The sequence below is a fragment of the Streptomyces sp. NBC_00090 genome (genome assembly GCF_045160815.1).
In the GTDB taxonomy this organism is placed as follows: Bacteria; Actinomycetota; Actinomycetes; order Streptomycetales; family Streptomycetaceae; genus Streptomyces.
In genome coordinates, this window is record NZ_CP108224.1 from 4,171,183 (window position 1) to 4,226,412 (window position 55,230).

Here is a 55,230-nt window from a genome sequence, read left to right on the forward strand (position 1 = left end):
TCAAGAACGCCGCAGGGCAGGGGGCCGTCTCGGGACAGGATCGTGACGACCGGCTACACCAGGCCGCGCTCCCGCAGGTACTCCAGCTGCGCCCGTACGGACAGCTCGGCCGCCGGCCACAGCGAGCGGTCCACGTCCGCGTACACATGGGCGACGACCTCCGCCGCCGTGCGGTGGCCGCTCTCGACCGCCGTCTCGACCTGGGCGAGCCGGTTCGCCCGGTGGGCCAGGTAGTACTCCACGGCCCCCTGCGCGTCCTCCAGGACCGGCCCGTGCCCGGGCAGGACCGTGTGCACGCCGTCGTCGACGGTGAGCGAGCGCAGCCGCCGCAAGGAGTCCAGGTAGTCGCCGAGCCGCCCGTCCGGATGCGCGACCATCGTCGTCCCGCGCCCCAGGATCGTGTCGCCCGTCAGCACCGCCCGGTCCGCGGGCAGATGGAAGGAGAGCGAGTCCGAGGTGTGCCCGGGCGTCGGGACGACCCGCACCTCCAGGCCGCCGACCGACACGACGTCCCCTTCGCCGAGCCCCTCGTCGCCGAGCCGCAGCGCCGGGTCGAGGGCCCGTACGGCGGTCCGGGTCAGCTCGGCGAAACGGCCGGCGCCCTCCGCGTGGTCCGGGTGGCCGTGGGTCAGCAGGGTGAGCGCGATCCGCTTGCCGAGCTTCTCGGCGGTCTCGACGACATGACACAGATGGCCCTCGTCGAGCGGGCCCGGGTCGACGACGACCGCGAGGTCGGAGCCGGGCTCGGAGAGGAGCCAGGTGTTGGTGCCGTCGAGGGTCATCGCGGACGCGTTGGGCGCCAGGACGTTCACGGCGCGGGCGGTCGCGGGCCCGGAGACGACGAGCCCGCGCGGCTGCCCGGGCAGGGCGGCGGCGTCGCTCATCGCTCACCCCCGGCAGGGATGATCTTGGTGAACTCCTCGTGCCCCGGCCAGCTCAGGACCAGCTCGTCGCCCTCCAGACGGGCCTGCGCGAGCACGGGGGTCAGGTCCTGGCCCCCGGCCGCCTCCAGCGCCTCGGCGGCCGTGCCGTACGGCTCCAGGGTGCGCAGGGTCGAGATCGTCGGCGGCATCATCGTCAGCTCGCCGCGGTCGTAGCCGGCCGCGGCCTCCGCCGGGCGGATCCAGACCGTGCGGTCCGCCTCCGTGGAGGCGTTCCGGGTGCGCTGTCCGGCCGGGAGCGCGGCCACGAAGAACCACGTGTCGTACCGCCGCTGCTCGAACTCCGGGGTGATCCAGCGGGCCCACGCGCCGAGCAGGTCCGAGCGCAGGACGAGCCCGCGCCGGTCGAGGAAGTCCGCGAAGGACAGCTCCCGGGCGACGAGCGCCTCCCGGTCCCGCTCCCAGTCCTCGCCGGTGGTGTCGCCGACCACGGTGTCCGGGGTCTCACCGGCGAGCAGGACGCCCGCCTCCTCGTACGTCTCGCGCACGGCGGCGCAGACCACGGCCTGGGCCTGCGCGGAGTCGTCGAGACCGAGACGCCCGGCCCAGGTGCCGAGGTCGGGCCCCGCCCAGCGCACCGGGTGCTCGTCGCGCGGGTCGACGCCGCCGCCGGGGTAGGCGTACGCACCGCCCGCGAAGGCCATCGAGGCGCGGCGCCGCAGCATGTGGACGTCGGGCCCCGCGGCCCCGTCCCGCAGGAGGAGCACGGTGGCGGCCCGCCGGGGGCTCACCGGGGTGAGCTCGCCCGCGGCGAGGGCGCGGATGCGGTCGGGCCATTCCGGCGGGTACCACTGACCGTTCGGCTGAGCATTCGACATGGGCGGATGCTATGCGCAAGCACCGGAATGCACGAGGCCGGAATGGCCGGGAACGGCCGGAAGACCGGGGAGCAGCCGGAACGCACGAGAGCCGGTTCCCTCGCACGAAGGAACCGCACGAAGGAACCGGCTCTTCACCGACAGGGGGCGGTCAGGCCTCGACGAGCTCCACCTGGACCTCGACCTCGACCGGCGCGTCGAGCGGCAGCACGGCCACGCCGACGGCGCTGCGCGCGTGCACGCCCTTCTCGCCGAGGACGGCGCCGAGCAGCTCGCTGGCGCCGTTGATGACGGCCGGCTGCCCGGTGAAGTCGGAGGCCGAGGCGACGAAGCCGACGACCTTCACGACCCGCTTGATCCGGTCCAGGTCACCGGCGACCGACTTCACGGCCGCGAGGGCGTTCAGCGCGCAGGTGGCCGCGAGCTGCTTGGCCTCCTCGGCGGTGACCTCGTCGCCGACCTTGCCGGTCACCGAGAGCTTGCCCCCCACCATCGGGAGCTGGCCCGAGGTGTAGACGTACACGCCCGACTGAACGGCCGGCTGGTAGGCGGCCAGCGGGGGCACGACCTCCGGCAGGGTCAGGCCGAGCTCGGCGAGCCTCGCCTCGACGGCCCCGCTCACGACTTGGCCCGCTTCAGGTAGGCCACGAGCTGCTCGGGGTTGTTCGGCCCGGGCACGACCTGGACGAGCTCCCAGCCGTCCTCGCCCCAGGTGTCCAGAATCTGCTTCGTCGCGTGCACCAGAAGCGGCACCGTGACGTACTCCCACTTGGTCATGGAGCCGACTGTATCCGCTGCCGCGGGGCGGCCTCCTGATTGGGCGCCGTCGCCAGTGGTTAGGCTCGACAGCGTGAGCAGGCTCCAGGTCGTCAGCGGCAAGGGCGGTACCGGTAAGACGACGGTCGCCGCCGCCCTCGCGCTCGCCCTCGCGACGGAGGGCAAACGCACCCTCCTCGTCGAGGTCGAAGGCAGACAGGGCATCGCACAGCTCTTCGAGACGGAGGCGCTTCCGTACGAGGAGCGCAAGATCGCCGTCGCCCCGGGCGGCGGCGAGGTGTACGCGCTGGCGATCGACGCCGAGCGCGCGCTCCTCGACTACCTCCAGATGTTCTACAAACTGGGCAGCGCGGGGCGGGCCCTGAAGAAACTCGGCGCGATCGACTTCGCGACGACGATAGCCCCGGGGGTACGGGACGTCCTGCTGACCGGCAAGGCGTGCGAGGCGGTCCGGCGGCGCGAGAAGCACGGCGGCCACACCTACGACCACGTGGTCATGGACGCGCCGCCCACCGGCCGCATCACCCGCTTCCTCAACGTCAACGACGAGGTCGCGGGCCTGGCCAGGATCGGCCCGATACACAATCAGGCACAGGCCGTCATGCGGGTCCTCAAGTCGCCCGAGACGGCGGTCCATCTGGTGACCCTCCTGGAGGAGATGCCGGTCCAGGAGACGGCGGACGGCATCGCGGAGCTCCGCGCGGCCGAACTGCCGGTGGGGCGGGTCGTGGTGAACATGGTCCGCCCGCACGTCCTCGACGAGGCGGCGGTACGGGCCGCCTCCGGCGACCACCGGGACGCGATCGCGCGGAGCCTGGTCTCCGTCGGCGTCACGGGCGGCGCGCGCCTGGTCGAGCCGCTCCTCGACCAGGCGGCCGAGCACGCCCGGCGGGTGGAGCTGGAGCGGGCGCAGCGCGCGGTCCTGGACGGCATCGGCGTCCCCTCGTACGAGCTCCCGTTCCTGGGGGACGGCGGGGACATCGCGGGGCTCTACCGGCTGGCGAAGGAACTGCGGAGGCAAGGGGTGGGCGCGTGACGGAGAAGGCGACCGCCGAGGGCGGCCTCGACACGACCGGCCTCGGCGCGACCGGCCCCACCACGGCCGACCCCGACACGACCGGCCTCGACTCGGTGCCCGTGCTCGAGCTCGACCCGCTCATCGACGACCTGGGCACCCGCATCATCGTCTGCTGCGGCGCGGGCGGGGTCGGCAAGACGACCACGGCGGCGGCCCTCGGCGTACGGGCGGCGGAGCGCGGTCGGCGGGTCGTCGTGCTCACCATCGACCCGGCCCGGCGGCTCGCGCAGTCGATGGGCATCGACTCCCTCGACAACACCCCCCGCAAGGTGGACGGGATCAAGGGGTCCGACGGCGGCGAACTGCACGCCATGATGCTCGACATGAAGCGGACCTTCGACGAGATCGTCGAGGCGCACGCGGATCCGGAGCGGGCCCGGGCGATCCTGGAGAACCCCTTCTACCAGTCCCTGTCGGCCGGCTTCGCCGGTACGCAGGAGTACATGGCGATGGAGAAGCTGGGCCAGCTCAGGGCGCGCGACGCGTGGGACCTGATCGTGGTCGACACGCCGCCGTCCCGCTCCGCCCTGGACTTCCTGGACGCGCCGAAGCGGCTCGGGTCCTTCCTCGACGGGAAGTTCATCAAGCTGCTCATGGCCCCGGCGAAGGTGGGCGGCCGGGCCGGCATGAAGTTCCTGAACGTCGGCATGTCGATGATGACGGGGACGCTCGGGAAGCTGCTCGGGGGTCAGTTCCTCAAGGACGTACAGACCTTCGTGGCGGCGATGGACACGATGTTCGGCGGCTTCCGCACCCGCGCCGACGCCACGTACCGACTGCTCCAGGCCCCGGGCACGGCCTTCCTCGTCGTCGCCACACCGGAGCGGGACGCGCTGCGCGAGGCCGCGTACTTCGTGGAGCGGCTCGCCGCCGAGGAGATGCCGCTGGCCGGTCTCGTCCTCAACCGCGTCCACGGCAGCGGCGCCGCCGGCCTCTCGGCCGAGCGGGCGCGGGCCGCCGCGGAAAATCTTGAGGAGGGGCGCATGACGGATCAGGGGGGCGGGAAGACTGGACGAAGTGGCTCCCCGGCCACGTCGCCCGAGCTGTCAGACCTCGCCACCGCCGCCGTACCTTCCGTACCCGAGGCTGCCCCCACAGCCGAACCGGCCTCAGCACAGCACACAGACGTAACCCCGACAGCCCAGACAGACGCAGACGTACGACATCTCACCGCGGGCCTGTTGCGCCTGCATGCCGAGCGCATGCGGGTGCTCACGCGTGAGCAGCGCACGCGGGACCGCTTCACGGCTCTCCACCCCGAGGTGGCGGTGGCCGAAGTGGCCGCCCTGCCCGGCGATGTGCACGACCTCGCCGGGCTGCGGGCCATCGGTGACCGGCTCACGGCCGGGCGGACGCCCTCGGCCTGAGCCGCTGTCCACCTCGTACGCGACCCTCCTCGTACGCGACCCTCCGCGTCCACGGCCGTCCACGTACACGACGGTCCTCGTAGGCGACCGCCCCTGTCGACGCGCGCCGCGGTCTAGCCGACCGCCGCGTACGCCTCGTACGTCGCGTCGTCCTCGATCGCCACGGGCAGCAGGCCCGCTCCCCGCTCGTACTCCGTACGCGCGGTCTCCAGCAGCCGGCGCCACGAGGTGACGGTCGGCCGTCGTCGCAGCAGGGCGCGGCGTTCGCGCTCCGTCATGCCGCCCCACACACCGAACTCCACGCGGTTGTCCAGGGCGTCGGCGAGGCACTCGGTCCGCACCGGGCATCCGGTGCACACCGCCTTTGCCCTGTTCTGTGCCGCTCCCTGCACGAAAAGTTCATCCGGATCGGTAGTGCGGCAGGCCGCCTGCGCACTCCAGTCAGCTACCCAGCCCATACCGGCGCCGTCCTCTCCCGAATCGAGGCTCCCCCACGGCGGCAGCGGCATATTCACCGCTGCCAGTTGGGACGTTACGGAAGGTGGGCACAGCGCAACACCCCCTTCGGGCCCAATCTTGAATGGCCCGAACGGACTATGCGTACGCGTCAGATCACCCAGGGGAGTGATCGAAGGACATGCGTGTGATAGCGGACATACCGTGCAGATATGCCGTTCCTTGCCGGGGCCACATCGGGCACCGTGTGACGCATGTGCCGGAAACGGACACGAGCTTCCCGTGTTTCGGGGTCACGGGAATTCATGTCGATGTCACGCACGGGTCTTGATGCGAGACCGCACTGCTGTGACAGTTGTGAGCAGCTTAGGCCAAGGCATATACGCGTGTCCGGCGAATGAGAACGTAGGCTGCCCCCATGGCAAAGAAGCGCTCGGGCGGTGGTCTGACCGGGACCCAGCAGGCCGCCAAGTTCCTCGGTGTCAGTGTGCTCGCGGGAGCCGTGCTGGCAGGCATCGCCCTGCCCGCGGCCGGAGCACTCGGACTGGCCGCGAAGGGCACGGTCGAGGGGTTCGACGAGATCCCCTCCAACTTGAAGACCCCGCCGCTGAGTCAGCGCACCACCATTCTCGACGCCGAGGGCGGACTCCTCGCCACGGTGTACTCGCGGGACCGGAAGGTCGTCCCGCTGGACAAGATCTCCCCGTACATGCAGAAGGCGATCGTCGCGATCGAGGACGGCCGCTTCTACGAGCACGGGGCGATCGACCTCAAGGGCGTGCTGCGCGCGATCAACCGCAACGCGCAGTCGGGCGGGGTCGCGCAGGGCGCGTCCACGCTGACCCAGCAGTACGTGAAGAACGTCTTCGTCGAGGAGGCGGGCGACGACCCCGAGAAGGTCGCGCAGGCCACCCAGCAGACCATCGGCCGCAAGGTTCGCGAGCTGAAGTTCGCGATCCAGGTCGAGGAGGAGCTGGGCAAGAAGAAGATCCTGGAGAACTACCTCAACATCACGTTCTTCGGGCAGCAGGCGTACGGCATCGAGGCCGCCTCCCAGCGGTACTTCTCCAAGCCGGCCGCCAACCTGACCCTGGGCGAGGCGGCGATGATGGCCGGTCTCGTCCAGTCGCCGAGCCGCTACGACCCGATCAACGACCTCCAGGAAGCCACCAAGCGCCGCAACGTGGTCCTCCAGCGGATGGCCGACGTGAAGGACATCAGCCAGGCGGAGGCGGACAAGGCGAAGGCCGCGCCGCTCAAGCTGAAGGTCAAGACGCCGAAGAACGGCTGCATCACCGCCGTCGACGGCGCCGGCTTCTTCTGCGACTACGTCCGCAAGACGATCCTGACCGACCCGGTCTTCGGGAAGACGGCCGAGGAGCGGCAGAAGCTGTGGAACCTCGGCGGTCTCACCGTCAAGACCACGCTCGACCCGCGCGCGCAGGCCGCCGCCAACGAGGCCGCCGTCGCGAAGATCAACAAGGACGACCCGGTCGCCGCCTCGGTGGTGCAGGTCCAGCCGCGCACCGGCCGGATCCTGTCGATGGGCCAGTCCCGTCCGTACGGCCTGGACCAGAAGCAGCACCAGACCACGCTCAACCTCGCCGTCGGCAGCAAGATGGGCGGCACCACGTACGGCTTCCAGGTCGGCTCGACCTTCAAGCCGATCACGGCCGCGGCGGCGCTGGAGAAGGGACTGAGCCCGGCTCAGTCCTTCGACACCCCGTGGAAGATCAACATCCCGGAGAACGACTACACCCGCTGCGACGGCAGCCCGGCCGGGTACGCCAACTGGGAGATCGGCAACGAGCTCAAGTCGGAGGAGGGCTCCTTCGACATGACCAGCGCCCTCGGCAAGTCCATCAACACGTACTTCGCGAAGCTCGAGCAGATGGCGGGCCTCTGCGAGACGGTCACGATGGCCAAGAAGGTCGGGTACGAGCGCGAGCTCGGCAAGAAGGTCAAGGAACTCCCCTCGATCACCCTCGGCGCCCAGGAGAGCACCCCGCTCGACATGGCGACCGTCTACGCGACCTTCGCCAACCGCGGCATCTACTGCAGCCCCGTCGCGATCGAGTCGGTCAAGGCCGCCAACGGCGACAAGCTGAACGTGCCGCAGACCAAGTGCACGCGGGCGATGAGCGACCGGACCGCCGACACGATCAACCAGATGCTGAAGGGCGTCGTCGAGGACGGTACGGGCCAGAAGGCCGGTCTCAGCGACCGCGACAACGCGGGCAAGACCGGTACGACCAACGACCGCAAGGACGCCTGGTTCGTCGGCTACACCCCGAACCTCTCCACCGCCGTCTGGGTCGGTGACGACGTCGGCGAGAAGAAGTCGATGTACGACATCACCATCGGCGGCCAGTACTACGACAAGGTCTGTGGTGGCTGCCTCCCCGGCCCCATCTGGAAGATCGCGATGACGGGCGCCCTGGACGCCTCCGAGACGCCGGGCTTCAACCCCATCTCCGTACCGCGGGCCGAGAAGCCCAAGGACAAGGAGAAGGAGGGCGAGGAAGGCCCGAACAAGCCGAAGAAGCCGGGCGACGCCAAGCCGGGCGACACGAAGCCGCCGACCAGCCCGTTCCCCGGGATCACGATCCCGCCGGGCATGTTCGGCGACGACGAGGACGGCGACACCACCGGCAACCGCCGCGGCGGAAACCGCTGACGCACGGAACGGACACGAGGAAGGGCGCCCCACTCCGGTGGGGCGCCCTTCCTCGTACGTGCTCCGCTTCCCTGCGGTGCTCCGCTTCCCTGCGGTGCTCCGCTTCCCTGCGGTGCTCCGCTTCCCTGCGGTGCTTCGCGGATCAGCCCGCGAGCAGCTTCTTCACGGAGGCGGCGACGCGGCCGCCGTCGGCCTGGCCGGCCACCTTCGGGTTCACGATCTTCATGACGGCGCCCATGGCGCGCGGCCCCTCGGCGCCCGCGGCCTTCGCCTCCTCGACGGCGGCCGCGACGATCCCGTCGAGCTCCTCGTCGCTGAGCTGCTTCGGCAGGTACGCGTCGAGCAGGACGCCCTCGGCCCGCTCCCGCTCGGCGGACTCGGCGCGACCTCCCTGGGCGAAGGCTTCCGCGGCCTCGCGGCGCTTCTTCGCCTCCTTGGCGATCACCTTCAGCACCTCGTCGTCGGAGAGTTCGCGCTTGGACTTGCCCGAGACCTCCTCCATGGTGATCGCGGTGATGGTCAGCCGCAGGGTCGAGGAACGCAGTTCGTCGCGCCCCCTGATCGCGGCGTCGAGGTCGGCCTTGAGCTTCTCCTTGAGCGTGGTCATGGGGTCAAGTGTGGCAGGTGCCCCACCCCACCCGCCCGCACATTTCCGCTCGTCGGGTCTGCGACGATGGTGCGATGCGCGCACGGTACGGGATCCCCCTGAAGGTCACGGCAGGTCTCACGGCGACGGCCGCGGCCGGACTCGTCTACGCGGCCGGCTTCGAGGCCCGCTCCTTCCGGCTCCGGCGCGTCACCGTGCCCGTACTCCCGCCCGGCATGCGCGACCTGCGGGTCCTTCAGGTCTCCGACATCCACATGGTGAGCGGTCAGCGCAAGAAGCGGGCCTGGCTCCAGTCCCTCGCGGGGCTCCGCCCGGACTTCGTCGTCAACACCGGCGACAACCTCTCCGACCCCGACGCGGTGCCGGAGGTCCTGGACGCGCTCGGCCCGCTGATGGAGTTCCCGGGCGTGTACGTCTTCGGCTCCAACGACTACTACGGGCCGAAGCTGCGCAACCCCGCCCGCTACCTGATGGAGAAGGCCCAGGGCCGCCACGGCCTCAACGGCAACAAGCCCGTCGTCGGCGCCGTCCACAACCCGTGGGAGGGCATGCGGGACGCCTTCGACGCGGCGGGCTGGGTCGACCTCACCAACACCCGCGGCCGGCTCAAGCTGCCCGAGGCCGAACTGGCCTTCACCGGCCTGGACGACCCGCACATCAAGCGCGACCGGTACGAGCGGGTGGCCGGCGGCCCCGACGCCTCGGCCGACTTCACCGTGGGCGTCGTCCACGCCCCGTACCTGCGCTCGCTCGACGCCTTCACGGCGGACGGGTACGAGCTGATCCTCGCCGGGCACACCCACGGCGGCCAGCTGTGCATCCCCTTCTACGGGGCGCTCGTCACCAACTGCGACCTGGACACCGACCGGGTGAAGGGGCTCTCCACCCACACGGTCGCCGACCGGACCTCCTACCTGCACGTCTCGGCGGGCTGCGGCACCAACCGCTTCACCCCGGTCCGCTTCGCCTGCCCGCCCGAGGTCACCCTGCTCACGCTGACGGCTCGCGCGTAGGCACCTACGGTGGGGGGGGGGATGATCACGCCCCACGACGCGGCCGTGCCGGCCTCCGCCGTCATGCCCCCGCCCCCCGCCGCCCCTACGCGGCGGCGTTCCGGGGCCTGATCGCCCAGGCCGCCGAGATCGCCCGCCTCACCGGCGCGAAGGCCGTCGCCAACCAGCTCCTCCACACCGTCACCCCGATCGGCGCGGTGCTCGACTTCCTCCTCCTCACCGCTCCCGGCGCCCTCCGCCGGCGCCACGCCGCCCAATGGCTCGCGATCCCGGGGCTCTACTTCGCCTTCGCCCTGATCCGCGGCGCGCTGCTCTCCCCCGACACGCCCAACCGCTACACGTACCCGTTCCTGGACGTCACCGCCCACGGCTACGCCGGCGTCCTCACCAACGCGGTCGTGCTGGGCGCGGCCTTCTACGCCCTGGGCCTCGCGATCGTCGGCCTCGACCACGTCCGACCTGCGGTGCGACTCCCCGAAAACCGGATTTCGTCTCAGCGCGCGCGTGGGCTAAAGTAAGCGATGTCGCCGCGACGTGAAGAACAGAGCAGCGACATCGGGGTGTAGCGCAGCTTGGCAGCGCGCTTCGTTCGGGACGAAGAGGTCGTGGGTTCAAATCCCGCCACCCCGACAGCCAAAACAGCAGGTGGGGCAGTACTCGAATTCGAGGACTGCCCCACCTGCTTTTGTCTGCGTGTCTCTCTGCGTGACTACCGCTCCTGGCGGAAGGCACGGCGGACGTGGGCCGCGTCGAGCGGCTTGCCCACGGCCGAGGAGAAGACGAGCCCGTGCTCCTCCCCCTTCTCGTCAGCGGCAAGCCGGTCCCATCCTTGATCTTCGAATTGCCGCCAGAGAGCCTCTACGCAGCGCGCCGGCAGGGCGGGCGTCCGCCGGGGCTTCCGGGTCTTGGTGTCTCCGCCCCGCCGGACCGCGCGCCACACCGCGATGTCCGGAGGAAGGCCTCTGCCTGGGACGGCCGACAGATGAAGGCCGCCTGACCGTCAACCGAACGGGGGCTACGCTCGCACCGTGACTGCTGCATGGGAACCCACGATGGCGGGCGTGCTGCGACTGCCCTCAGGTCGGCTCGTCCGCGGCCGGGGACTGAGCCGGCCACTCCCGCATGGCCCGCAGCCCACCTTCGCGCTCTACCTGCTGGGCCACCGGCCACCGCCGGTCGCCTGGGAAAGCCGCTGGCTCCGCTGGCCCGACTTCTGGCTGCCGTCCGACCGCGCCACAACCGCCGACGCGCTGCGCGAGGCATGGGCACGCGCCGAGGCCGAACGCATCGAGATCGCCTGCGCCGGTGGACACGGACGAACCGGCACCGCACTGGCATGCCTCGCCGTGCTCGACGGGGTATCCCACCGTGAGGCCGTCGCCTACGTCCGGGAGCACTACGCTCCGCGCGCCGTCGAGACACCCTGGCAACGCCGTTTCGTCTCCCGCTTCCAGTAGCGGCATCGCTCATCAGCTACAAGCACCCCGCTTCACCAACCCAGTGAACCTTCTGGGTCACAGCACTGGAGCCGCAGCCGAGGCAGCTGTTGCAGGTTTCTCTGACGGACACAGACATGGCCGGTCAAACGTAGAGGGGATGAGCACAGGCATGGAGCGCGAAGTCTGGGAGCTGCGGGCCGAAGGCGGCGTGGGGCCGCTGTGGTTCGGGATGTCTCCAGCCGAGGTCGCCGAGGCCCTGCTGGTCTCCGGGCCAGAGGCACAGGGTGGCGGTCCCTACGAGCAGGAGGACTTCCCGGGCGGGGTGAAGGCGTTTTACGACGCGGGCAAGCTTGCATGCGTAGCCCTGGATGCAATCACCGGACCGCAGGTCTTCCTTGCAGGATTCCCGCTGGCGGGCCGCGATCCAGCAGAGGGCCACCAGTTCCTCCTGGACCACGCCGCCGAGCACGGAAACTGGGTGCTGTACACCCCTGACGAGTCGCTCTCCTTGACCGATCTCGGAATCCTCCTGCGTTCGCAGCGGGTCGGAGAAGCGCGCCTAACGCGCCCGCTCTTCGTAAAGGAGGAATGGTTGGAGTCGCAGTACTACCGCGACCACCTTCCGCTGGAAGACATCCCGAGCTGAGCATTCGGCACACGCCGGAGTGGCCGGCCTGCGGGATCGGCCGGCCACTGCGCGACAGGCACTAGATGATCGGCGGGCGGCCCAGGCGGGTCATGCGGCCGACCGTGGACCAGCGCATCGGGCGGCGCGGGCCGCAGGGGCGGCGGACGCCCTCCGCGAAGCCGCCGAACCAGGCCGCGAGGCCCGGCAGGGAGCGGGTGCGGGCGAGTGTCAGGAGGGTCCACACGCCGAGGTAGACGGGGACCAGCGGGACGGGCAGGTTGCGCTTGGCCAGCCAGACGCGGTTGCGGGCGGTCATCCGGTAGTAGACGGCGTGCCGGGCCGGGCTGGTCTTCGGGTGCTGGAGCAGGAGTTCCGGCGCGTAGACGACCTTCCAGCCCGCGTCGAGGGCCCGCCAGGCGAGGTCGGTCTCCTCGTGGGTGAAGAAGAAGTCCTCGGGCCAGCCGCCGATCCGGTCGAGCATCGTCATCGACAGGCCGTGGCCGCCGCCGAGGAACGTCGTCACCTCGCCGCCGAGCAGCGGGTCCTTCGCTCCGAGGCGGGGAACGTGCCGGCGCTGTGTCTCACCGGTCTCGTCGGCGATGCGGAACGAGACCACGCCGAGGGCGGGGTCGGCCTCGTACAGGTCGGCGAGGCGGCGGAAGACGTCCGTGTCGACGAGCAGTCCGTCGTCGTCGAGGTCCACCACCACGTCGACGTCACCGAAGGCGCGCAGCGTCTCGATGGCGACGTTCCGGCCGCCCGACACGCCCCTGTTCTCGGGGAGTTCCACCCCGGTGACGCCCTCGGGGAGCTCCGGGAGCGTCCCGGTGCCGTTGCCGATGACGACGATCCGGGCGGCCGGTTCGTCCTGCCGCGCCACGGCTGCGAGCAGGGCCCGCAGCTCGTCGGGGCGCGTGCCCATCGTCAGTACCGCCACACCCATACGCGGTCGTGCCACGACCCACTCCGTCCCACGCTCAGAGACAACGCCGTGATGCTAGCCGTCGGGTGACACCCTCCGTTCACCCGCGTCACAGGTGTCGTCCACCCCCTGGGGGAGGGGGCCGGAGCGTCAGAGCTGGCGGTCCTCGCGGTGGCGGCCCAGCGCGCGGCCGTAGCGTTCGGAGACGGACGGCATGAGGCTCTCCCCCTCCGCCGGGCGGTCCAGGCCGAAGACGTAGCCGGGGAAGTCCAGTTCCTTCTGCACGTTCCAGATCTCGCCGTTGTCGTTCGGGGGGAGGATCCTCGCCGGGTCCCCGACCGCGACCCAGCCGATCGGGACGGTCGCGTCGGCGGGGAGCACCGTCCGCAGGTGCACGATCCCGTTGACGCGGACCTCCGAGCGCGTACCGATCCGCGCCCCGTTGAACACCCGGCTGCCCGTGGCGAGGAAGACCTCGTCCTCCACCGTGCAGCCGGTGAGGGAGGAGGTCGGCCCGACCAGTACGTGCCGGCCGAGGGTCAGGGCATCGCGGCGGGTGCCGCGCAGGACCGCGTTCTCCATGACGATGCAGCCCTCGCCGAGCTCCACCGGGCCGCCCTCGGCGGTCAGTACGGCTCCGAAGAGGATCCGGCAGTCGGCGCCGACGCGCACGTCGCCGGAGAGGGTCGCCGTCGGGGCGACGTACGCGGTGGGGTGGACGGTCGGTGCGAGGCCCTCGTGTTCGATCAGCATCCCGTCATCATGCCCGCGCGGAGGCCGGGGAGAGGGTCTATGGCGTCTGGGAGGGGGCGCGCGGCGAGGGGGGTGGTCGGGCGGCTCTACGCTGGTTCCCTTCCGTCATGTTGATCGATCGTCGAAAGGGTGGTCTCCAGGTGCTGGTCGCGGACCGATATCGGCTTCATGTGTGTATCGGCCGGGGCGGCATGGGCGAAGTGTGGCAGGCCACCGACGAGGTGCTCGGCCGATCCGTCGCCGTGAAGTTGATGCTGGGTCACGGCTCCGACCCGTCCGCCGGGGACCGCTTCCGGCTGGAGGCGCAGACCGCCGCACGGCTGAGCCACCCGCACGTGGTGGGCGTCTTCGACTTCGGTACGTGGGACGGGAAGCTGTACCTCGTCATGGAGTTGGTCGAGGGCGACAGTCTCGCGGGCAGCCCGTCCGATCCCCTGGTCCTGCCGGCCGAGCGGGTGGCCGTGGTCGCCGCCCACGCCGCCGCCGGGCTGGCGGCCGCGCACCGGCAGGGTGTCGTGCACCGGGACATCAAGCCGGGGAACCTGCTGGTCGACGCCGAGGGCACGGTGAAGCTGGCCGACTTCGGCATCGCGCGGTTCGTCGACGACCCGTCCGCGGCGCTCACGACGACGGGCCAGATCGTGGGCACCGGTCTCTACCTCGCGCCCGAGCGGGCCCTCGGACAGCCCGCCTCGTCCGCGTCCGACGTGTACTCGCTGGGGTGCGTGCTCTACCAACTGCTCACCGGGCGCCCGCCGTTCCGCGCGGACACGGCCACGGCCCTCCTGTACCAGCACATCGACACCGCGCCGCTGCCGCCCGGCCGGCTGGGAGTGGTGCTGCCGCCCGTCTTCGAGACGTACCTGCTGAGCCTGCTGGCCAAGCAGCCGGAGCAGCGGCCCTCGGCGCAGGCGATCGCCGACTGGTTCTCGTCCGGCGCCTGGCGCGGCGGCTACGCGCAGCCGACCCATCAGAGTCATCAGAGCCAGCAGAGCCACCAGAGCCACCCGGCTCATACGACCCAGCAGAGCCATCAGAGCCATCAGTCGCAGCAAGCTCATCAGCCCCGGCAGCCCGCGCCCATGCCCGGCCACCACACGGCTCCGGGGCACCAGCCGCCCCACCAGCCCCCACCCGCCCCCAGACCCTCGCCCCGCACCGCACCCACCCCGGCGCCCGCCTCCCGTCGGCGCGAGCGGTCGGCCGGCGGAGCCTCGGGCGGCGGTCTCGCCGAGCTCTCCCGGCGCCGCCCCCGCAAGACGGCGGCCGTGGCCGGGGTCATCGCCTTCGTCGTCTTCCTGATCATCGGCATGGCCTTGCTCTCCTGATCGGGAAGCCGGGCGTGGGGACGGCGGCCCCGGCCCCCGCTCAGTACAGTCTCGGCGCCATCACGTGCGGCTCCCCGTCCGCCGCCGCGAGCAGCAGGCAGCGCGGCACGCCGGGCCCCGCGGTGGCCCGGACGGTCACGGCCGTCGGCGGGTCCGTCGGCAGCTCTATCGGGACCGTGACCGGCCGGTCGTCCTTCGTCGTGGCGTGCCCCGTCTCCTTGCCGTCGACGAGGACCTCGACGACGGGCGTGTGCCCGGTCTGGACCGTCGCGGAGACCGAGTGCCCGAGATAGTCGATGTGGAAGTGGTGGCGTCGCCTCATGGGTCACCTCCGTGCCTCCCTCCAGACTAGGTACGGAGCGCCGCTCCCGCCCCTCCCACAGGGGCCGCTCCGAAGTGCGGTCGTAGTGCCCCGGTGTTCAGATGGACCGGAACGCCGATCACCGCCCGCGCGGAACGGAGCACCCCGTACATGAGCGAGACCCTGCCCTCCTTCGACGACACCACCGACTTCGACAACGCGGACCGGGGCTTCCTGGGCGCCCTGGTCCCCGGCGCGATCACGGCCGCCGACGGCCGGACCGTCTGGGACGGGGACGTCTACGACTTCCTCAAGGCGGACTGCCCCGACACCGCGCATCCCAGCCTCTGGCGCCAGGCCCAGCTCTGCGCCCGGCAGGGGCTGTACGAGGTCACCGGGGGCGTCTACCAGGTGCGGGGCCTCGACCTGTCGAACATGACGATCGTCGAGGGCGAGCACGGGATCATCGTCATCGACCCGCTCATCTCCACGGAGACCGCCGCCGCCGCGCTCGCGCTCTACAAGGAGCACCGCGGCGAGCGGCCCGTCACCGGCATGATCTACACCCACTCGCACGGCGACCACTTCGGCGGCGCCCGCGGGATCCTGCCCCACGGCACCGAGCAGGGCGTGCCGATCGTCGCCCCGGCCGGCTTCCTGGAGCACGCGGTCAGCGAGAACGTGTACGCGGGGAACGCGATGACCCGGCGCGCGGTCTTCATGTACGGGGCGAACCTCCCCAAGGCCCCGGACGCCCAGATCGGCGCCGGACTCGGTCAGACCACCTCGCTCGGCACCATCAGCCTCATCCCGCCGACCGTGGACGTCACCTTCACCGGCCAGGAGGTGACGATCGACGGCGTGCGGATCGTCTTCCAGCTCACGCCCGGCACCGAGGCCCCGGCCGAGATGAACTTCCTCTTCCCCGAACTGCGTGCCCTGTGCCTGGCCGAGAACGCCACGCACAACATGCACAACATCCTGACCCTGCGCGGGGCGGTCGTCCGCGACTCCCGCGTCTGGTCCGCTTACCTCGACGAGGCGGTCGAGTTCTTCCACGGGCAGTACGACGTCGGCTTCGCCTCCCACCACTGGCCGACCTGGGGCCACGACAACGTGGTGCGGTTCCTGACCGAGCAGCGGGACCTCTACGCGTACCTGCACGACCAGACGCTGCGGCTCGCGAACGAGGGCCTCACCGGACCGGAGATCGCCGAGCGGATCGAGCTGCCGCCCGCCCTGGCCGCGTCCTGGCACGCGCGCGGCTACTACGGCTCGCTGAGCCACAACAGCAAGGCGGTCTACCAGCGCTACCTGGGCTGGTTCGACGGCAACGTGGCCCATCTCTGGGAGCACCCGCCGGTCGAGATCGCGAAGCGGTACGTGGCCGTGGCCGGCGGCCCCGCGGCGACGCTCGCCAAGGCCCGCGAGTACGTCGACGCGGGCGACCTGCGGTTCGCGGCGACCCTCCTCAACCACCTCGTCTTCGCCGAGTCGGGGAACGTCGAGGCGAAGGAGGCCCTCGCCTCGGTCTACGACCGGCTCGGGTACGGCTCCGAGAACGGCACCTGGCGCAACTTCTACCTGACCTCGGCGCTGGAGCTCCGCGAGGGCATCCGCAAGACGGATCTCGACACGTCCAACCCCGAGATGTCGATGGCCCTCACCGTCCCCATGCTCGTCGACTCGATCGCCGTACGCATCGACGGGCCGCGCGCCTGGGACGACGACCTGACCGTCGACCTGGTCGTGCTGGACGGTCCCACGGGTGCGGGGACGCGCCACCGCCTCACCCTGCACAACGGCGCCCTCACCCAGCGGGTGGTCCAGGGCGCGCCCCGGACCCCCGCCGGGCTCACGCTCACGCTGGCCAAGGCGCAGCTCCTCGGCCTGCTGGCGGGCCGGAGCCTCCAGGAGCTCGGGATCCAGGCGGAGGGCGACCCGGCGCTGCTCGCGCGGCTCTTCTCGTACGTGACGAAGCCCGACCCGCAGTTCCCGATCGTCACGCCGTGAACGGCCCGGGCCACCCGGGCCGCCGGGCGGCGCCGGACGGTCAGCGGACGAGCCACGCCAGTACGCCGAGCAGGATCAGCGTCGCGCAGATCCCGAGGTTCACCACCTTGTACTGGAGGAAGACCGCGGCGAACTCACGGATGGTCGCCGACGGCCAGAAGTAGGCGGCGGTGGGCGAGCCGACGACCTGGCCGTCCACCCCGGCTCTCCGGGCCGTCAGCGCGGCCCGGAAGGCGTGGAAGTCGTTGGTGACGATCACGCAGGAGGAGCCCGGCCGGTCCCGCTCCATCAGCTCCTTGCTGAAGAGCATGTTCTCCTCGGTGGTGCGCGAGCGGTCCTCGCGCACGACCGCCCCGGCCGGGAAGCCGCGCTCGACGAGGTAGTCGGCCATGGCGTGGGACTCGGGCAGCTCCTCGTCGGGGCCCCGGCCGCCCGAGGTGATGAGGACGGGCGCGTCCCCGCCGCGCGCGGCCAGCTTCTCGTACACCTGCCGGCCGCGGTCCAGGCGGCTCGCGAGGAGCGGTGGCACGCGGCGGCCGCCGATCAGCCCGGAGCCGAGGACGACGACGTACTCCGCGTCCCGGCGGAGGCGCATCCGGCCGTAGAGGAACGCGTACCCGACGAAGCAGAGGAAGAGGAACGAGACGTAGCCGAGGACGAGCAGGGTGGTGACGACGACCAGGTCCAGGGCCCGGGAGTGCGTGACGGCCACCGCCACCATCAGGCCCATCACCCCGAACATGCCGAGCCCGGCGAGGAGCGAGAGCAGGTTCGCCGGGCGTCTGCCCTCCCTGCGGACCATCTTCACCCCGTTCGCGCAGAGGAGTCCGGCGAGGACGACCGGACCGACGCCGAGGACGAGCAGCACGAGGATCATCACGGTCTCGGAGACACCGGGCGGTGCGGCGTCGATCTCCAGCAGGAGCCCGATCCCGAAGAAGGTGACGGCCAGGCCCAGGTACACGGCGTTGCCGAAGCGGCGCCGGTCGCGCAGCACCCCGGCCCCGAAGAGCAGCAGGAAGACGGCGGCCACGACGAAGGCGATCATTCCGACATCGTAGACAGAGCCACCGACAACGGGCCGTGGTCCGATACGCCCCTACGCCTCGCCCGCCAGCGCGAACAGGCCCAGCCGCGCGCCCTCTTCGTACGCGCGGCACAGCTCCAGGTCGTCGAGCAGCGCCCGCAGGGCCGTCTCGCTCCGTTCCCGCGCGATCGCGCAGTACTTCGCCGGCCGGTACGAGGTGTCGAAGACGGAGGATCTGAACAGGTCCACGGCGCCCAGGAGATGGGCGCCGGAGGTGGGCCGTCCGCTCACGATCCGCATCTGGGCGAGGAGTTCGGCCGCGCAGGACGCGCCCACCGCGGAGCCGAGCGTCAGATGGCCGAGGAGGGCCCGCCGGGCGTGCTCGGCGGCCCGCTCGCGTTCCCCGTCCCAGGCGAGGAGTTCGGCGCGCGCGTGGTGCGCCCAGGCGTCGGCCCACAGGTCGCGGCCCGCCCAGGCCCGCCGGCTCGCCGTGTCCAGGAGGAGCTGGTCCAGGGCCTCCTGCGCCGCCTCCGGGTCGGTCCGGCTCAGCGTGAGCGCGAGCCCGGCCCAGCACATCTCCCGGGTCGGCCCGAAGTCCGGGTGCTCCCCCATCTGGGACAGCGCGTCCCGGAACTCGTCCGCCGCCGCCCGCGTACGCCCCTGGTAGAGGGTGATCGAGCCGCGCAGGTGGCTCAGCAGCGCCAGGCAGCGGTCGTCCCCGTCCCGTACGGCCGCCGCCCAGGCCTGTACGAGGAGGGGGTCGGCGTCCTCCGGGCGGCCCGACTCCAGCTCCAGGAAGGCGGCGAGCCAGAGGGCCCGGGCGGGCTGCGGTCCCGCGTGCAGGGAGAGGGCGTGCCGCAGTCGTGTCCGGCCCTCGGCCACCCGCCCGCAGGCCACCCACAGGAACCACAGGGAGACCGTGATCTCGACGGCCGTGTCGGCCTCGGCGCTCGACGAGAGCGGCGCGGTCGTCGGATCCATGGCGGCCGCCAGGTCCGGGAGTTCCCGCAGGGCGAGGTCCCGGGCGTCGATCTGCCGGCCGCTCTGCCACCAGTCGGCGGCCCGGCGGGCCAGCTTCACGCACCACCTCCGGTGGTGCAGGACGACCGCCCAGCGGTCGCCGCGCCCGGTGAGCCGGCGGGCGCCGACGGCCCGCATCGGGTGCGGCATCCAGTAGCGGGGCGCCCCGTCCTCGCCGTCGAACAGGTCGTCGACGGGGAGGAGCGCGAGGGGCGCGAGCCGGTCGAGGACCGCCTGGATCCTCTCCGAGGGGAGCGTGCCGGAGGCGCAGACCTCCCGGACGGCGTCCCGGCCGAAGGCGCCCTCGAAGACGGAGAGCCGCTCCCACAGGAGCCGTTCGGCCGGGCCGCAGCGCTCGTAGCCGTACTCGGCCGCGGCGAGTTGGTCGGGAGTGACCGGCTCGCCCCACAGCCGTTCGGCGTTCGACGGTTCTCCCGTCGCCGTATACCCCATGTGCCCCATGTGCCCCATGGTTTCCATCCCCCGCCCTACCCTGTCCCGTTCCGTCCCTCAGTGTCCTGTCCGTGTCTGTGACTTACGCCTGCCTCAATGGCGAACAACCGCCGTCAAGGCTTGAATGCATACGCCCCGGTCCACATCCTGGGGTGCCCTGGTCCCCACACCCACGGTTTCCCAGGGATCGGCCAAGGAGGCACATGCATACCGGGGAATCCGTCCTGGGGGAAGCGGATCTGTCACTGATCCACGCATTGCAGATCGCCCCGCGCGCGAGTTGGACCCAGCTCTCGACCGTCCTGGGAGCGAGCCCCGACACGCTCGCACGGCGCTGGGACCACCTCACGGCCGGCGGCTGGGCCTGGAGTTCGCTGATCGTCGCCCACGACGGGGACGCCGCGCTGTACGCCTGGGTCGAGCTCGAGTGCGTCGCGGGCGACGCCGAGGCCACCGCGATCGAGCTCGCGGACGATCCGTGCACCCTCGGCGTCCACCAGGTGACCGGCGACGCCGATCTGGTGCTGCTCGTGGTCTGCCCGGACCTCTACGCCCTCGACGCCTACCTCGCGGGCCGGGTACGACGACTGCGCGGAGTGCTCCGCTGCCGTGCGCAGGTCGTCACCCGGCTGCACAACCGCCCGTACCGGTCACGGATCGAGCAGCTCACCCCGGGACAGGTCCGGCTCCTCAAGGAGGTCACGGGCGGGGAGAAGCGGCCTCGCACACCCGCCCGCGCGCATCCGCCCGTCACCGAACTCGACCGGAAGCTGGTCGGGGAGCTGGCGGGGGACGCCCGCCGCAGCGCCGCCGAGCTGGCCCGGCAGTGCGCCACGAGCGAGTCGACGGTACGGCGCAGGCTCGACAGCCTCATGGCGGTCGGCTCGCTCCACCACCACTGCCTGCCGGCCCCGAGGTTCTCCGGGCGCCCGGTGTGGGCGCTGGTCACGGCCGACGTGCCGCCCCTGGAGGTGGCACCGACGGTGGCGGCGCTGACCCGGATGCGCCACACCCGTGTGATCACCTCGGTCACGGGGCCGCACAACCTGGCGCTCGCGATGTGGCTCCGCACCGTGGAGGAGCTGCACGAGGTGACGGAGACGCTCGTGCGGGCCGCCCCCGCTCTGCGGATCACCGGCACCATGGTCTCGCTGCGCACCCACAAGATCGGGGCGCAGGTCCTCGGCCCGGACGGGCGCCGGACCCACCACATACGGCCGGACGTGGCGAACTGAGGCCGGTCGGCACGTTCCCCCGTACCGGCCCCTCGTGGTGTCATGGCGGCATGGAGTTCGCCGTGTTCGTGACGCTGCCCGGACTGGTCATCCTGCTGACGGTGATCGCCTTCGCCGATCAGCTGCTGCGGGCGACCGGGCGCGGCAAGCGCACCGGCCAGGTCTCCTCCACCGGCTTCGAGCAGCTGCACGCCACCTTCTCGCAGGGCAAGCAGAACGAGCTCAAGGAGCGCCAGAGCGCCCTGGTGATGCGCGACGACGAGGAGGACGGCGCGCCCCCGCACCACTCGACGGTGGACCTGAAGGGCGGCCGCGCCGTCATCAGGCTGAACAGGCCGTGAGCGACCCGGCTCGGGCCATGAGGGACCCGGCTGTCAGGGACCCGGCTCAGGCCGGGCGGGACGCCTTGATCGAGTACATCAGCGGGATGCGGGGACGCTCGGCCGGGAAGCGGTAGTAGCCGTCCTCGTGCCGCTGGAGCGCGCCGTAGCGGGGGAACAGCGAGGCGTCGTGCTCGTGCAGGAACTCGACCCGCAGGCCCGCCCGCGCGATCGCCGTGACGACCTCGCCGACCGGGTGCACCCACTCCACGCTGCGGTTGTGGACGGTGTCGGCGTCGAGATCGGCGTACGTGCCCGGCGCGGTGTCCACCCACGGCTCCCGGACGAAGTAGTCGTTCACGATCCGGCTGCCGGTCTCGTCGTCGAGCGAGTCGGTGATCGGATGGAACTCGGCCACGTAGAGGAAGCCGCCCGGGGCGACGAGCGAGGCGGCGGTCTCCGCCCAGCGCTCGATGTCGGGCAGCCAGGACAGCGCCCCGCTGCCGGTGTAGACGATGTCGTACGAGCTGTCCGGGACGGCCTCGGCGGCGTCGTACGCGTCGGCGGTGACGAAGGCGGCGCGGTCCTGGGAGAGCCCGAGGTCGGCGGCGAGCGAGCGGGCGGTCTCGACGGCCGGCTCGGAGAAGTCCAGGCCGACGACGTGCGCGGCGCCGTGGCGGGCCCAGGAGAGCGTGTCCAGGCCGATGTGGCACTGGAGGTGGAGCAGGGAGCGTCCGGTGACATCACCGACCTCCGCGAGCTCGAAGTCCCGCAGGGCGTCCTTGCCCGCGCGGAAGGAGTCGAGGTCGTAGAACGCGCTGGAGGCGTGGATCGGGACGCGCTCGTCCCAGCGTGCGCGATTGGCCTCGCGCCAGTCCTCGGGGGTCGGAGAGTACATGTCGGCGAGGTTATCCACAGGTTGCGGACGACGCGACCGGATTGTCTGCCGCGCGGAGCATGATGGGTGCCATGACTGAGAGCAAGGACTTCACCCAGACCCCCGCGTGGGAGCAGCGGTTCCGCGCGCCGCGCGTCTCCCTGCCCGAGTGGGCCGAGGAGGCCCCCGACCGCTCGCTGTTCGTCTCCAACGCCACGGGGACGTACGAGCTGTACGCCTGGGACCGGGCGAGCGGCGAGCAGCGGCAGGTCACGGACCGGCCGAACGGCACGACGGACGGCACGCTCTCCCCTGACGGCGAGTCGATCTGGTGGTTCGCGGACACCGACGGGGACGAGTTCGGCGTGTGGATGCGCCAGCCGTTCGCGGGCGGCGCGGACGAGCCCGCCGTGCCGGGCCTCGCCGCCTCCTATCCGGGCGGTCTCGCCATCGGCCGGGAGGGCACGCTCGTGATCGGCCGCTCCACGGACGAGGACGGGTCGACGGTCCATCTCGTACGTCCCGGGGCCGGCGTCCCGGTCGAGATCTACCGGCACCGGGAGTCGGCCGGGGTCGGCGACCTCTCGTACGACAGCTCCCTGATCGCCGTCGAGCACACCGAGCACGGCGACGCGATGCACTCGGCGCTGCGTGTGCTGCGCGCCTCGGACGCGAGCGTGCTGGCCGAGCTCGACGACACCAAGGGCGGCACGGAGGAGCTCGGGCTCGCGGTCCTCGGCTTCGCCCCGGTGGCGGGCGACACCCGGCTGCTCGTCGGGCACCAGCGGCGCGGCCGCTGGGAGCCGATGCTCTGGGACGTGGCGACGGGTGCCGAGACCGACCTCCGGCTCGACCTGCCGGGCGACGTGTCGGCGGAGTGGTACCCGGACGGCTCCGGCCTGCTGATCGTGCACAGCTTCGAGGCCCGCAGCGAGCTGTTCCGGTACGAGATCGCCACCCGCGCCCTGGTCCGGGTGGAGACCCCGGCCGGTTCGGTGTCGAGCGCGACGGCCCGGCCCGACGGCAGCGTCGAGTACCTGTGGTCCTCGGCCGCCGAGCCGCCGGTGGTGCGCTCCACGGACGGCCGGATCGTCCTCGACCCGCCCGGCCCGAAGGCGCCGCCGTCGGTGCCGGTGGAGGACGTGTGGGTGGACGGCCCCGGCGGCCGGGTCCACGCGCTGGTGCAGCGCCCCGCGGAGGGAGAGGGCCCCTTCCCCACGGTCTTCGAGGTGCACGGCGGTCCCGCCTGGCACGACAGCGACGCCTTCGCCTCGGGCCCGGCGGCCTGGGTGGACCACGGATACGCGGTGGTGCGGGTCAACTACCGGGGTTCGACGGGGTACGGCCGGGAGTGGACGGACGCCCTGAAGCACCGGGTCGGGCTGATCGAGCTGGAGGACATCGAGGCGGTCCGCGAGTGGGCGGTGAAGAGCGGCCTCGCCGACCCGGCGCGCCTGGTCCTGTCCGGCGGCTCGTGGGGCGGCTACCTCACGCTCCTCGGTCTGGGCACGCGGCCGGACGCCTGGGCCGTCGGCCTCGCCGCCGTCCCGGTCGCGGACTACGTCACGGCGTACGAGGACGAGATGGAGGCCCTGAAGGCGCTGGACCGGACCCTGCTGGGCGGCTCGCCCGAGGAGGTGCCCGAGCGGTACGCGGCCTCGTCGCCGCTGACGTACGTGGACGCGGTGAAGGCCCCGGTGCACATCTCGGCCGGCGTCAACGACCCGCGCTGCCCGATCCGGCAGATCGACAACTACGTGGACCGGCTGGCGGCCCGGGACGCGGTCCACGAGGTGTACCGGTACGACGCGGGCCACGGCTCGCTCGTGGTGGAGGAGCGGATCAAGCAGGTCGGCCTGGACCTGGCCTTCGCCGCGAAGCACCTGGGTACCCGGCCGTCGGGAAGCTGATCCGGCTTGCGTACCGTGGGGGTGTGTACCGGTTCCTGAGAACGCCCCGCTGGTGGGGGATCAACGTCTTCGTCCTGCTGGCGATCCCGTTCTGCGTCTTCATGGGGACCTGGCAGCTGGGCAAGTTCGAGGATCGCGTCGCCTCCCACCGGGAGGCCGAGGAGCGACCTGCCGCGAACTCGCTGAAGGCGGCGCCGCTGGACAGCCTCCTGCCGGTGGACAAGGAGACCTCGGGGCGTTCCGCCGAGGCGCGCGGCCGGTTCGGGGAGCAGTTCCTCGTCCCGGAGCGCGACCTGGACGGCCGCACCGGCTCGTACGTCCTGACGCTGCTGAAGACCGACGGCGGCCGGTCCCTGCCGGTGGTCCGGGGCTGGCTCCCCACGGGCGCGAAGGCCCCGGCCCCGCCGTCCGGCGAGGTCACGGTGGTGGGCGCGCTCCAGGCCTCGGAGAACCCGGGGACGAAGGGCGCCCACACCGCGGGCGGCCTGCCGGAGGGGCAGCTCGGCATGATCAGCGCGGCGTCCCTGGTGAACGTGGTCACCGACGAGGTGTACGACGCGTGGATCACCGTCGCGGACTCCCCCGCCGGTCTCACCCCGGTCCCGGCGACGGCCGCCGCCGGCACGAGCCTGGACGTGAAGGCCTTCCAGAACCTCGGCTACACGGCGGAGTGGTTCGTCTTCGCCGGCTTCGTGCTCTTCATGTGGTTCCGTCTCGTGCGCCGCGAGGCGGAGGCCGCCCGGGACGAGGCGCTGGGCCTGTAGGGAAGAGCCCCAAGGGGAAAGCCCCCGAGGGAAGTGCCGCCAAGGGAAGTGCCCCCCAGGGGAAAGCCCCCGAGGAAGTGCCCCCGAGGGAAGTGCCCCCAAGGGAGAAGCCCCGAAGGCGAGAGCCCATGGGAAAGGGCCTGGAGGACTGTCGTCCGCCAGGCCCTTTTCCCTCGGCTCAGGATCCGGCGAGGAGGCCGGTCCGGTAGATCGTGCCCGCACAGGCGTTCGAGACGGTCGCCACGGCGGCGGGGCCGCCCGGCTCCGCGGTGTGGCTGACCGAGACGCTGCCGTCCGCCGGGACGCCGTCCTCACGGACGAGCTGCGGCGCCATACCGGCCTCCGCCTCCGTGCCGGTCCCGGTGTCCGTGCCGGTCCCCGTCCCCGTGCCGGGGTCCGAGGTGGCGCCGTCCGTCGGAGGCGCGGTGGTCGGCGGCTCCGTCGGGGGTTCCGTCGTGGGCGGGGCGGTCGGCTCCTCCGTCGGCGGCTCCTCCGTCGGAGTCGGCTCGGTCGGCGGGGTGCCGGTCGACGGGCAGGTCTCGCTCGGCAGCCAGGCGAACTGCACCTCGTAGGAACCGCCGGGCTTCAGGACGAGCGCGGAGGACTCCTGCGAGGGGTCCGGCAGTCCGCTGCCGTCCCCGGAGGTGTGCCGGACGACCGAGATCCGCGACGGGTCGGCGGCGCCCCGGGCCTCGAAGCCGACGATGCCGCTGCCGTCCACGACGCAGCTCCGTCCGGAGACGTTGGCGATGCGGAAGCTTCCGTACACCGGCCCCCCGCCGCCGCCCCCCTGCGCCGAGCTGACGCCGAGCTGGCCGGCCTCGCACCGCGGGACGTCACCGGACACCGGGTCGCCCGAGACCCGTGGACCGCCACCGCCGCCGGGCGAACCGGACCCCGGCTGCTGCGGCTTGCCCGTGGCACCGTCCACCGTGCCCTGGCTGGGTGACACCTGGCTCGCGGGGGCCTTGGAGGAGTGGCCTCCCTCGACGCCCGTCTCGGCGCCGGTGCCGCCCTGGGCGTCCTCGCCGTGTCCCGCGTTCACGGGGTTGGCGGCGATGATCCCGCCCGAGCTCGCGACGTGCACGAAGGCGGGCACGGCCGTCCCGATGAGGACCGCCGCGGCGGCGGCGCCCACGATGGCCTGCCGCTTGCGGGCGCGCCGCGCGGGCACGGCACGGCGCAGGTGGTCCAACGAACCCATGGTGGGCTCCAGGCCGGCGACCGCGCCGTGGAGCAGCCGCCGCAGCGCGAGCTCGTCGTCCCCGCCGCCCTCGATGACCTCGATGACCTCGGTGACCCCGGTGACCTCTTCGGCCCCGTCGGGATCGACGAGGTCGGTACCGGTCCCGTCGGGATCGGCCCCGGCATCGGACTGGGCGTCAGCCTCGGCCTTGGGCCGGGCATCAGGCTTGGAATCGGGCTCGGGATCGGGCTCGATGTTCAGCATCCGTCGTCCACTCAGGTCGTCACGTTCATCACGGGCTTCGTGCTCGTCACGGGCTTCGCGCCCGCCACGGACTTCGTGCCCGTCACCGGCCTCGCGTTCCTCGGGAACCTTGCGTTCCTCGGGAACCTTGCGTTCCTCGGAGGCCGCGCGCTCCTCGGAAGCCTCCCGAGCCTCGGGAACCTCGCGCTCGTCACGCGTCTCGCGCTCCTCGTGGCTCATGCGTTCGCCTCCATCGCGACGCGCAGCGCCGCGATGCCCCGCGAGCCGTACGCCTTCACCGAACCCAGCGATATGGAGAGCGTCTCGGCGACCTGGGCCTCCGTCATGTCCGCGAAGTACCGCAGCACGAGCACCTCGCGCTGCCTCCGCTGGAGCCCCTTCATCGCCTTGATCAGGTCGTCCCGCTCCAGCTGGTCGTACGCCCCCTCCTCCGCGCTGGCCATGTCCGGCATCGGCTTGGACAGCAGCTTGAGGCCGAGGATGCGCCGGCGCAGCGCGGAGCGGGAGAGGTTGACGACGGTCTGGCGCAGGTAGGCGAGCGTCTTCTCGGGCTCGCGCACCCGCTTGCGGGCCGAGTGGACGCGGATGAACGCCTCCTGGACCACGTCCTCGCAGGAGGCCGTGTCGTCGAGGAGGAGCGCCGCGAGACCGAGCAGCGACCGGTAGTGGGCGCGGTAGGTCTCGGTGAGATGGTCGACGGTGGTGCCGGGCGCCATGGCGGCAGTGCCTTCGGCACTCGTGCGGGGCGACGGGATGCCGTCCACCGCGCTCGTACGGGATCCGGTGGGCATGCGAGCGATCACCGGCATGCCGCCGAGTCCGCGCGGTCGTCCGAACGGACGGACCGCGGAGCCGCGTACGGCGACGACGGTGCTGCCCCGCGCGGGGAGCATCGCTGTGCCTGCGCCGCGCAGCGGGGCGATTGCCGGGATGTCGAGAACCTCTGCCACGTCTGTTGGACACGCGTCTCCCCGACAGGGTTGTACGCGTTCGCCACCGAATTTGACGGTGCCCCGTATGTCCTCATGCGTAACCGTTCCCCCCCGATGCCCCGCTTTCCCAGCGTGTCCCACACCACACGACCGTGGGTGAACGCAGAGACGCGCCCCACCCAACTGTTGGTTGCAGCAAGGGGGAAGTGCATCGTCGGACACCGCATCACCGCAGTTCAAGGGGTTTCTGACGCCTTTTTGCTCACAGCTCGTTCACAGATCCTACAAATCTGTGACAACCGATTCCGCGATCTGCAGGGCGTTCAGGGCGGCACCCTTGCGGAGATTGTCGGCGCAGACGAAAAAATCGAGCGCGCGCTCGTCGTCCATGGAGCGCCGCACCCGTCCGACCCACGCGGGATCGGTGCCGACGACGTCGGCCGGGGTGGGGAAGTCGCCCGTGGCGGGATCGTCGTAGAGCACGACACCCGGCGAGGTCGCCAGGACCTCGTGCGCGCGGCCCACCGTGACGGGATGTTCGAAACGCGCGTGCACGGAGACGGAGTGCCCGCTCACGACGGGCACCCGCAGACAGGTGGCGGCGATCCGCAGTGCCGGCAGGCCGAGGATCCTGCGGGTCTCGTCCCGGACGCGCTCCTCCTCCGAGGAGGCACCGTCGGCGCCCGCCGTGCCCGACCAGGGCAGGACGTTGAGCGCGAGGGGACCGGGGAAGGGCCCTTCGGCCTCGCCGACGGCCCGTCGTACGTCACCGGGGTGCGTGCCCAGCTCGCCGTCGCCGGCCACCAGGCCCAGCTGCGCGCGGAGGGCGTCGACGCCCGCCTGGCCGGCCCCGGGGCCGCTCGCCGCCTGCTGGGCGGTGACGACCAGTTCGGCGACCCCGAACTCGGCGTGCAGGGCGCCCACGGCGGCGATCAGCGCGAGCGTGGTGCAGCCCGGGCTCGCGACGATGCCGCGGGGGCGTACGCGCGCCGCGTGCGGATTGACCTCGGGGACCACGAGCGGCACGTCCGGGTCGCCCCGGAAGGCCGCGGAGGTGTCCACGACGACCGCGCCCTTGGCGACGGCGATGGGCGCCCACTGCGCCGCCACCGCGTCGGGCGCGAGGAAGAGCGCCAGGTCGACGCCGTCCAGGGACTCCTCGCCGAGCGCGAGGATCTCGCACTCCTCCCCGCGGACGGCGGCCATGGAGCCGGCCGTCCCCGGGGAGTCGAGGAGGCGTATCTCGCCCCAGACGTCCGCGTGGTGCGTGAGCATCTGGAGCATCACCGAGCCGACGGCTCCGGTCGCACCGACGACCGCGAGCGTCGGCTTCGACGTCATCGGCCGGTGCCTCCATAGACGACGGCCTCGTCCGAGTCGCTGTCCAGTCCGAAGGCGGAGTGGACGGCGCGCACGGCCTCGTTGACGTCGTCGGCGCGGGTGACGACCGAGATGCGGATCTCGGAGGTCGAGATGAGCTCGATGTTCACACCCGCGTCGGAGAGCGCCTTGAAGAAGTCCGCGGTGACGCCCGGGTTGGTCTTCATACCGGCGCCGACCAGGGAGATCTTGCCGATCTGGTCGTCGTAGCGCAGCGAGTCGAAGCCGATCGCGGTCTTCGCCTTCTCCAGGGCGTCGATGGCCTTGCGGCCCTCGGCCTTGGGGAGGGTGAAGGAGATGTCCGTGAGGCCGGTGGAGGCGGCGGACACGTTCTGCACGATCATGTCGATGTTGATCTCGGCGTCCGCGACGGCGCGGAAGATGGCCGCGGCCTCGCCCGGCTTGTCCGGCACGCCGACGACGGTGATCTTCGCCTCGGAGGTGTCGTGGGCGACGCCCGAGATGATGGCCTGCTCCACCTTGCGGTCCCCTTGCGGCTCGTTGCTGACCCAGGTGCCCTGCAGTCCCGAGAAGGACGAGCGGACGTGGATCGGGATGTTGTAGCGACGCGCGTACTCGACGCACCGGTGCAGCAGCACCTTGGAGCCGGAGGCGGCGAGCTCCAGCATGTCCTCGAAGGAGATCCAGTCGATCTTCTTCGCCTTCTTCACGACGCGCGGGTCGGCCGTGAACACACCGTCGACGTCGGTGTAGATCTCGCAGACCTCGGCGTCGAGCGCGGCGGCGAGCGCCACGGCGGTGGTGTCGGAACCGCCACGGCCCAGCGTGGTGATGTCCTTCTTGTCCTGGGACACACCCTGGAAGCCGGCGACGATGGCGATGTTGCCCTCGTCGAGGGCGGTGCGGATCCGGCCCGGCGTGACATCGATGATGCGCGCTTTGTTGTGGACCGAGTCGGTGATGACACCGGCCTGGCTGCCCGTGAACGACTGGGCCTCGTGGCCCAGGTTTTTGATCGCCATGGCCAGCAGGGCCATGGAGATCCGCTCTCCGGCGGTCAGCAGCATGTCGAACTCACGCCCGGCAGGGATCGGGGATACCTGCTCGGCGAGATCGATCAACTCGTCCGTCGTGTCGCCCATCGCGGAAACCACGACGACCACCTGGTGGCCGTTCTTCTTGGCATCCACGATCCGCTTGGCGACGCGCTTGATGCCTTCGGCATCGGCAACGGAGGAGCCTCCGTACTTCTGCACGACAAGGCCCACGTGCGCTCCTCGCTCAGTGTGTGCCGCAGCCGGCGCTGCGATCGGCTCAGTCTAACGAGCGACCCGAAAACACCAGCGTGATATCGGATGGTGAGACGCGCCGCTCACTACGTGATCATTCCGGCCCCTGCTCGTCGTCCGGCCCCTGCTCGTCGTCCGGCCCCTGCGCGTCGTGCAGCCATGGCGCGTCGAGGGCCTCGCGTACGTGGACGGTGTACGGGTGGTCGTCGCCGAAGAGGCGTACGCAGACGGTCAGCAGCTCCGCGTAGTCGGCGCGGGCCCGGTCCGTCGCCCCCGCTCCGGCGTACAACCCGGCCAGGTTGATCCGGGCGATCAGGGTGTCCAGGTCCTCCTCACCGAGGACCACGCTCATCTCGGCCACCGCGTGCGCGCCCAGCATGACGGCGTCGAGGGTCCGGTTCACGGCCCGGTAGATCCCGGCGAGCTCGGAGCAGGCCACCAACGTCTCCCGGTCCTTCGCGCCCAGGACACGGACCATGTCCACGAGCACGCTCTCCTGAAGGATGACCGCCCTGTGGACCAGCCCGGCCTTCACATGGGCCGTCGCGAGGCAGCACCGCGCCTTGAGCGTGTGAGTGTCGTCGGCTCCCAGCACCTCGGTCGTGCTCCGCACCACCGCGGCCGCCGCCTCGATCGCCTCGTCCGCGCGTCCCGCCGAGGCGAGGGTCCCGGCCAGTGCGCCGCGCAAGCCGAGGGTGACCGGATCGTCCGGGCCGATCAGCCGCTCACAGCCGGCCAGCGTGCGCTCGGCCACGTCGGCCGCCTCCTCGTACAGCCCGTTCAGACTCAGGTACCCGCTCGCGGCGACCAGCACGGGAAGCAGGGCCTCGCCGTCCCCCGCGGGGTCGGTGCACCGCAGGTAGGCCTCGACGTGCGGCAACAGCACCCGCCACGTCTCCCAGTCGGCCGGGTCCACGTCGTCCAGCGGTGCGGCGACCCCGAATGCCGTCTCCGCGAGCCTGCGGACCCGCTCGATCGCCTCCCGCTGCTCATGCTCGTCCCCGGGGGGCGGACGGCGGGCGACGGCCTGCACGAGCCGGTGGACGGAGACCGAGCCGTCCTCGTGCAGGGTGACCATGCTGTGCGCGGCCAGCTCCCCGAGTGCCTCTCGGACGCCGGGGAACGGCGGCAGGAGCAGCGCGGGAATCCGGTCGGGGGCGAACCAGCCGAGCAGCCGGAGCGTCCCCGCCGCGTACGGGACCGTGGCGGAGAGCCGGTTGAGCGTGACGCGCAACGCCCGGGCGACGGCCTCCTCCGCGTTGCCGAGTCCGCCGCTCCGGCCCAGCTCCGCCAGGTAGGCGAGCGGGGACGTGGCCGTACGCCCGCAGTACGCGGCGGCGATCTCGACGGCCAGCGGCAACTGCCCGAGGGTCTCGCAGAGCTCCTCGGCCCCGGTCGTGTCCCGGGGTCCCGCGTGGGTGGCGACCCGGGTGAACAGCTCCACGGCCTCGCCGGCCGGCAGCACGGGCAGCGTGAGGACCCGCCCGATCCCGTACCAGGCGTCCGTCGTCCGGCTGGTGACGACGATCCGCCCCCGGCCGGCCCGGGCCAGCAGGCCCGCCACATCATCCGGATCGGTGACGTTGTCGAGGACGAGCAGCCAGCCGTCGTGCGCGGACAGCCACTGCAACGCCCGCTCGCGCAGGGCCTCCTGCGGGAGTACGTCGATCAGCGCGGGCTGCATCGCGGCGGCGAGGGCGGCGAGCCCGGCGTCCACGTCCGCGCGGCTCTCCGCGGTGATCCACCAGACGGGGTTGCGGTGCGCCGCCTGCCGGAGGGCCCAGCGGGCGGCGAGCGAGGACTTCCCCACCCCGCCGAGGCCGCTGATCACGACGGTCTCCGACTCCTCGTCGAGCAGGGCGCCTTCCTCCCCGCGCCCCACGAAGTGGGCGGCCTTGCGGGGCACGTTGACGAGTCCGGGCGGGCAGACCACCGGCGCGAGGGCCTCCGGCGGCAGCGCGGTCACCCGGTCGCCGGTGTGCACCCACCCGATGTCCCCGCCGGCCGCGACGGAGCGGTCCCCCGAGGCGGAGACGGCCCCGCTCACGCGTCGCCCGTGGACACGCTCCCGATGTCACCACCGGCGGCGACGGAACGCTCGCCGGAGGCGGTCACGGGGCCTGAGGCGGTGACGGGGCCGGAGGCGGTCACGGGCCCGGAGGCGGTCACGGGCCCGGAGGCGGTCACGGGCCCGGAGGCGGTCACGGGCCCGGAGGCAGCCGTGCCGCCGGCAGGCGTGGCGGGCGGCACGGGCGGCGCCTGCACGCCGTCGCCGGTGACGACGGCGCCGATGCTCCCGCCGACGGCGACGGATCGGGCGCCGGAGGCCTCCACCGAGGCCTGGCCGCCGCGCCCGAACTGCGCCCAGAGCGACAGCCCCAGCCCGGCGAGGGCGAGCACGGCACCGGTGACGCTGGCGATCTGATCGGCCGTGCCGAGGTCGGCGAACGCGACGACGAGGAGAGCGAGAACTCCGGCTGCGGCTACGCCGATTCCGCTCCGGAGAAGGGCCTTCGAGGGGGCGGTTGCTGCCATGGGGCCATGATGCGGGACTCGGCCGCCCAACGGGAGCGGTTCGCAGGCGAGTTGCCGGATACCCGCGGTCGACTGTCCCTGGCCCATGACGGCTTGGGCGGGCCGGAGCGGTCCGTCAGTTCACTTCCTGAGTGCCCGCAGGCCCAGCGGCCCCGCGATCTCCTCGATCATCACGCGGCCCGCCTCCTCCGCGAGCTCCTCCTCCGCCAGGTCCTCGTCCGTGTCGAGCCCGTCCAGCTCCGCGAGCGGCTGGTCGAGGCGGACGTGGGCGACGAGCGACTGGAGGGCGCGGAGGGTGGCCGAGGCGGTGGGGCCCCAGTTCGAGAAGTACGAGAACTGCCACCACCACAGCGCCTCGCTGACACGCCCCGACCGGTAGTGGGCCAGGCCGTGCCGCAGGTCGGTGACGATGTCCGCGAGGTTGTCGGAGATCCGGGCCGGGACCGGGGCCTTGCGCGGCTCGTACGGGTCGAAGACCTCGGAGAAGACGTCGACCGGGTCGAGGAGCACGGCGAAGCGCTCGCGCAGGTCGTCCACGTCGGGCTCGGGGCCCGTGTCGGTCTCGTACTGCTCGTCCGGGACGATGTCCTCGTGCGCGCCGAGCCGGCCGCCGGCCAGGAGCAGCTGCGAGATCTCCAGGAGCAGGAAGGGCACGGCGCTGTCCGGCTCGTCGCCCTTGGCGACCTCGGTGGTCGCCACGATGAAGCTCTCGATGGAGTCGGCGATCTGGACCGCGAAGTCGTCGGGGTTCTGCGTGGTCGAGTGCAGCGTGGGGTCAGACATCGAGGAGCCTCCCTGAGAGCGCGCGGGCCCGGTCGTCATACATCTAGCAGCCTCCGCCCCTCGAAGGCGCGGCCGAGGGTCACCTCGTCGGCGTACTCCAGGTCGCCGCCGACCGGGAGCCCGCTCGCGAGCCGGGTCACCTTCAGCCCCATGGGCTTGATCATCCGCGCCAGGTAGGTCGCGGTGGCCTCGCCCTCCAGGTTCGGGTCGGTCGCGAGGATCAGTTCGGTGACGGCGCCGTCCGCGAGCCGTGCGAGGAGCTCGCGGATGCGCAGGTCGTCAGGGCCGACGCCCTCGATCGGGCTGATCGCACCGCCGAGGACGTGGTAACGCCCCCGGAACTCGCGAGTCCGTTCGATCGCCACGACGTCCTTCGGCTCCTCGACCACACAGATGACGGTCAGGTCGCGCCTCGGATCCCGGCAGATGTTGCACTGCTCCTGCTGCGCCACATTGCCGCAGACCGCGCAGAACCTGACCTTCTCCTTGACCTCCAGGAGGGCGTGCGCCAGCCGCCGTACGTCGGTGGGCTCGGCCTGGAGGATGTGGAAGGCGATCCGCTGCGCGCTCTTGGGACCGACGCCGGGCAGTCTGCCCAGTTCGTCGATGAGGTCCTGAACCACGCCTTCGTACAACGGAACGCCCTTCTCGGGGGTGCTTGATTCTTACGGTAGTGGCTGAAAGCGAGCCTTAGAAGCCCGCAGAAGGCCACAATGGGACGAGGCTCAGAAGCCCAGGCCCGGCATACCGCCCATGCCCTGCGCCAGCGGGCCCAGCTTCGCCTGCTGGAGCTGCTGCGCGTTCTCACCGGCCGCCTGCACGGCGGCCACGACCAGGTCGGCCAGCGTCTCCGTGTCCTCCGGGTCGACCGCCTTGGGGTCGATCACCAGGCCGCGCAGCTCGCCGGAGCCGGTGACGGTCGCCTTGACCAGGCCGCCGCCCGCCTGCCCCTCGACCTCGGTCGCGGCCAGCTCCTCCTGGGCACGGGCGAGGTCCTGCTGCATCTTCTGGGCCTGCTGGAGAAGCTGCTGCATGTTGGGCTGGCCACCACCGGGAATCACGGTCACTCCTGAGGTTCGGTACGTCCGTATGTCGGGTACGCCCGAGCCTACGTGGTCACCGCCCACCCTGCCTCCATCACTCTTTCGAGTGAGAAACTGCGGACTCCTCTACCTGATCAACACCCTCTTGCGGGCGGAAATCCTGGGATTCCGGGCACACCGCCCACCATTCGGCGGTAGGAAGGGCAGGCACCACGTGCACCGCACGTCACAGAAGGACACACGCGCTGAGCTGAACAGAGGAGTCCCCCGGTGAGCCAGCAGCCGGAGATGCAGCCACCGGGGCAGTCCGGGGAGAACACGGAAGACACAGAGCGACCGGATCGCGATCTGACCGGTACGCCGTTTCCCCTGGGCGACTGGGGCGAGCCCGCCGAGCGGCTCGACGAGCTGTACCGCTGGGTCGAGTCCAACGCTCTGCGCACCGCCGAGTGGTACCTCTCCGACCGCGTCTGGAAGCGCCGCAGCGCCCGGATCCTGCGGATCGGCACCGCCGTCGGCGTGATCGCGGGCGCCGCGCTGCCGCTGCTCGACCTGACCGGGGCGGCCGAGGGCACGGCCGGCTGGGGCTATCTGTCGCTGCTGCTCGGCGCCGCCTGCATGGCCTGCGACCGGTACTTCGGGCTGACGTCGGGCTGGATAAGGGACGTGGCGACGGCACAGGCCGTGCAGCGCCGTCTGCAGGCCCTTCAGTTCGACTGGGCCTCGGAGAGCGTCAGGGAGGTCCTGGGCCCCACGGAGGGCACCGCGAGCGAGGCGGCCGAGCGATGTCTCGGCGTGCTGCGCCGCTTCTCGGAGGACGTGACCGAGCTCGTACGGGCGGAGACCGCGGACTGGATGGTCGAGTTCCGCTCGGGGCCGGCGCCGCTGGCGCTCCAGGCGGTGGGCGTGATGCCCGCGCGGGCGGAGATCTCCTACCCCTCGGGCCGCTTCCCGCTGCCGCCAGGGACCCGGCCGAACATGCCGCGCCAGCGGCCCCCGGAGGCCCGCTAGGGGCTGTCCGGGGGTCCGCTCGGACGCTTGGGCGGGCGGCCCCTCCGAGGGTCCGCTCGGGCCACCCGTCCGGGGGTCCGCCAGGCCCCTCCCGGAGGCCCGCCAGGGCCTCTTTCGGGGTCCTGCGGCGAGGGCCGGGTCAGCTCAGGATGATCATCGAGCCCTGGGCGAGGCTCCGGGTCGCCGCCGCGTGCAGCCCCAGCCACACGTGGCGCTCCCGCGCGAAGGGGCTGTCGTCGTACGGAACCGGTCCGGCCGGCTCCTCCAGGGAGGTCGGCCGCTCCGGCGGCAGCGGGGTCGCCGGCGGGTTCATCGGGTCGATGCCGATCGAGGGCGCCACGAACTGGAGCTCCCGCAGCAGCCCGTACGAGGAGCCGAGCGGGCCGCCTCCCTCCAGGAGCTCGTCGTTGGCGAGCGGCACCGGGAAGTCGACGGGCACGTAGGCGCCCGCGTGGTCGTAGTGCCAGACCAGGTGCGACTGCTGGGCGGTCGCCTCGAACATCTCCAGGAGCTGTTCGTAGTCCCCGCCGAGCTCGCCGACCGGTTCGACCGGCAGCCCGCACATCTGGAGGAGGTAGGCGCGGCGCAGGAAGTGCAGGGCCACGTAGTCGAAGCCCGCGACCGGGGCCACGTCGCCGGAGAGTCCCGGCATGTAGGCGTAGACGGGCACGGTCGGCAGGCCGGACGCGCTGAGCACGGCGTCGTAGGCCGCTATCTCTTCGGCGAAGGGGTTGTCGGGGCTGTGGCACAGCACGTCGACGAGGGGGACCAGCCACAGGTCACAGGCCAAGGGAGGCTCGCTCTCCGTCAGTTGCAGGGACGGCCAGGGTAGTCGGCGCAGCCGACGACGCCCACCCGCTGAGGAACTGCCCCCGAAGGCCCCGCCTCAACCCGAAGGATCTCCCTTCGGCGCCGGAGACTCTCCCTCCGGCGGGTTTCACCGCGTACGGCTCTCCAGCCGGTCCGCCCACTCCAGCGAGTGCGTGTTGTAGTTCCGTACGATCTCGACGGCCGCCTCCGCGTCGCTGCGGGTGAGCGCGTCCACCAGGTCGACGTGGCCGCTCCACAGCCAGCCGAGCACGTCCCGCTCGGAGCGCAGGTAGGGCACGGAGAAGACCCAGGCCTGGACGCGGAGCCTGTGCAGGAAGTCGGCGATGTAGTCGTTGGCGGCGACCAGGCGCCCCAGCTCGCGCCAGAAGCGGATGTCGTACCCGATGAGGATGTCGAGGTCCCCGCCGCGGGCGGCGCGGGCCGCGGCCTCGCCCCGGCGCCGTATGGAGACGAGCGCGACGCCGACCCCGAGGGCGGGTTCCACGGGCGGGACGGGGGGAAGGGGCAGGGCCGGCGGTGCGTGGCGGCGGAAGATGCCGTCGACGACGAGCATCCGGGCCTCGACGATCCGCCGGTAGTCGTCGACCGAGTACTGGTGGACGCGGAAGCCGCGGTGCTGGTCGGAGTCGAGGAGTCCCTGCGCGCAGAGGTCGACGAGGGCTTCCCGTACGGGCGTCGCCGACACCCCGTACTGCTCCGCGATCTGCTTGACGGTGAATTCCTGCCCCGGCTGGAGACGGCCCGCGAGCACCTCGTCACGCAGCGCGTCCGCGATCTGCTGTCGCAAGGTGTTGCGGGTGACAGCTCCGCTCGCGGGCATTGGTCGGCCCCCTCCGTCCGGCTTCGGACACCCTAGTCCAAACGGAGGGAAGCTCCCCGTATAGCGATATCGCCGTCAGGCGGTCACGCGGGTCACTCAGGTCACACGGAGAATGCGGGTCACACCGTGTACTCGTCGGTCACCGAGAGGGCGATGTCAAGGGCCGCCAGGCCCTCCTTCACCTCCGCCTCGGAGACGTTGCAGGCGGGGACGGGGTGCACGCGGTTCATGTTGATGAAGGGCCACAGGCCGTTCTTCTTCATCGTGGCGCCCAGGGCGGCCATCGGAGCGGCGGCCTCGCCGGCCGCGTTGTACGGGACGAGCGGCTCGCGCGTCTCGCGGTCCTTGACCAGTTCGAGCGCCCAGAAGACGCCCAGGCCGCGCACGTCGCCGACCGACGGGTGGCGCTCGGCGAGCTCGCGCAGGCCGGGGCCGAGGACGTTCTCGCCGATGTGGGCCGCGTTCTCGACGACCTTCTCGTCCTCCATCACCTGGATGGTGGCGACGGCGGCGGCGCAGGCCAGCGGGTGACCGGAGTAGGTCATACCGCCCGGGTAGGGCCGCTTGTCGAAGGTCGCGGCGATCTCGGCGTTGATGGCGACGCCGCCGAGCGGCACGTAGCCGGAGTTCACGCCCTTCGCGAAGGTGATCAGGTCGGGCACGACGTCGAAGTTCTCGGCGGCGAACCACTTGCCCGTACGGCCGAAGCCGGCCATGACCTCGTCGAGGATGAAGACGATGCCGTACTTGTCGCAGATCTCGCGCACGCCGGCGAGGTAGCCGGGCGGCGGGGTCATGATGCCGGCGGTGCCGGGCACGGTCTCCAGGATGATCGCGGCGACGGTCGCGGGACCCTCGAAGGCGATCGTGTCCTCCAGGTGCTGGAGGGCCCGCGCGCACTCCTCCGCCTCGGTGGTGGAGTAGAAGGGCGAGCGGTAGAGGAACGGCGCCCAGAAGTGCACGACACCGGCGGAGGCCGTGTCGGAGGGCCAGCGGCGCGGGTCACCGGTCAGGTTGATCGCGGTGGAGGTGGCGCCGTGGTACGAGCGGTAGGCGGAGAACACCTTCGAACGGCCGGTGTGCAGCCGGGCCATGCGGACGGCGTTCTCGACGGCCTCGGCACCGCCGTTGGTGAAGAAGATCTTGTCCAGGTCGCCCGGGGTGCGCTCGGCGATGAGGCGTGCGGCCTCCGAGCGGACGTCGACGGCGAAGGCGGGCGCGAAGGTAGCGAGCTTCCCGGCCTGCTCCTGGATCGCGGCGACGACCTTGGGGTGCTGGTAGCCGATGTTGGTGTAGACGAGGCCGCTGCTGAAGTCGAGGTAGCGGTTTCCGTCGTAGTCCCAGAAGTACGAACCCTCGGCGCCGGCGACGGCGAGCGGGTCGATCAGACCCTGGGCGGACCAGGAGTGGAAGACGTGCGCGCGGTCGGCGGCCTTGACGGCCGCGCCGGCCTCGGGATCGGGTGCGGCGACATGAGGGGTCATGCGGCCGAGGGTAAGGAATCGCAGGTGGGGCGGGCCATGGCCATCTTGTCCACCGAGACCGGGCCGGACGCGACACCTTGCTCCGTCCCGCTTCAGGCCGGGACGGAGTCTCGGAGGAAGCCACATCCTCATTGACAGCAAACTGTCATCATGACAGTCTTCTGTCATGGGAACCGAGACCGACACCACGACCGTTCATCTCGCCGTCTACGACACCCTCGCCGACTGGGAGACGGGCCACGCCACGGCCTGGCTCGCCCGCGCCGGATTCACCGTCCGGACCGTCGGCCCGGTCGCCGGGGAGCCCGTCACGACGATCGCCGGAATCCGGATCGTCCCCGACCTCGCGCTCGACGACCTCCGACCCGAGGACAGCGCCCTGCTGATCCTTCCCGGCGCCGAGAAGTACGACGAGGGCGACGAGCTCGCCCCCTTCACCGCCAAGGCGCGCGCCTTCCTCGACGCCGGCGTGCCGGTCGCCGCGATCTGCGGCGCCACGGCGGGCCTCGCGAAGGAGGGCCTGCTCGACGACCGCCCGCACACGAGCGCCGTCTCGTTCTACCTCGCCGCCACCGGCTACAAGGGCGGTGAGCACTACGTCGACGCGGACGCCGTCACCGCAGGGGACCTGATCACGGCGGGCCCGACGGAGCCGGTCGCGTTCGCGCGCGAGATCTTCGCCCGGCTGGGCGCGTACGAGGGCAAGCGGGACGCCTGGTACCGCCTCTTCCACGACTCGGACCCGGCGGCCTTCGTCGAGCTGAACTCGTGAGCCGCGACGAGCCCGTGAGCCGCAGGCAGCAGCAGGACGCCCTCTCCCGTGCGGCCCTGGGCGTCTTCCGCCTGAACGGCCAGTTCCTCGCCGTCTCGGAGAAGCTGGCCGAACCGGCCGGCCTGACCGCCGCCTGGTGGCAGGTCCTCGGCGCCGTGCTCCCCGAGCCGCTGCCGGTCGCCGGGATCGCCCGCGTCATGGGCATCACGCGCCAGAGCGTCCAGCGGATCGCGGACCTCCTCGTACGGGAGGGGCTCGCGGCCTACGAACCGAACCCGGCCCACCGGCGCGCCAAGCTCCTCACGCCGACGGAGGCGGGCCGGGCGGCGATCGACCGCATCGAACCGGGCCACGCGGAGCTGGCGGCCCTGCTCGCGCGGGTGCTGGGCGGCCAGGAGGCCTTCGACGAGACGGTACGGGTGCTGGAGCGGCTCTCGGGGGCGCTGGAGGCCGTCAGTGCGAGCTACTCCGGCCTCGAGGCTCCGTGATCAGCGCCTGACGATCCGGTCGAGCACCTCGGCGAGGCGGGCCTTGACCGCCTCGCCGTGGTGCAGCGGCACGGGCACGCCGTCGCGGCTCATCCGCACGCCCCGGTCCGCGAGGACGTACAGCATCCGCAGCGTGCGCAGGCAGTTGGAGAGGTGCGCGGGGACCGGCACGCCGATGTCGTCCGCCCCGAACTCGTCGGCGACGACGCCGAGCCACGCGGTCGCGTCGTCCTCGCTCAGGTCGGGGCGGGTGAGGACGCGGGCGACGGCCCGCGCGAGCCGGTCGTCCTCCAACTGGTCCCACACGTGGGCGGTGGGCGCGGTCAGCCGCGCGGCGGCGAGCTCCAGCATCCGCACCGGGTCCACCTCGGCGTGGCGCCCGAACACGCCGAGGAGGTCCGCCCCGTGCGCGACCGCATGGAGCCAGCCGAGGTCCTCGTCGTGGCCCCGCAGGTCCTCCTCCGCCGGGTACCAGCGCGCCAACGCGTCCACCCACTCCGGTCTGAAGTCCCCCTGGCTCACGAGCATGTCGAGCACGAGCGGGGCGAAGGTGCGGGCCTGGATCTCCGGGTCGTCGAAGCGGGCCGCCATCTCGTCGCCGAGCGCGAGCCGCCGGGGCCCGTCGATCACCCCGCGCTCGATCCAGGTGAAGAGGACGGAGTAGGCCGCCCCGTCACGGATCCCCGGATCGGGATCCGCGAGGGCGCGGGACAGCTCTCCTGTCAGTTCTTCCAGGTCACGGTCGGCGGGTATGGCGTAGTCAGCGGCTTCGATGCCGTTCCAGTCGGTCACAGCGGCACAATAAGCGCATACCGCCGCCTCGCACCGACAATAAAATTTCACTGATCCCGAGCGGTCGTGTACGCGTACGGGTCGGCGAAGAGCTCGGTCACGGCGCTCCGCAGAAGCAGCGTGTGGACGAACCGGTCGGGCCCGGTCGGCGGGAACCGCCACGCGAGCGGCCAGGTCCGCCCCGTCAACGCGGGCACGGGTACGTAACTCACATGGGCGGGAACCGCGTTGAACCGGGTCACCCCGCGCGGCCACGACCGGTGCGCCGTCGACCCGGGCGCCACGAGGAAGTAGACCCCGCGCCTCCCGTTCGCCTCGATGACGACGGGGCCGGGGTCGCCGCCGGTGAGCGCCTCTATCCAGTCGGCGAGCCGCCGCCCCTCGTCACCGTCCACCCGAACGGCGTCGAATTGCACCCCGGCCTTACGGAGTTGGAATCCGGAAACTGGAATCCAATCCGCGTTTACTTCCCGATTCTCGTCATTCACGAGGACATGTTCCCGCGCCGAGGCTAGCGTTTTCCACGACTGCGGAGGGCGCGTCGGCAACCCCTTGACCTGCACCAACGCACCTTGTGGGCAGTCGAATTCGGCGGGGAGCAGTTGAGACCGGTTGAGACCGGTTGAGTCCGAATGGGGATCGCGAATGGCGCGAGCGGAGAACAAGGAATCGGCAGGACCTGCGGCGCGGATGGTCGCGGGCCTGGCAAAGAAAATGCGACTGCGGAAGGGGCTCACTCAGGAGCAGTTGGGGGCGCAGATGGGGTACACCGGCGCAGCCATCAGCGCGATGGAGACGCTTTCACAACCGGTGAGCGACGACATGCTGGTGCAGTTGGAGCGGGTGTTGGGCGAAGGGACCGGGGTCTTCGAGGCGATGCGGGAGCTGGTACGCCTGGAAAGGCTCCCGGAGCAGTTCCGGGAGTACGCCCCGATCGAACAGAAGGCTCTGGGGCTCCAGCTGTACGCGACGCCCAACGTGCACGGCCTCTTCCAGACGGAGGCGTACGCGCGGGCGCAGATGGCGGGCGGGTACCCGACGCCCACCGAGGACCGGGTCCAGGAGCTCGTCACGGCGCGGATCGCCCGTAAGGCGATCTTCGACAAGGAGCCGATGCGGCTCATCGAACTCATCCTGGACGAATCGGCGTTGCTGCGGAAGTTCGGCAGCGAGGCGATCATGCGGGAGCAGTACCGCCACCTGATCGACTGCGCGCAGCGCAAGAACGTCACCATTCAAGTCCTGCGCCTGGACGTCGGCCTGAGCGGCGAGAACGCGGGCGCGCGCGGTGAGCTGAACGTGGTCGAGACGGACGAGCACACCCGGCTCGTCTATCTGGAGGTCCAGGACGAGAGCGTGCTGGTCAGCGACCCGGCAAAGGTGAGTACGTACGCACAGCGTTATGCGAAGATCCGGGCACAGGCCCTGGACCCTCGCTACTCACTGGGCCTCATCGAGCGGCTGGCGGGAGAGGGAACATGAGCAAGACCCTGCACTGGTTCAAGTCCAGCTACAGCAGCGACAGCGGTGGCAACTGCGTCGAGGTCGCCTTCGACTGGCATAAGTCCTCGTACAGCGACAGCGGCGGCGGTGACTGCGTAGAGGTCGCCACCTGCCCCCACGCCGTCCACCTCCGCGACTCGAAGCAGAGCGACGGGCCCACGTTCACCGTGGAGCCCGCCGCCTGGACCGCGTTCGTTGCCTGGCAGGACTGACTAGCAGTACAGGTTCGCCCCTGCGGGCACACCCAGGATCTGGGTGAACTGCTGGTACTTGGTGACCCGGCTCTGGACCTGGGCCGGGTTGCCGCCGTTGCACTCCAGGCTGCCGTTGATCGCCCAGATGGTCTGGCCGAAGCCGGCGCCGTTGACCATGGCGTTGTGGGCGGTCATCGTGCCGGGGCCGTTCTGGGTGTTCCAGTACCAGAGGCCGGTCATCATGGCGACGGCCGGATCCTGCTCGACGCGCCACGGGTTGTTCAGCAGGTCGATACCGAGGGCGTCACCGGCGGCCTTGTAGTTGAAGTTCCAGGAGAGCTGGATGGGGCCGCGGCCGTAGTAGGCGGCCTGACCGGCGGGGCAGCCGTAGGGCTGGTTGGAGTCGCAGTAGTGCGGGTAGTTGGCCGTGTTCTGCTCGACGATGTGGACGAGGCCGCCCGTCTCGTGGGAGACGTTCGCGAGGAAGGCCGCGGCCTCCTGCTTCTTCACCGTGTCGCTGCCGGTGTTGGCGAAGCCGGGGTACGACTTGAGGGCGGCGGTGAGGCCCGCGTACGTGTAGAAGGGGTTCCGGCTCGGGAACATCTGGTTGAACTGGGCCTCGGAGACCACGAATCCGCCGGTCGGCGGCGGGGTGGTGGGCGGGGTGGTGGGCCCGCTGCCACAGGCGCCCTGGTCGGCCCAGACGCCCCACTCGCCGGTCGTGCCGGGAGTCTCGTTCTGGGTCCACCACTTGGCCGACCAGTTGTGGCCGTTGTGCGAGGCCGTCATCCCGCCCGTATAGACGCTGGAGGAGTTCCATGCGGCCGCGCAGGCGGCGGCCGCACCGGCGGAGGCGGCGGGGAGGAGAAGGACGGCGAGTCCGACGGCCGTACAGAGCGCGGCCATCACGGTGACCAACTTACGCAGCATGCGTACTTCCTTCCGGGTGGGGCCGGGTGGGGCCGGATGGGGAAGCACAGCGAAGCGTGATTGGTCTGGACCTGTCAAGGTCTAGACCAGAACTTGTGACGGTTGGGGTTCCGGTTGCATACAAAGCGGCCCCGGGCTCGGAGATCCGAGGCCCGGGGCCGACGCGAGGCGAGTAACGCCCCTCCTGCTACAGCAGGTTGAAGCCCTGGTAGCCGTAACCGATCTTGACCGCCGGCCTGAACGGGTACGAGGCGTTGCCCGTGCCGGTGTACCGGTACAGGTCACCGTTCGACTTGCGGGCGAGCAGGTCCACCTTGCCGTCGAGCTCGATGTCACCGATCGACACCAGTCGGTCGTACGTGTTCCAGCCGGAGCCGATCTTCGTGCGGCCGGTGAAGGGGGCCTTGTAGTCCCCCGTGCCCTTGTAGAGCCACAGGACACCCGTCGTGTCACGGGCGACGATGTCCGCCTTGCCGTCGCCGGTCAGGTCACCCTGGCCGGCGATCTGGCTGTACGTGTTCCAGCCGCCACCGACCCGCACGCGCGGGGTGAGGCGACCGTCCGGGTAGGACAGGTAGCTCCACAGCACACCCGCCTTGTCGACGGCGATGAGGTCACCCTCCTTGGCCCCGCCGATGCTGCCGGGCGAGAGGACCGTGGTGTAGATGTTCCAGCCCCTGCCGACGTTGTTCGCGTCGAGGTCGTCGCCGGCGATCGAGAAGAAGTCGAGCGTCCCGTCCTTGTAGAGGGTCCACTCGGCCTCGCCGTAGCCGTCGTTGTCGTTGTCGGTGGCGATCACATCGGCGACCTGCGACATGTCGGCGTACATGCGCATGCCTTCGAGGCCACCCTCGAAGTCGGGGTACCACTCGTGCAGTTCGCGGGTCTGCTTGTTGACTCCGTACAGCGAGAAGCTGGGCGTCTCGTACGCCGCGGCACCGGCACCGGCGGCGGAGGCCGTGCCGGCCACGGTCGCCGTCGCGACAGCGACGGCGGTGGCGACGAGCGCGCCCCTGAGCGCACGACGACGTCGAATGATGTTCATCGAAAATCCCCCCTGGGATACTGCGGCGGCGCACATGACACACCGCCGCTCTCTCGAATCCTGCCACAGCCGTTCGAAAGCTTTGGGCCACAAAAACGGCTCCGGGGCGGCGGCTTGCCGCCCCGGAGCCGAACGGGGGGAGAGAGACGCGGACAGGCCCTAGAGGGGCAGGGCCGAGGTGACGTCGCCGAGCGCGGCGGGGTTCGCGGCGTCCGTGACAGCGCCCAGGGGGGAGTCGGGCTGGCTGGCGGCACCGGTGACGGGGCCGAGCAGGCCGGTCGCGCCCGCCAGAGGGTCGCCGGCCGCGGCGGCGGCCCCCGCACCGAGACCGATGGCGGAGGCGGCGAGGGCGAGGGCGGTGAGGACGCGCTGGGAAGAGTTCATGCCCCAGTAACGATCCCCCACGCCCCAGGTACCGGCGCGGTCCTCATCCGCCCCTCGGACCCTCCCCCCCCAAGGGCCCCGGTCGATCAGACTCGGATCACACTCGGATCGGACTCGGATCACACTCGGATCGGACTCAGATCATCAGGACGATGCGGCCCGGGCGGTGGCCCGCCTCCGCCCGGCGGTGGGCCTCGGCGGCCTCCTCCAGGGGCAGGACGTCCGCCATCCGGGTGGCGAGCTCCCGCGAGTCGATCTTCTCCAGCATCCCCTTGAGGCGTGCGCTGTCCGGGTGGCCCACGACCACCCGGACGGTGATGTCCCGCTCCGCGATCGGCACCCGCTCCCCGGAGGCCGAGACGAAGGCGCCGCCGTCCTTCACGGCGGGCAGCAGCGAGTCGCCGATCAGGGCGGCGTCGAAGACGCCGTCGACCCGCTCGGGGGCGAAGCCCAGCACCCCGGTGATCACTTCCTCCGGCGCGCCGCGCGGGATGACCACCTCGGCGCCGAGGAGGTGCACGTCGGACTCGTCCCCGGCGACGGCGGCCACCCGGTAGCCGGCGGCCGAGGCGTGCTGGACCGCGAACCGGCCGAGTACGCCTCCCGCGCCGGTGATCAGTACCGAGGCGCCCGCGGGGAGATCGAGGAGATCGATGGCCTGCGCGGCGGTCAGCGAGGACAGCGGCACCGAGGCCGCCGTGGTGAAGTCCACGTCGTCCGGGATCGGGGCCAGCCAGGTGGGATCCGCGCGGATCACCTCCGCGTACGTGCCCTCACCCGTACCCTCCGCCACCCAGGGCACGAAGCCCGCCACCCGGGTGCCCTCGGGGAGGCCGGGGGCCGGGTCGAGGAGCCGGCCGGCGAAGTCGTATCCGAGGACGAACGGCGGGGCGAGATCGCCGAGACCGGCGGCGAACCGTCCGGAGCGGATCTTCAGATCCGCCTGGTTCACGGCGGCGGCCTTGAGCCGCACGCGCACCCTTCCCGGGACGTCCCCGGCCTCCGGCTCGGGCCGGCGGGCCATTCTGAGGACCTCGGGTCCGCCGTAGGCGGTCACTTCGACGACACGCATGGGGTACTCCTCAGACGGAAGGCCCCCTCGTCGCCATTACACCCACGCGCGAGACCCCCGGGCAACCTCTGTTGACCCGCCCGCGAGCCCCCGAGCGGGGCCCGGGGGGAGGGTTCGCCCGGAGCCCGGGCGGGAGCCTGCCCCCGAGCCCGGCTGGCGGAAGGGAGAACTCCGGGTGACGGGGGCGAACGCACCCCACGGAACCGCACACACGTGCGTACCGTCGCGCGGGTGGACTGGCTTACCGCTGAGAACCTCATCGCCGTGGTCACCGCGCTCCTCGGCGTCCTCGTCTCGACCGGGGCCGTCTGGTACGAGCGGCGGGTGCCTCACCAGCGGCGGATCGGCTACCGCGTCCAGCTGGACACGGCCATCGGGAACGTCACGGCGAACGGGGCCGGGGTCGTGGCCGGGGCGGTGACCGGACCCGGCGCGGCCGTGCGGCGCGGTTTCTTCAACACGAGCCCGGACCTGGCGGACGCCACCCTCGTCCTGCTCCGGATCGAGAACGACGGCGCCCTGTCGATCGGGGCCGAGCACTACACCGACGGTGACGACCACGGACTCACGGTCGAGTTCCCGGGGCGGCGGGTGAAGGCGGTCGTCGTGACCGCGCCCGACCACCCCCGGCTGCTCAGCCACTTCCCCGACAGCTGGCAGGGCCCGGCCGAGGGCGCCGCCACCCTGCTGCTGCCCAAGGTCCCGCTCAACCGCGGCGCCCACTACAAGCTGCTGGTCCTGCTCGCCGGCGGCCCGATCGGCAGCCCGGTCTCGGTCGACGGGAACATCGCCGAGGGCCACGTCCACGTCAACCACAGCACGACCCCCGACGACAAGCCGCCCGTCTTCAGCCGGGCCGCGCGGACCGTCACCGTCGTCCTCACCGTCTGTGTGGTCGCGCTCGCCGCGATCATCGTCAGGGAGCGGACGCCGCCGCCTATCGGCTGCGCCACGGGCACGCTCACCGTCACCGGCTCGACGGCCTTCGCGCCGGTCGCGCGGGAGCTCGCGAAGAAGTACGAGAAGGACTGCCCCGGCTCCACGGTGCACGTGGACGCGCACGGCTCGACCGCCGGGATACGGGAGCTGGCCGCGGCCGGGGCGGGTGCCGGGGCAGGGGCGAAAGCCGCCAAGGGCTCCCCCGCCGTCGTCGCCCTCTCCGACGGACGGAAGCCGGGCGGCTACCCGCAGCTGCGGGAGAGCATGGTCGCCGTCTCCCTCTTCTCCCTCGTCCTCAACGACGGGATACCCCTCGACGACCTCACCCTGGACCAGGTCCGCCGCATCTACCGGGGCGAGATCACCAACTGGGGGCAGCTGGTGCCCGGCGTCGACCAGCCGGTCCTGCTGATCAGCAGGGACGCCAACTCCGGCACCCGGGAGGTCTTCCAGCGCCGGGTCCTCGGCCGCAACGAGCTGGCCAACTCCTCCCTGAACTGCGAGACCCTCGACGACCCCGCGTCGAAGGTGATCCGCTGCGAGCTCGACTCCACCGAGCAGGTCCTGTCGACGGTCGCCCGGCTCCCGGGCGCCATCGGCTACACCGAACTCCGCAGCGGCAGCGGCCTGAAAGGGCTGCACCGGGTGGCCGTCGACGGGCGCCGGCCGGTCGTCGAGGAGATCGGCGAGTCGAGCTACCCGTACCGGGAGATCGAGTACGCCTACACCTGGGGCCGGCCGCCGGCCGACTCCCTGACCTCAAGTTTCCTCGCCTACCTGATCCGGGGCAGCGGCCAGGACGTCATCCTCACCCACGGGCATCTGCCCTGCTCCACCCCCAAGGGGCTGCGGATCTGTGGGGACGGCTGACGTCTGTGGGGACGGCCGACGCGCGGTCTGGCATGCTCGTCGCCGTGGAGCCATTGAACGCGGAAGACCCGGTCAGCATCGGTCCGTTCCGTCTGATCGGCCGTCTCGGGGTCGGTGGGATGGGCCGGGTGTTCCTGGCGCGCTCGGCCGGCGGACGGACGGTCGCCGTGAAGGTGGTGCACGCGGAACTGGCCGCCCAGGACGAGTTCCGGCGCCGGTTCGCCCGGGAGGTCGCCGCCCTGGAGCGGGTCGGCGGCACGGGCACGGCGCCCGTGCTCGGCTCGGACACCACCGCCGGCGCCCCGTGGGTGGCCATCGGCTACGTACCGGGCCCCTCGCTGCGGACCGTGGTCGGCGACGAGTTCGGACCGCTGCCGCCCGAGACCGTACGGGCGCTGGCCTCCGGTCTCGCCCGCGCCCTCGTCCACATCCACGACGCCGGACTCGTCCACCGCGACCTCAAGCCGTCCAACGTGCTGCTGACCGTCGACGGGCCCCGGCTCATCGACTTCGGCATCGCCCGCGCCGTCGACACCGTCGCCGACGGCGGCGGACTGACCAGCACCGGCGCGGTCGTCGGCTCGCCCGGCTTCATGTCGCCCGAGCAGGTCCGCGGCGACCGCCTCACCCCGGCATCGGACGTCTTCTGCCTCGGCTCCGTCCTCGCCTACGCGGCGACCGGCCGCTCCCCCTTCGGGACGGCGGACAGCGGGGTCCACGCGACCATGTTCCGCATCGCGCACGACGAGCCCGACCTGACGGACCTCGCGCCCGAGCTCTCCGGCCTCATCCGGGCCTGCCTCGCCAAGGACCCGGAAGGGCGCCCGGCGGCGACCGAGATCGTCGAGACCCTCACGGTCGCCGACCCCTGGCTCCCGGCGGACGTCCTCGCCCGGCTCGGCCGCCACGCAGCCCGCCTCCTGGAGGCGGAGGCCGGGACGGAGATCGGGATCGGGGCCGGTGCGGGAGCGGGGCGCGGTCCGGGCGCAGGCCCAGGAGCAGGGTCGGGCGCGCTCGGCGCCGGCGACCCGACCCCCGCCACTCCCCTGCCGCCGACCGCCCGCACCCCGGCCCGGCCCGGGAAGCGCCGGACGGCCCTCGTCGTCGCCCTGGCGACCCTCGCGGTGGCTGCCGCGGCCACCGCCACGTACACCTTCTGGCCCAACCCGGGCGTCGGCGGCGACGAGCAGAAGAACCGCGCCGCGGGCCGGACCGGCGACGTCTCCGCCCGGCCCGCCGGGATCGTCCCGGCCGGCTTCCTCGGCGCCTGGGAGGGCGTGCTCCAGGGTTCGGCCGACCATCCCCGGGAGACCACCCGGATCGAGATCACCCAGGGCGCGGCCGGCTCCAAGAACGCCGTCTACGTCCAGGTCTCCGAGAGCCGGATGTGCATGGGCCGCTCGCGGCTCGTCTCGGCCGACGAGGACAAGGTCGTATACGGCGAGTCCGACGTCACGACCAGCGTGCCCGCCCAGCGGTGCACCCCCGCCGCCCACCAGACCCTCACCCTGCGCTCCCCCGACGTCCTGGAGTGGACCTCGGGCGCCGCGAAGGCCACCTTCCGCAAGGCGCCCACCGGCACCGCCGTCGTCCCCGCCCGCTTCCTCGGCCGCTGGCGGAGCAGGCCCGCCCCGGAGATCTACGGCGACCAGGACGACCGCTTCACCACGGAGGTGAACGTCTCCCAGGGGCCGATCGGCACCGTGCTGGTCCGCTTCAGCGACGTCTTCCCGCGCGTGAACGACGCGGGCGAGGTCACCTCGGACGTGGTCAGCTGCGGCTCCTCGGCCGTCCTCGCGGGCGTCGGCGACCTCCTCGTCATCGGCCCGCAGGTCAAGGACGCGAGCAGCACGCACTCCGACTGCCCCGAGAACGGCTCCGGCTACCTGGTCATCGACCGGTGGGAGGGCAAGGACCGACTCCTCGTCTTCCCGATGATCGACGCGGAGCCCGGCGAGTTCCTGCGGCTCCCGGGGGCGGGTGGCTAGGGGGTTGTCCGGCGGGGTGCCTAGCCGAGCACCCGCCAGCCGCCGAGGAGCACCAGGATCGGGTGGACCGCCGTCACGACGGGCACGCCGATCTTCCCGACCGCCTCGGCGACCCCGCCGACCCGCTCCAGGGCGGTGCGCCGTGCCTCCGGCTCCGCGTCCGCGCCGAGGTTCGGCAGGGCACGCTCGACGGTCCGCGCGATCACGGGCGGCAGCTGGTCACGCAGCCGTTCCAGGAGCGGGAGCAGCTCCGCGATGGCCCGGTCGAGTTCGGAGTCGCGGGCGGCGGCCCGGGCCGGAGCGGCGTAATTGATGATCATGAAAAGCTCGTCCCTGCCGCCGTGCGCTGCGACCACGGGGCGCTCGTTGCCGTCGTTGCCGTTCATGCTTCCCCCCTGGGGTCGATCGGCGCTCGAGTGAAGACCCATTAAGGCGCCCGACACGCGCTTGTAACAAGCCAGGTTCAGGACTCCACAGGTCCTAGTTCGGCCGCCGCGCGGGCGTAACCCCGCACCAGGGGGCGGGAGTCGTCCGCCCGCCAGGCGAGAACGAGGTGGCTGGGGGTGACCCCGCGGACCGGGCGGGCGACGACTCCCTCGCGGGCGAGCAGGGGGACGTTCCCGGCCGCGACCAGGCAGATTCCGAGGCCGCCGACGAGCGCCTCGTACGTCTCGTCCGTGCCGGCGATCCGGCCGCCGATGACCGGCGGGCGCCCGCCCCGGCAGTCCAGGGCCAGCCAGTGGTCGCGGAGTTCGGGGGCGGTGTCCGGCAGCGCGAGGAAGGGCTCGTCGAGGAGGTCGGCGAAGTCCAGGCTCTCGCGCGCGGCCAGCGGGTGGGCCGCCGGGAGCGCGACGAGCCGGGGTTCGGCGGCCACGACGACCCAGCGGAACCGGTCCGCGCCGGCCAGCGGCAGCCAGACGAAGGCGACGTCGCTGGTGCCGTCGGCGAGGCCCGCCGTCGGGTCCTCCCAGGCGACCTGGCGCAGCGCGATCCGGGCCTCCGGGTGGGCCGCGGTGAAGCGGGAGCGGATCGCGGGCAGCAGCCCGCCCCGCCCGGGGCTGGTGCTCATGCCGACGACCAGGGTGCCGTCCGCGGCCTCCCGCGCCCGCCGCACCGCCTCCCGGCCCTCCTCCCAGGCGGCGAGCGCGGCGCGGGCGTGCGGCAGCAGGGCCGTACCGACCGGGGTGAGGGCGACGCCCCGCCGGTCGCGGTCGAAGAGGGGTGCGCCGAGCTGCCGCTCCAGGGCCCGTATCTGTTTGCTGAGCGCGGGCTGGGAGACGTACAGCTTCTCGGCGGCGCGGGTGAAGTGGAGCTCCTCGGCGACCGCGAGGAAGTACCTCAGGTCGCGGCCGTGGACATCGGCGGTCGTCATGCCCATGGGTTATCACGGCAGGTCTTGGACGGCCAAAGGCCGTGCGGCACAAGCTTGTTGTGTCACCGCGGGAGAGCGGCGGGAGACGCACCACGAGAGACACGCGACCGGAGGCGCACGTCGAGAGACACACGAAGCACCACACGACGAGCGCCACACGACGAGAGTCACACGACGAGGGAGTACGGACATGAGCAAGGTCTGGCTGATCACGGGCGCCAACAGCGGCTTCGGACGCGCCTTCACCGAGGCCGCGGTCGCCGCCGGCGACGTCGTGGTCGCCGCCGCCCGCCGCCCGGAGACCCTGGACGACCTGGTCGCCGCCCACCCCGACCAGGTGGACCCGGTCGCCCTGGACGTGACCGACACGGCGGCGGTCGACCGGGTCGTCGCGGAGATCGCCGAGCGGCACGGCCGCATCGACGTCCTCGTCAACAACGCGGGCCGCACCCACGTCGGCTCGGTCGAGGAGACCGCCGACGCCGAGCTCCGCTCCCTCTTCGACCTGCACGTCTTCGGCCCGGCCGCCCTCACCCGGGCCGTCCTGCCGCACATGCGGGCCCGCCGCTCGGGCGCGATCGTGCAGCTCAGCAGCGTCGGGGGCCAGGCGTCCATGGCCGGCTTCGGCGCCTACAGCGCGACGAAGTTCGCCCTGGAGGGCATGTCGGAGGCGCTGGCGGCGGAGGTCCGCCCGCTCGGCATCGACGTCCTGATCGTGGAGCCGGGCGCCTTCCGCACGAGCCTCTTCGGCAACCACAGCCTGAGCGGGGACGGCGTCGCCGACTACGCGGACACGGTGGGGGCGACCCGCGCGTTCGTGGAGACGGGCGGCGGCAGGCAGGCCGGCGACCCGGCGAAGGCCGCGGCGGCGGTGCTGGCCGCCCTGGACGCCGACGAGACCCCGCTGCGGCTCGCCCTCGGCGACGACTCGATCGACACGATCCTGGGGCACCTGGACCTGGTCCGGGCGGACCTGACCGCGTGGGAGAAGGTGGGCCGGGACACCAAACTGGACCAGTAGGAACGCGGAGGGCCCGCACCCCGGGGTACGGGGTGCGGGCCCTTCGTCGTGCGTGTTACCAGTCGTGCGTGTTCCCGGTCGTGCGTGTTCCCGGTCGTGCGTGTTCCTACAGGAACGAGTTGATCTCGATCGTCTCGGTGCGGCCGGGGCCGACGCCGATCGCGGAGATCGGGGCGCCCGACATCTCCTCCAGGGCCTTCACGTACGCCTGCGCGTTCTTCGGCAGGTCGGCGAAGGTCTTGGCCTTGGTGATGTCCTCGGACCAGCCCGGCAGCATTTCGTAGATCGGCTTCGCGTGGTGGAAGTCGGTCTGCGAGTAGGGCAGCTCCTCGACGCGCTTGCCGTCGATCTCGTACGCGACGCAGACCGGGATCTGCTCCCAGCCGGTGAGCACGTCCAGCTTGGTGAGGAAGAAGTCGGTCAGGCCGTTGACGCGGGTGGCGTAGCGGGCGATGACCGCGTCGAACCAGCCGCAGCGACGGTCACGGCCGGTGGTGACACCGCGCTCGCCGCCGATGCGGCGCAGCGCCTCGCCGTCCGCGTCGAAGAGCTCGGTCGGGAACGGGCCGGCGCCGACACGGGTCGTGTACGCCTTGAGGATGCCGATGACCCGGCTGATCTTCGTCGGACCCACGCCGGCACCGGTGCAGGCGCCGCCCGCGGTCGGGTTCGAGGAGGTGACGAAGGGGTACGTGCCGTGGTCGACGTCGAGCAGGGTGCCCTGCCCGCCCTCGAAGAGCACGACCTTGTCGTCGTCGAGCGCCTTGTTGAGGATCAGCGTGGTGTCCGCGACGAACGGCTTGATCTGCTCCGCGTACTGGAGCATCTCCTCGACGATCTGGGCGGCGTCGATCGCGCGGCGGTTGTAGAGCTTGGCGAGCAGCTGGTTCTTGCCCTCCAGCGCCGCCTCGACCTTCTGGATGAGGATCGACTCGTCGTACAGGTCCTGGACCCGGATGCCGACGCGGTTGATCTTGTCGGCGTAGGTCGGACCGATGCCGCGACCGGTGGTACCGATCTTGCGCTTGCCGAGGAACCGTTCCGTCACCTTGTCGAGGGTGACGTTGTACGGAGTGATCAGGTGAGCATTACCGCTGATCAGGAGCTTCGACGTGTCGACGCCGCGCTCGTTCAGCCCGCTCAGCTCGGAGAGCAGGACCGCCGGGTCGACGACGACACCGTTTCCGATCACCGGGGTGCACCCCGGTGAGAGGATTCCGGAAGGGAGAAGATGCAGCGCGTACTTCTGGTCGCCTACGACGACGGTGTGGCCGGCGTTGTTGCCGCCCTGGTAACGCACTACATAGTCAACGGATCCACCGAGGAGGTCGGTGGCCTTTCCCTTGCCCTCGTCACCCCACTGAGCACCGAGCAGCACAAGTGCGGGCACAGGCGTACACCCCTTCCGGGTGGGGCATGTCCAAGGTCAGGGGCCGAGGCCGCCTCACCGGTGTGCCCCGGAATAGACGAAGCCCCTGGCGCAATAGCGCAAGGGGCTCTTGCACAAAGATGCTACCCGAGGAAGGACCGAGGTGTCGGATCACGACCAGCTGCTGGTCATCGTCGACCCGGTCGCCCGCCGAAGTGACGGCGAGTCCGTGCGGATCGCGAAGGATGTGCTGTCCGCCGGCGCGGAGGCGAAGATCTGCCTGCCGGACAGCCCGGAGGAATTCTCCCGGGCCCTGGCCAGGCGCGGATCCCGGCGCCCCGTGGTGCTCGGTGACGACCGCGCGCTGCTCCGTACGGTGACGCTGCTGCACCGCGAACGGGAGCTCGCCGAGGGGGCCGTCTCCCTCGTCCCGATCGGCGCGCCGGACGACCTGGAACTGGCACACGCGCTCGGCGTGCCGCGCTCCACCCCGGCGGCGGCGCGGGCGGTCCTCGACGGGCTGGTGCGGCGCCTGGACCTGCTGGTCGACGACAGCGACGGGGTCGTCCTCGGCGACCTCCTGGTGCCCGCCGGCCCCGGCCCGCACGCGGCCTCGCCGTCCGTCTGGGGCACCTGCCGCTCCCTGGTCCGCACCCTGGTCCGCCCGGCCCCGACGGCCCTCGCGGTCCGCACCCACCGGCTGCGGGTGGAGGCGGACGGGGTGCTGCTCGCCGACGTGGACAACCCGGTGGAGGGCGTCTCGGTCCGCTCGGTCGCCGGTACGGCGGAGGTCACGGTCCACCCCGCCGCCGCGATCCCGGCCCACCTCGCGCGGGCCCGCACCCTCACCGTCTCGGGCCCGGACTTCCGCTACCGCGCGGACGGCCGCGTCTCGGGCCCGGTCCGGCGGCGGACGTGGACGGCCCGGGCGGGGGCGTGGGGGCTGACGCTTCCCCGGGAGACGCTTCCCCGGGGGACGGCCGGGCTCTAGCCTCGCCCGTGGGGCTGGTGCGGCAAGGGGGGCTTGTGATGGCACGTGCGCTGGATCTGCGGGAGACGGCGGCGGCACTTGAGCGGTACGGGCGGAGAGCCGTCGAGCTGATGGTCATCGGGGCGGTTCTTCTCGCCCTGACCGTCGGCGTCGGACTGCTGCCCCGGGGTGAGTGGACGTCCGACGTGATCGCCTGGCTCGCGGGACTCACGCTGACGGCACTGATCTTCGCCATCGGCGCCCGGTCCATCGGGAAGCGGATGCGGCACGTGCTCGGCGCCGGGACGTGGTCGGCGCACGCCGCCGTGCCGGTGGCCCGTACATGGCACTCCGCGACCGTCATCCTCGCCTCCCCGGACACCGGTGAGCTCTGGCCCCTGACGGTGGTGGCGGTACGGCAGCGGTACGACCTCGTGCGGCCGGGGCCGGACGGGGTGCTGTGGTGGTGCGGGGACCCACGGCGGGGCGGCGTGATCGCGCCCCCCGGCGGCGGGGAGCTGATCTGGGCGAAGCCAGTACGGGGGCGGGCCGCGCGGCGCCGGATCGTGGCGCGGGCGGAGCGGGAGGGCCTGCTGAACCGTCCGGTGCCGAGGAGCCCGCAGTCGGCCTCCGCACCCGCCACGGTGGTGGAACGCCGGCGCCGGTGGGGCGTGTGGCGCTGGGTCGTCCTGGTCAGTGCCGTCGTCCTGGGCCTCGGCATCTACGGCGCGGAACGGTCGATGGACGACCCTCAGATCGACCTCACCATCCTGAGCAGGCAGGACGGCGACGACTGCACCGTCAGCTGGAAGGACCCCTTCGACGGGACCGCGCGGACCGGCCCGTACAAGTGCCACCCGGAGGAGGAGCACCTCGAGAACTGGGACACCGGCTTCGTCGTCTCGTACGGCCCTTGGAAGGGCGACCTGTACAACGCGGAGTGGGAGGGCACCCCCGTCGACAAGGTGATCGACGTGCTGGCCGGCCTCGGGGCGCTGGGGCTGCTCGTGGGACTCGTGGCCGGTGGGGTCGGCCGGTGGCGGCGGCGTCCGATCACGCCCGTCCCGGCCCCGCGTGACGCTCCCCGCGTGAGCCTCGCCAAGGTCGGTACCGAGCCCGTCCCGACGTACGCACTGCTCGCCGCCCACGCCGAGCGTCAGGCCGTCACGCAGACCGGCACCCACCGCCCGGAGGCGGACGTCCGTGAGGTGCCCTGGTGGCGCGTACGGGGGCTGCGCCGGGTCTCCGGGCTGAACGAGACGCTGACCTCGGCGGCCG

Annotated in this window: 56 protein-coding genes, 1 tRNA gene and 1 pseudogene (1 of these 58 only partly in view); 24 read left to right on the plus strand and 34 right to left on the minus strand. The window is 71.8% G+C overall.

Annotation, left to right across the window (positions count from 1 at the left end; translation table 11 throughout):
* Nucleotides 1-53 precede the first annotated feature (53 nt).
* The 4 genes from OG361_RS18450 to OG361_RS18465 all read right to left on the minus strand — a co-directional run bounded on the left by OG361_RS18450 (nucleotide 54) and on the right by OG361_RS18465 (nucleotide 2,536).
* Nucleotides 54-884, minus strand: a complete 831-nt coding sequence (locus tag OG361_RS18450; RefSeq protein ID WP_405854919.1) for an MBL fold metallo-hydrolase — start codon at nucleotides 882-884, stop codon at nucleotides 54-56.
* Complete coding sequence (locus OG361_RS18455; RefSeq protein ID WP_405854921.1) at nucleotides 881-1,759, minus strand: NUDIX hydrolase; 879 nt, start codon at nucleotides 1,757-1,759, stop codon at nucleotides 881-883. Before OG361_RS18455 ends, OG361_RS18450 begins: the two co-directional genes overlap by 4 nt.
* A gap of 151 nt (nucleotides 1,760-1,910) precedes the next feature.
* Nucleotides 1,911-2,381: a RidA family protein gene (locus OG361_RS18460; RefSeq protein WP_405854923.1), complete on the minus strand. Its 471-nt coding sequence runs from the start codon at nucleotides 2,379-2,381 to the stop codon at nucleotides 1,911-1,913.
* Nucleotides 2,378-2,536 (minus strand): DUF4177 domain-containing protein, encoded by a 159-nt coding sequence (locus tag OG361_RS18465; protein ID WP_015034547.1) that lies wholly within the window; start codon nucleotides 2,534-2,536, stop codon nucleotides 2,378-2,380. Before OG361_RS18465 ends, OG361_RS18460 begins: the two co-directional genes overlap by 4 nt.
* A gap of 73 nt (nucleotides 2,537-2,609) precedes the next feature.
* On the opposite strand from OG361_RS18465, the gene OG361_RS18470 reads away from it, so the two are divergent.
* Both OG361_RS18470 and OG361_RS18475 read left to right on the plus strand, forming a co-directional pair.
* Nucleotides 2,610-3,572, plus strand: coding sequence for an ArsA family ATPase (locus OG361_RS18470; protein WP_384563712.1), 963 nt, complete (start codon nucleotides 2,610-2,612; stop codon nucleotides 3,570-3,572).
* A gap of 95 nt (nucleotides 3,573-3,667) precedes the next feature.
* Nucleotides 3,668-4,981 (plus strand): ArsA family ATPase, encoded by a 1,314-nt coding sequence (locus tag OG361_RS18475; RefSeq protein ID WP_405862322.1) that lies wholly within the window; start codon nucleotides 3,668-3,670, stop codon nucleotides 4,979-4,981.
* Between the two features lie 113 nt (nucleotides 4,982-5,094).
* Here the strand turns inward: OG361_RS18475 and OG361_RS18480 are convergent, their stop codons facing one another.
* Nucleotides 5,095-5,439, minus strand: a complete 345-nt coding sequence (locus OG361_RS18480) for a WhiB family transcriptional regulator (RefSeq protein ID WP_015034550.1) — start codon at nucleotides 5,437-5,439, stop codon at nucleotides 5,095-5,097.
* Between the two features lie 416 nt (nucleotides 5,440-5,855).
* On the opposite strand from OG361_RS18480, the gene OG361_RS18485 reads away from it, so the two are divergent.
* Complete coding sequence (locus OG361_RS18485) at nucleotides 5,856-8,114, plus strand: transglycosylase domain-containing protein (RefSeq protein ID WP_405854926.1); 2,259 nt, start codon at nucleotides 5,856-5,858, stop codon at nucleotides 8,112-8,114.
* A 142-nt stretch (nucleotides 8,115-8,256) separates the two neighbouring features.
* On the opposite strand, the gene OG361_RS18490 is transcribed toward OG361_RS18485, so the two are convergent.
* Nucleotides 8,257-8,721, minus strand: a complete 465-nt coding sequence (locus tag OG361_RS18490) for a GatB/YqeY domain-containing protein (protein WP_055642689.1) — start codon at nucleotides 8,719-8,721, stop codon at nucleotides 8,257-8,259.
* A 74-nt stretch (nucleotides 8,722-8,795) separates the two neighbouring features.
* Here OG361_RS18490 and OG361_RS18495 point away from each other — a divergent pair, with 74 nt between their 5' ends.
* The 3 genes from OG361_RS18495 (at nucleotide 8,796) to OG361_RS18505 (ending at nucleotide 10,364) form a co-directional block, all read left to right on the plus strand.
* Nucleotides 8,796-9,734 (plus strand): metallophosphoesterase, encoded by a 939-nt coding sequence (locus tag OG361_RS18495; protein WP_405854929.1) that lies wholly within the window; start codon nucleotides 8,796-8,798, stop codon nucleotides 9,732-9,734.
* 188 nt (nucleotides 9,735-9,922) lie between these two features.
* A complete protein-coding gene (locus OG361_RS18500; RefSeq protein ID WP_405862324.1) occupies nucleotides 9,923-10,252 on the plus strand; it encodes a Pr6Pr family membrane protein in 330 nt (109 codons plus the stop codon).
* Between the two features lie 38 nt (nucleotides 10,253-10,290).
* Nucleotides 10,291-10,364 (plus strand) — tRNA-Pro (locus OG361_RS18505).
* Nucleotides 10,365-10,452: 88 nt separating this feature from the next.
* Here OG361_RS18505 and OG361_RS18510 read toward each other — a convergent pair.
* A pseudogene (locus OG361_RS18510) lies at nucleotides 10,453-10,689 on the minus strand (site-specific integrase); the annotation flags it as partial.
* Between the two features lie 73 nt (nucleotides 10,690-10,762).
* On the opposite strand from OG361_RS18510, the gene OG361_RS18515 reads away from it, so the two are divergent.
* Nucleotides 10,763-11,191, plus strand: a complete 429-nt coding sequence (locus OG361_RS18515; protein WP_405854931.1) for a protein-tyrosine phosphatase family protein — start codon at nucleotides 10,763-10,765, stop codon at nucleotides 11,189-11,191.
* A 151-nt stretch (nucleotides 11,192-11,342) separates the two neighbouring features.
* Nucleotides 11,343-11,819: a hypothetical protein gene (locus tag OG361_RS18520; RefSeq protein ID WP_405854933.1), complete on the plus strand. Its 477-nt coding sequence runs from the start codon at nucleotides 11,343-11,345 to the stop codon at nucleotides 11,817-11,819.
* 61 nt (nucleotides 11,820-11,880) lie between these two features.
* Here OG361_RS18520 and OG361_RS18525 read toward each other — a convergent pair whose 3' ends face one another.
* Together OG361_RS18525 and OG361_RS18530 are read right to left on the minus strand one after the other, a co-directional pair.
* Complete coding sequence (locus OG361_RS18525) at nucleotides 11,881-12,744, minus strand: glycosyltransferase family 2 protein (RefSeq protein WP_384563883.1); 864 nt, start codon at nucleotides 12,742-12,744, stop codon at nucleotides 11,881-11,883.
* Nucleotides 12,745-12,873: 129 nt separating this feature from the next.
* Nucleotides 12,874-13,476, minus strand: a complete 603-nt coding sequence (locus OG361_RS18530) for a gamma carbonic anhydrase family protein (protein WP_405854935.1) — start codon at nucleotides 13,474-13,476, stop codon at nucleotides 12,874-12,876.
* A 191-nt stretch (nucleotides 13,477-13,667) separates the two neighbouring features.
* On the opposite strand from OG361_RS18530, the gene OG361_RS18535 reads away from it, so the two are divergent.
* Nucleotides 13,668-14,804: a serine/threonine-protein kinase gene (locus OG361_RS18535; protein WP_405854937.1), complete on the plus strand. Its 1,137-nt coding sequence runs from the start codon at nucleotides 13,668-13,670 to the stop codon at nucleotides 14,802-14,804.
* Between the two features lie 40 nt (nucleotides 14,805-14,844).
* On the opposite strand, the gene OG361_RS18540 is transcribed toward OG361_RS18535, so the two are convergent.
* Nucleotides 14,845-15,126 (minus strand): hypothetical protein, encoded by a 282-nt coding sequence (locus tag OG361_RS18540; protein WP_405854939.1) that lies wholly within the window; start codon nucleotides 15,124-15,126, stop codon nucleotides 14,845-14,847.
* Nucleotides 15,127-15,276: 150 nt separating this feature from the next.
* Here OG361_RS18540 and OG361_RS18545 point away from each other — a divergent pair, with 150 nt between their 5' ends.
* Nucleotides 15,277-17,118 carry an alkyl/aryl-sulfatase gene (locus tag OG361_RS18545; protein WP_405854941.1) on the plus strand — a complete coding sequence of 614 codons (1,842 nt, stop codon included), beginning with the start codon at nucleotides 15,277-15,279 and terminating at the stop codon, nucleotides 17,116-17,118.
* A 40-nt stretch (nucleotides 17,119-17,158) separates the two neighbouring features.
* Here OG361_RS18545 and OG361_RS18550 read toward each other — a convergent pair whose 3' ends face one another.
* A complete protein-coding gene (locus OG361_RS18550) occupies nucleotides 17,159-18,166 on the minus strand; it encodes a YdcF family protein (protein ID WP_405854943.1) in 1,008 nt (335 codons plus the stop codon).
* Between the two features lie 51 nt (nucleotides 18,167-18,217).
* On the minus strand, nucleotides 18,218-19,627 hold the full coding sequence (locus OG361_RS18555) for a tetratricopeptide repeat protein (RefSeq protein ID WP_405854945.1): 1,410 nt from the start codon (nucleotides 19,625-19,627) through the stop codon (nucleotides 18,218-18,220).
* 194 nt (nucleotides 19,628-19,821) lie between these two features.
* On the opposite strand from OG361_RS18555, the gene OG361_RS18560 reads away from it, so the two are divergent.
* Together OG361_RS18560 and OG361_RS18565 are read left to right on the plus strand one after the other, a co-directional pair.
* Nucleotides 19,822-20,853 (plus strand): Lrp/AsnC family transcriptional regulator, encoded by a 1,032-nt coding sequence (locus OG361_RS18560; RefSeq protein WP_405854947.1) that lies wholly within the window; start codon nucleotides 19,822-19,824, stop codon nucleotides 20,851-20,853.
* A gap of 50 nt (nucleotides 20,854-20,903) precedes the next feature.
* Nucleotides 20,904-21,194, plus strand: coding sequence for a DUF6191 domain-containing protein (locus OG361_RS18565; RefSeq protein WP_405854949.1), 291 nt, complete (start codon nucleotides 20,904-20,906; stop codon nucleotides 21,192-21,194).
* Between the two features lie 46 nt (nucleotides 21,195-21,240).
* Here the strand turns inward: OG361_RS18565 and OG361_RS18570 are convergent, their stop codons facing one another.
* Nucleotides 21,241-22,071: a class I SAM-dependent methyltransferase gene (locus OG361_RS18570; protein ID WP_405854951.1), complete on the minus strand. Its 831-nt coding sequence runs from the start codon at nucleotides 22,069-22,071 to the stop codon at nucleotides 21,241-21,243.
* Between the two features lie 62 nt (nucleotides 22,072-22,133).
* Between OG361_RS18570 and OG361_RS18575 the strand changes: the two genes are divergently transcribed.
* Together OG361_RS18575 and OG361_RS18580 are read left to right on the plus strand one after the other, a co-directional pair.
* A complete protein-coding gene (locus tag OG361_RS18575) occupies nucleotides 22,134-23,960 on the plus strand; it encodes a prolyl oligopeptidase family serine peptidase (protein ID WP_405854953.1) in 1,827 nt (608 codons plus the stop codon).
* Between the two features lie 23 nt (nucleotides 23,961-23,983).
* Nucleotides 23,984-24,724 (plus strand): SURF1 family protein, encoded by a 741-nt coding sequence (locus OG361_RS18580; RefSeq protein ID WP_384563812.1) that lies wholly within the window; start codon nucleotides 23,984-23,986, stop codon nucleotides 24,722-24,724.
* A 178-nt stretch (nucleotides 24,725-24,902) separates the two neighbouring features.
* On the opposite strand, the gene OG361_RS18585 is transcribed toward OG361_RS18580, so the two are convergent.
* From OG361_RS18585 to OG361_RS18625, 9 genes are all read right to left on the minus strand, one after another.
* The gene (locus tag OG361_RS18585; RefSeq protein ID WP_405854955.1) at nucleotides 24,903-26,393 is read right to left on the minus strand and encodes a hypothetical protein; all 1,491 of its coding nucleotides are present in this window, start codon (nucleotides 26,391-26,393) and stop codon (nucleotides 24,903-24,905) included.
* Nucleotides 26,390-27,124, minus strand: coding sequence for a SigE family RNA polymerase sigma factor (locus OG361_RS18590; RefSeq protein ID WP_405854957.1), 735 nt, complete (start codon nucleotides 27,122-27,124; stop codon nucleotides 26,390-26,392). Before OG361_RS18590 ends, OG361_RS18585 begins: the two co-directional genes overlap by 4 nt.
* 264 nt (nucleotides 27,125-27,388) lie before the next feature.
* On the minus strand, nucleotides 27,389-28,447 hold the full coding sequence (locus OG361_RS18595; protein WP_405854959.1) for an aspartate-semialdehyde dehydrogenase: 1,059 nt from the start codon (nucleotides 28,445-28,447) through the stop codon (nucleotides 27,389-27,391).
* Entirely contained in the window at nucleotides 28,444-29,715 is a 1,272-nt protein-coding gene (locus OG361_RS18600; protein WP_405854961.1) for an aspartate kinase, read from the minus strand. Before OG361_RS18600 ends, OG361_RS18595 begins: the two co-directional genes overlap by 4 nt.
* Before the next feature lie 115 nt (nucleotides 29,716-29,830).
* Complete coding sequence (locus tag OG361_RS18605; RefSeq protein ID WP_405854963.1) at nucleotides 29,831-31,783, minus strand: tetratricopeptide repeat protein; 1,953 nt, start codon at nucleotides 31,781-31,783, stop codon at nucleotides 29,831-29,833.
* Nucleotides 31,780-32,271, minus strand: coding sequence for a hypothetical protein (locus tag OG361_RS18610; protein ID WP_405854965.1), 492 nt, complete (start codon nucleotides 32,269-32,271; stop codon nucleotides 31,780-31,782). Before OG361_RS18610 ends, OG361_RS18605 begins: the two co-directional genes overlap by 4 nt.
* Nucleotides 32,272-32,391: 120 nt before the next feature.
* Nucleotides 32,392-33,054, minus strand: coding sequence for a DUF5063 domain-containing protein (locus OG361_RS18615; protein WP_384563830.1), 663 nt, complete (start codon nucleotides 33,052-33,054; stop codon nucleotides 32,392-32,394).
* Between the two features lie 35 nt (nucleotides 33,055-33,089).
* Nucleotides 33,090-33,689, minus strand: a complete 600-nt coding sequence (recR, locus tag OG361_RS18620; protein ID WP_017240166.1) for a recombination mediator RecR — start codon at nucleotides 33,687-33,689, stop codon at nucleotides 33,090-33,092.
* Nucleotides 33,690-33,779: 90 nt separating this feature from the next.
* Nucleotides 33,780-34,115, minus strand: coding sequence for a YbaB/EbfC family nucleoid-associated protein (locus OG361_RS18625; RefSeq protein ID WP_405854968.1), 336 nt, complete (start codon nucleotides 34,113-34,115; stop codon nucleotides 33,780-33,782).
* A 270-nt stretch (nucleotides 34,116-34,385) separates the two neighbouring features.
* On the opposite strand from OG361_RS18625, the gene OG361_RS18630 reads away from it, so the two are divergent.
* Entirely contained in the window at nucleotides 34,386-35,108 is a 723-nt protein-coding gene (locus OG361_RS18630; protein WP_405862326.1) for an SLATT domain-containing protein, read from the plus strand.
* A 139-nt stretch (nucleotides 35,109-35,247) separates the two neighbouring features.
* Here the strand turns inward: OG361_RS18630 and OG361_RS18635 are convergent, their stop codons facing one another.
* The 3 genes from OG361_RS18635 to OG361_RS18645 all read right to left on the minus strand — a co-directional run bounded on the left by OG361_RS18635 (nucleotide 35,248) and on the right by OG361_RS18645 (nucleotide 38,243).
* Nucleotides 35,248-35,898, minus strand: coding sequence for a hypothetical protein (locus OG361_RS18635; RefSeq protein WP_384563836.1), 651 nt, complete (start codon nucleotides 35,896-35,898; stop codon nucleotides 35,248-35,250).
* A gap of 147 nt (nucleotides 35,899-36,045) precedes the next feature.
* Nucleotides 36,046-36,759 carry a GntR family transcriptional regulator gene (locus tag OG361_RS18640; RefSeq protein ID WP_405854970.1) on the minus strand — a complete coding sequence of 238 codons (714 nt, stop codon included), beginning with the start codon at nucleotides 36,757-36,759 and terminating at the stop codon, nucleotides 36,046-36,048.
* Nucleotides 36,760-36,878: 119 nt separating this feature from the next.
* Nucleotides 36,879-38,243, minus strand: coding sequence for an aspartate aminotransferase family protein (locus OG361_RS18645; RefSeq protein WP_405854972.1), 1,365 nt, complete (start codon nucleotides 38,241-38,243; stop codon nucleotides 36,879-36,881).
* Between the two features lie 166 nt (nucleotides 38,244-38,409).
* On the opposite strand from OG361_RS18645, the gene OG361_RS18650 reads away from it, so the two are divergent.
* Both OG361_RS18650 and OG361_RS18655 read left to right on the plus strand, forming a co-directional pair.
* Nucleotides 38,410-39,015 carry a DJ-1/PfpI family protein gene (locus tag OG361_RS18650; RefSeq protein ID WP_405854974.1) on the plus strand — a complete coding sequence of 202 codons (606 nt, stop codon included), beginning with the start codon at nucleotides 38,410-38,412 and terminating at the stop codon, nucleotides 39,013-39,015.
* On the plus strand, nucleotides 39,012-39,503 hold the full coding sequence (locus OG361_RS18655) for a MarR family winged helix-turn-helix transcriptional regulator (RefSeq protein WP_405854976.1): 492 nt from the start codon (nucleotides 39,012-39,014) through the stop codon (nucleotides 39,501-39,503). The genes OG361_RS18650 and OG361_RS18655 overlap by 4 nt, the downstream gene beginning before the upstream one ends.
* Here OG361_RS18655 and OG361_RS18660 read toward each other — a convergent pair whose 3' ends face one another.
* A complete protein-coding gene (locus OG361_RS18660) occupies nucleotides 39,504-40,295 on the minus strand; it encodes a DUF2785 domain-containing protein (RefSeq protein ID WP_405854978.1) in 792 nt (263 codons plus the stop codon). It lies immediately after the preceding gene.
* A 47-nt stretch (nucleotides 40,296-40,342) separates the two neighbouring features.
* Complete coding sequence (locus OG361_RS18665) at nucleotides 40,343-40,783, minus strand: hypothetical protein (RefSeq protein ID WP_405854980.1); 441 nt, start codon at nucleotides 40,781-40,783, stop codon at nucleotides 40,343-40,345.
* A gap of 157 nt (nucleotides 40,784-40,940) precedes the next feature.
* Here OG361_RS18665 and OG361_RS18670 point away from each other — a divergent pair, with 157 nt between their 5' ends.
* On the plus strand, nucleotides 40,941-41,777 hold the full coding sequence (locus OG361_RS18670) for a helix-turn-helix transcriptional regulator (protein WP_405854982.1): 837 nt from the start codon (nucleotides 40,941-40,943) through the stop codon (nucleotides 41,775-41,777).
* Nucleotides 41,774-42,010 (plus strand): DUF397 domain-containing protein, encoded by a 237-nt coding sequence (locus OG361_RS18675; RefSeq protein ID WP_405854984.1) that lies wholly within the window; start codon nucleotides 41,774-41,776, stop codon nucleotides 42,008-42,010. Before OG361_RS18670 ends, OG361_RS18675 begins: the two co-directional genes overlap by 4 nt.
* Here the strand turns inward: OG361_RS18675 and OG361_RS18680 are convergent, their stop codons facing one another.
* From OG361_RS18680 to OG361_RS18695, 4 genes are all read right to left on the minus strand, one after another.
* Entirely contained in the window at nucleotides 42,011-42,922 is a 912-nt protein-coding gene (locus OG361_RS18680) for a glycoside hydrolase family 19 protein (RefSeq protein ID WP_405854986.1), read from the minus strand.
* 187 nt (nucleotides 42,923-43,109) lie between these two features.
* Nucleotides 43,110-43,967 (minus strand): FG-GAP repeat domain-containing protein, encoded by an 858-nt coding sequence (locus OG361_RS18685; protein ID WP_405854988.1) that lies wholly within the window; start codon nucleotides 43,965-43,967, stop codon nucleotides 43,110-43,112.
* Nucleotides 43,968-44,126: 159 nt separating this feature from the next.
* Nucleotides 44,127-44,351, minus strand: coding sequence for a hypothetical protein (locus OG361_RS18690; protein WP_405854990.1), 225 nt, complete (start codon nucleotides 44,349-44,351; stop codon nucleotides 44,127-44,129).
* Between the two features lie 136 nt (nucleotides 44,352-44,487).
* Nucleotides 44,488-45,423: an NADP-dependent oxidoreductase gene (locus OG361_RS18695; RefSeq protein ID WP_405854992.1), complete on the minus strand. Its 936-nt coding sequence runs from the start codon at nucleotides 45,421-45,423 to the stop codon at nucleotides 44,488-44,490.
* Nucleotides 45,424-45,654: 231 nt separating this feature from the next.
* On the opposite strand from OG361_RS18695, the gene OG361_RS18700 reads away from it, so the two are divergent.
* Together OG361_RS18700 and OG361_RS18705 are read left to right on the plus strand one after the other, a co-directional pair.
* A complete protein-coding gene (locus tag OG361_RS18700; protein WP_405854995.1) occupies nucleotides 45,655-47,232 on the plus strand; it encodes a substrate-binding domain-containing protein in 1,578 nt (525 codons plus the stop codon).
* Nucleotides 47,233-47,276: 44 nt separating this feature from the next.
* Nucleotides 47,277-49,220, plus strand: coding sequence for a serine/threonine-protein kinase (locus OG361_RS18705; protein WP_405854997.1), 1,944 nt, complete (start codon nucleotides 47,277-47,279; stop codon nucleotides 49,218-49,220).
* Nucleotides 49,221-49,240: 20 nt separating this feature from the next.
* Here the strand turns inward: OG361_RS18705 and OG361_RS18710 are convergent, their stop codons facing one another.
* A complete protein-coding gene (locus OG361_RS18710; RefSeq protein ID WP_405854999.1) occupies nucleotides 49,241-49,606 on the minus strand; it encodes a hypothetical protein in 366 nt (121 codons plus the stop codon).
* Nucleotides 49,607-49,683: 77 nt separating this feature from the next.
* Nucleotides 49,684-50,598: a LysR family transcriptional regulator gene (locus tag OG361_RS18715; RefSeq protein WP_405855001.1), complete on the minus strand. Its 915-nt coding sequence runs from the start codon at nucleotides 50,596-50,598 to the stop codon at nucleotides 49,684-49,686.
* Between the two features lie 184 nt (nucleotides 50,599-50,782).
* On the opposite strand from OG361_RS18715, the gene OG361_RS18720 reads away from it, so the two are divergent.
* A complete protein-coding gene (locus OG361_RS18720) occupies nucleotides 50,783-51,613 on the plus strand; it encodes an oxidoreductase (RefSeq protein WP_405855003.1) in 831 nt (276 codons plus the stop codon).
* A 106-nt stretch (nucleotides 51,614-51,719) separates the two neighbouring features.
* Here the strand turns inward: OG361_RS18720 and OG361_RS18725 are convergent, their stop codons facing one another.
* Complete coding sequence (locus tag OG361_RS18725) at nucleotides 51,720-53,003, minus strand: adenylosuccinate synthase (protein WP_384560414.1); 1,284 nt, start codon at nucleotides 53,001-53,003, stop codon at nucleotides 51,720-51,722.
* A gap of 142 nt (nucleotides 53,004-53,145) precedes the next feature.
* On the opposite strand from OG361_RS18725, the gene OG361_RS18730 reads away from it, so the two are divergent.
* Nucleotides 53,146-53,973: a diacylglycerol kinase gene (locus OG361_RS18730; protein WP_405855005.1), complete on the plus strand. Its 828-nt coding sequence runs from the start codon at nucleotides 53,146-53,148 to the stop codon at nucleotides 53,971-53,973.
* A gap of 38 nt (nucleotides 53,974-54,011) precedes the next feature.
* Nucleotides 54,012-55,230 carry the 5' portion of a hypothetical protein gene (locus OG361_RS18735; RefSeq protein ID WP_405855007.1) on the plus strand. The gene runs 521 nt beyond the window's last position, so the window shows 1,219 of its 1,740 coding nt (coding positions 1-1,219); the start codon lies at nucleotides 54,012-54,014; its stop codon lies beyond the right edge, outside the window.

Bases quoted from the DNA above. Each gene is read 5' to 3' on its own strand.
- OG361_RS18565 (WP_405854949.1), top strand. From the start codon at position 20,904: ATGGAGTTCGCCGTGTTCGTGACGCTGCCCGGACTGGTCATCCTGCTG.
- OG361_RS18680 (WP_405854986.1), bottom strand. From the start codon at position 42,922: ATGCTGCGTAAGTTGGTCACCGTGATGGCCGCGCTCTGTACGGCCGTC.
- OG361_RS18560 (WP_405854947.1), top strand. From the start codon at position 19,822: ATGCATACCGGGGAATCCGTCCTGGGGGAAGCGGATCTGTCACTGATC.
- OG361_RS18585 (WP_405854955.1), bottom strand. From the start codon at position 26,393: ATGAGCCACGAGGAGCGCGAGACGCGTGACGAGCGCGAGGTTCCCGAG.
- OG361_RS18640 (WP_405854970.1), bottom strand. From the start codon at position 36,759: ATGCCCGCGAGCGGAGCTGTCACCCGCAACACCTTGCGACAGCAGATC.
- OG361_RS18550 (WP_405854943.1), bottom strand. From the start codon at position 18,166: ATGATCGCCTTCGTCGTGGCCGCCGTCTTCCTGCTGCTCTTCGGGGCC.
- OG361_RS18480 (WP_015034550.1), bottom strand. From the start codon at position 5,439: ATGGGCTGGGTAGCTGACTGGAGTGCGCAGGCGGCCTGCCGCACTACC.
- OG361_RS18670 (WP_405854982.1), top strand. From the start codon at position 40,941: ATGGCGCGAGCGGAGAACAAGGAATCGGCAGGACCTGCGGCGCGGATG.
- OG361_RS18545 (WP_405854941.1), top strand. From the start codon at position 15,277: ATGAGCGAGACCCTGCCCTCCTTCGACGACACCACCGACTTCGACAAC.
- OG361_RS18695 (WP_405854992.1), bottom strand. From the start codon at position 45,423: ATGCGTGTCGTCGAAGTGACCGCCTACGGCGGACCCGAGGTCCTCAGA.
- OG361_RS18540 (WP_405854939.1), bottom strand. From the start codon at position 15,126: ATGAGGCGACGCCACCACTTCCACATCGACTATCTCGGGCACTCGGTC.
- OG361_RS18715 (WP_405855001.1), bottom strand. From the start codon at position 50,598: ATGGGCATGACGACCGCCGATGTCCACGGCCGCGACCTGAGGTACTTC.
- OG361_RS18450 (WP_405854919.1), bottom strand. From the start codon at position 884: ATGAGCGACGCCGCCGCCCTGCCCGGGCAGCCGCGCGGGCTCGTCGTC.
- OG361_RS18495 (WP_405854929.1), top strand. From the start codon at position 8,796: ATGCGCGCACGGTACGGGATCCCCCTGAAGGTCACGGCAGGTCTCACG.
- OG361_RS18685 (WP_405854988.1), bottom strand. From the start codon at position 43,967: ATGAACATCATTCGACGTCGTCGTGCGCTCAGGGGCGCGCTCGTCGCC.
- OG361_RS18710 (WP_405854999.1), bottom strand. From the start codon at position 49,606: ATGAACGGCAACGACGGCAACGAGCGCCCCGTGGTCGCAGCGCACGGC.
- OG361_RS18575 (WP_405854953.1), top strand. From the start codon at position 22,134: ATGGGTGCCATGACTGAGAGCAAGGACTTCACCCAGACCCCCGCGTGG.
- OG361_RS18630 (WP_405862326.1), top strand. From the start codon at position 34,386: ATGCAGCCACCGGGGCAGTCCGGGGAGAACACGGAAGACACAGAGCGA.
- OG361_RS18525 (WP_384563883.1), bottom strand. From the start codon at position 12,744: ATGGGTGTGGCGGTACTGACGATGGGCACGCGCCCCGACGAGCTGCGG.
- OG361_RS18490 (WP_055642689.1), bottom strand. From the start codon at position 8,721: ATGACCACGCTCAAGGAGAAGCTCAAGGCCGACCTCGACGCCGCGATC.
- OG361_RS18465 (WP_015034547.1), bottom strand. From the start codon at position 2,536: ATGACCAAGTGGGAGTACGTCACGGTGCCGCTTCTGGTGCACGCGACG.
- OG361_RS18645 (WP_405854972.1), bottom strand. From the start codon at position 38,243: ATGACCCCTCATGTCGCCGCACCCGATCCCGAGGCCGGCGCGGCCGTC.
- OG361_RS18555 (WP_405854945.1), bottom strand. From the start codon at position 19,627: ATGGGGCACATGGGGTATACGGCGACGGGAGAACCGTCGAACGCCGAA.
- OG361_RS18485 (WP_405854926.1), top strand. From the start codon at position 5,856: ATGGCAAAGAAGCGCTCGGGCGGTGGTCTGACCGGGACCCAGCAGGCC.
- OG361_RS18595 (WP_405854959.1), bottom strand. From the start codon at position 28,447: ATGACGTCGAAGCCGACGCTCGCGGTCGTCGGTGCGACCGGAGCCGTC.
- OG361_RS18675 (WP_405854984.1), top strand. From the start codon at position 41,774: ATGAGCAAGACCCTGCACTGGTTCAAGTCCAGCTACAGCAGCGACAGC.
- OG361_RS18570 (WP_405854951.1), bottom strand. From the start codon at position 22,071: ATGTACTCTCCGACCCCCGAGGACTGGCGCGAGGCCAATCGCGCACGC.
- OG361_RS18455 (WP_405854921.1), bottom strand. From the start codon at position 1,759: ATGTCGAATGCTCAGCCGAACGGTCAGTGGTACCCGCCGGAATGGCCC.
- OG361_RS18535 (WP_405854937.1), top strand. From the start codon at position 13,668: ATGGGCGAAGTGTGGCAGGCCACCGACGAGGTGCTCGGCCGATCCGTC.
- OG361_RS18690 (WP_405854990.1), bottom strand. From the start codon at position 44,351: ATGAACTCTTCCCAGCGCGTCCTCACCGCCCTCGCCCTCGCCGCCTCC.
- OG361_RS18530 (WP_405854935.1), bottom strand. From the start codon at position 13,476: ATGCTGATCGAACACGAGGGCCTCGCACCGACCGTCCACCCCACCGCG.
- OG361_RS18615 (WP_384563830.1), bottom strand. From the start codon at position 33,054: ATGTCTGACCCCACGCTGCACTCGACCACGCAGAACCCCGACGACTTC.
- OG361_RS18520 (WP_405854933.1), top strand. From the start codon at position 11,343: ATGGAGCGCGAAGTCTGGGAGCTGCGGGCCGAAGGCGGCGTGGGGCCG.
- OG361_RS18610 (WP_405854965.1), bottom strand. From the start codon at position 32,271: ATGGCAGCAACCGCCCCCTCGAAGGCCCTTCTCCGGAGCGGAATCGGC.
- OG361_RS18720 (WP_405855003.1), top strand. From the start codon at position 50,783: ATGAGCAAGGTCTGGCTGATCACGGGCGCCAACAGCGGCTTCGGACGC.
- OG361_RS18650 (WP_405854974.1), top strand. From the start codon at position 38,410: ATGGGAACCGAGACCGACACCACGACCGTTCATCTCGCCGTCTACGAC.